59 protein-coding genes and 1 pseudogene (1 of these 60 running past the window's edge) are annotated in these 56,420 nt (G+C 71.4%); 42 read left to right on the top strand and 18 right to left on the bottom strand.

All coding sequences use genetic code 11. From position 1 onward, the window contains the following. Together IE317_RS31355 and IE317_RS31350 are read right to left on the bottom strand one after the other, a co-directional pair. Positions 1-205: the 5' end (the start) of an acyl-CoA dehydrogenase family protein gene (locus tag IE317_RS31355; protein ID WP_191314969.1), read on the bottom strand. 821 nt of this gene lie to the left of the window's left edge; only the first 205 of its 1,026 coding nucleotides appear in the window; its start codon is at positions 203-205; the stop codon falls past the left edge of the window. 8 nt (positions 206-213) lie between these two features. After that, on the bottom strand, positions 214-1,377 hold the full coding sequence (locus tag IE317_RS31350) for an acyl-CoA dehydrogenase family protein (RefSeq protein WP_191314968.1): 1,164 nt from the start codon (positions 1,375-1,377) through the stop codon (positions 214-216). 70 nt (positions 1,378-1,447) lie between these two features. Here IE317_RS31350 and IE317_RS31345 point away from each other — a divergent pair, with 70 nt between their 5' ends. From IE317_RS31345 to IE317_RS31285, 13 genes are all read left to right on the top strand, one after another. After that, positions 1,448-1,639 carry a ferredoxin gene (locus IE317_RS31345; protein WP_191314967.1) on the top strand — a complete coding sequence of 64 codons (192 nt, stop codon included), beginning with the start codon at positions 1,448-1,450 and terminating at the stop codon, positions 1,637-1,639. 82 nt (positions 1,640-1,721) lie between these two features. After that, positions 1,722-2,579 carry a 3-oxoacyl-ACP reductase gene (locus tag IE317_RS31340; RefSeq protein ID WP_191314966.1) on the top strand — a complete coding sequence of 286 codons (858 nt, stop codon included), beginning with the start codon at positions 1,722-1,724 and terminating at the stop codon, positions 2,577-2,579. Then, positions 2,576-3,334 (top strand): glucose 1-dehydrogenase, encoded by a 759-nt coding sequence (locus IE317_RS31335; RefSeq protein WP_191314965.1) that lies wholly within the window; start codon positions 2,576-2,578, stop codon positions 3,332-3,334. Before IE317_RS31340 ends, IE317_RS31335 begins: the two co-directional genes overlap by 4 nt. 96 nt (positions 3,335-3,430) lie before the next feature. Next, positions 3,431-4,222, top strand: coding sequence for an MlaE family ABC transporter permease (locus tag IE317_RS31330; protein ID WP_373309163.1), 792 nt, complete (start codon positions 3,431-3,433; stop codon positions 4,220-4,222). Beyond that, on the top strand, positions 4,222-5,070 hold the full coding sequence (locus tag IE317_RS31325) for an MlaE family ABC transporter permease (RefSeq protein ID WP_191314963.1): 849 nt from the start codon (positions 4,222-4,224) through the stop codon (positions 5,068-5,070). The genes IE317_RS31330 and IE317_RS31325 overlap by 1 nt, the downstream gene beginning before the upstream one ends. Beyond that, a complete protein-coding gene (locus IE317_RS31320) occupies positions 5,067-6,389 on the top strand; it encodes an MCE family protein (RefSeq protein WP_191314962.1) in 1,323 nt (440 codons plus the stop codon). Before IE317_RS31325 ends, IE317_RS31320 begins: the two co-directional genes overlap by 4 nt. After that, a complete protein-coding gene (locus IE317_RS31315; RefSeq protein ID WP_191314961.1) occupies positions 6,386-7,435 on the top strand; it encodes an MCE family protein in 1,050 nt (349 codons plus the stop codon). Before IE317_RS31320 ends, IE317_RS31315 begins: the two co-directional genes overlap by 4 nt. Then, positions 7,432-8,463, top strand: a complete 1,032-nt coding sequence (locus IE317_RS31310; RefSeq protein ID WP_191314960.1) for an MlaD family protein — start codon at positions 7,432-7,434, stop codon at positions 8,461-8,463. The genes IE317_RS31315 and IE317_RS31310 overlap by 4 nt, the downstream gene beginning before the upstream one ends. Beyond that, positions 8,460-9,653: an MCE family protein gene (locus IE317_RS31305; protein ID WP_191314959.1), complete on the top strand. Its 1,194-nt coding sequence runs from the start codon at positions 8,460-8,462 to the stop codon at positions 9,651-9,653. Before IE317_RS31310 ends, IE317_RS31305 begins: the two co-directional genes overlap by 4 nt. After that, positions 9,650-10,813, top strand: a complete 1,164-nt coding sequence (locus tag IE317_RS31300; protein ID WP_191314958.1) for an MCE family protein — start codon at positions 9,650-9,652, stop codon at positions 10,811-10,813. The genes IE317_RS31305 and IE317_RS31300 overlap by 4 nt, the downstream gene beginning before the upstream one ends. After that, entirely contained in the window at positions 10,810-12,042 is a 1,233-nt protein-coding gene (locus IE317_RS31295; protein WP_191314957.1) for an MCE family protein, read from the top strand. The genes IE317_RS31300 and IE317_RS31295 overlap by 4 nt, the downstream gene beginning before the upstream one ends. Then, entirely contained in the window at positions 12,039-12,527 is a 489-nt protein-coding gene (locus tag IE317_RS31290; RefSeq protein WP_191314956.1) for a hypothetical protein, read from the top strand. The genes IE317_RS31295 and IE317_RS31290 overlap by 4 nt, the downstream gene beginning before the upstream one ends. Then, on the top strand, positions 12,524-13,006 hold the full coding sequence (locus IE317_RS31285) for a hypothetical protein (protein ID WP_191314955.1): 483 nt from the start codon (positions 12,524-12,526) through the stop codon (positions 13,004-13,006). Before IE317_RS31290 ends, IE317_RS31285 begins: the two co-directional genes overlap by 4 nt. Positions 13,007-13,011: 5 nt before the next feature. On the opposite strand, the gene IE317_RS45205 is transcribed toward IE317_RS31285, so the two are convergent. Then, positions 13,012-14,121 (bottom strand): DUF4037 domain-containing protein, encoded by a 1,110-nt coding sequence (locus tag IE317_RS45205; RefSeq protein ID WP_191314954.1) that lies wholly within the window; start codon positions 14,119-14,121, stop codon positions 13,012-13,014. Between the two features lie 55 nt (positions 14,122-14,176). After that, complete coding sequence (locus tag IE317_RS31275) at positions 14,177-14,653, bottom strand: hypothetical protein (protein WP_191314953.1); 477 nt, start codon at positions 14,651-14,653, stop codon at positions 14,177-14,179. Positions 14,654-14,715: 62 nt separating this feature from the next. Between IE317_RS31275 and IE317_RS31270 the strand changes: the two genes are divergently transcribed. The 3 genes from IE317_RS31270 (at position 14,716) to IE317_RS31260 (ending at position 18,225) form a co-directional block, all read left to right on the top strand. Further along, entirely contained in the window at positions 14,716-15,957 is a 1,242-nt protein-coding gene (locus tag IE317_RS31270; RefSeq protein ID WP_191314952.1) for an aminotransferase class I/II-fold pyridoxal phosphate-dependent enzyme, read from the top strand. A 116-nt stretch (positions 15,958-16,073) separates the two neighbouring features. Next, entirely contained in the window at positions 16,074-17,051 is a 978-nt protein-coding gene (locus IE317_RS31265; RefSeq protein WP_191314951.1) for a ferritin-like domain-containing protein, read from the top strand. 67 nt (positions 17,052-17,118) lie between these two features. Further along, positions 17,119-18,225: an FAD-dependent oxidoreductase gene (locus IE317_RS31260; protein ID WP_191314950.1), complete on the top strand. Its 1,107-nt coding sequence runs from the start codon at positions 17,119-17,121 to the stop codon at positions 18,223-18,225. 75 nt (positions 18,226-18,300) lie between these two features. Here IE317_RS31260 and IE317_RS31255 read toward each other — a convergent pair whose 3' ends face one another. After that, the gene (locus IE317_RS31255) at positions 18,301-19,350 is read right to left on the bottom strand and encodes a LacI family DNA-binding transcriptional regulator (protein ID WP_229903018.1); all 1,050 of its coding nucleotides are present in this window, start codon (positions 19,348-19,350) and stop codon (positions 18,301-18,303) included. Positions 19,351-19,510: 160 nt separating this feature from the next. Between IE317_RS31255 and IE317_RS31250 the strand changes: the two genes are divergently transcribed. The 5 genes from IE317_RS31250 to IE317_RS31230 are packed head-to-tail and all read left to right on the top strand — an operon-like array spanning position 19,511 to position 24,379. Beyond that, positions 19,511-20,791 carry an ABC transporter substrate-binding protein gene (locus IE317_RS31250; RefSeq protein ID WP_191314948.1) on the top strand — a complete coding sequence of 427 codons (1,281 nt, stop codon included), beginning with the start codon at positions 19,511-19,513 and terminating at the stop codon, positions 20,789-20,791. Further along, a complete protein-coding gene (locus IE317_RS31245) occupies positions 20,791-21,711 on the top strand; it encodes a carbohydrate ABC transporter permease (protein WP_191314947.1) in 921 nt (306 codons plus the stop codon). The genes IE317_RS31250 and IE317_RS31245 overlap by 1 nt, the downstream gene beginning before the upstream one ends. A 9-nt stretch (positions 21,712-21,720) precedes the next feature. Further along, complete coding sequence (locus IE317_RS31240) at positions 21,721-22,608, top strand: carbohydrate ABC transporter permease (RefSeq protein WP_191314946.1); 888 nt, start codon at positions 21,721-21,723, stop codon at positions 22,606-22,608. 18 nt (positions 22,609-22,626) lie between these two features. Continuing rightward, positions 22,627-23,991, top strand: a complete 1,365-nt coding sequence (locus tag IE317_RS31235; protein WP_191314945.1) for a GH1 family beta-glucosidase — start codon at positions 22,627-22,629, stop codon at positions 23,989-23,991. 43 nt (positions 23,992-24,034) lie between these two features. Beyond that, on the top strand, positions 24,035-24,379 hold the full coding sequence (locus tag IE317_RS31230; protein WP_191314944.1) for an antibiotic biosynthesis monooxygenase family protein: 345 nt from the start codon (positions 24,035-24,037) through the stop codon (positions 24,377-24,379). Between the two features lie 4 nt (positions 24,380-24,383). On the opposite strand, the gene IE317_RS31225 is transcribed toward IE317_RS31230, so the two are convergent. Continuing rightward, positions 24,384-26,180, bottom strand: coding sequence for an AMP-dependent synthetase/ligase (locus IE317_RS31225; RefSeq protein ID WP_191314943.1), 1,797 nt, complete (start codon positions 26,178-26,180; stop codon positions 24,384-24,386). A 128-nt stretch (positions 26,181-26,308) separates the two neighbouring features. On the opposite strand from IE317_RS31225, the gene IE317_RS31220 reads away from it, so the two are divergent. From IE317_RS31220 to IE317_RS31185, 8 genes are all read left to right on the top strand, one after another. Then, positions 26,309-26,716 (top strand): polyketide cyclase / dehydrase and lipid transport, encoded by a 408-nt coding sequence (locus tag IE317_RS31220; RefSeq protein WP_191314942.1) that lies wholly within the window; start codon positions 26,309-26,311, stop codon positions 26,714-26,716. A gap of 9 nt (positions 26,717-26,725) precedes the next feature. Then, positions 26,726-27,520 carry a metallophosphoesterase family protein gene (locus IE317_RS31215; protein ID WP_191314941.1) on the top strand — a complete coding sequence of 265 codons (795 nt, stop codon included), beginning with the start codon at positions 26,726-26,728 and terminating at the stop codon, positions 27,518-27,520. Positions 27,521-27,547: 27 nt separating this feature from the next. Beyond that, entirely contained in the window at positions 27,548-27,982 is a 435-nt protein-coding gene (locus tag IE317_RS31210; RefSeq protein WP_013224321.1) for an SRPBCC family protein, read from the top strand. A 4-nt stretch (positions 27,983-27,986) separates the two neighbouring features. Next, positions 27,987-29,120: an ArsA family ATPase gene (locus tag IE317_RS31205; protein ID WP_191314940.1), complete on the top strand. Its 1,134-nt coding sequence runs from the start codon at positions 27,987-27,989 to the stop codon at positions 29,118-29,120. Then, complete coding sequence (locus tag IE317_RS31200) at positions 29,117-29,578, top strand: hypothetical protein (RefSeq protein WP_191314939.1); 462 nt, start codon at positions 29,117-29,119, stop codon at positions 29,576-29,578. The genes IE317_RS31205 and IE317_RS31200 overlap by 4 nt, the downstream gene beginning before the upstream one ends. 16 nt (positions 29,579-29,594) lie before the next feature. Then, entirely contained in the window at positions 29,595-30,533 is a 939-nt protein-coding gene (locus IE317_RS31195) for an ROK family protein (protein WP_191314996.1), read from the top strand. Between the two features lie 296 nt (positions 30,534-30,829). After that, positions 30,830-31,147 (top strand): hypothetical protein, encoded by a 318-nt coding sequence (locus IE317_RS31190; protein WP_191314938.1) that lies wholly within the window; start codon positions 30,830-30,832, stop codon positions 31,145-31,147. 12 nt (positions 31,148-31,159) lie between these two features. Further along, positions 31,160-32,002, top strand: coding sequence for an NUDIX domain-containing protein (locus IE317_RS31185; protein ID WP_191314937.1), 843 nt, complete (start codon positions 31,160-31,162; stop codon positions 32,000-32,002). On the opposite strand, the gene IE317_RS31180 is transcribed toward IE317_RS31185, so the two are convergent. The 3 genes from IE317_RS31180 to IE317_RS31170 are packed head-to-tail and all read right to left on the bottom strand — an operon-like array spanning position 31,999 to position 34,430. Beyond that, positions 31,999-33,138, bottom strand: a complete 1,140-nt coding sequence (locus tag IE317_RS31180) for a glutamate--cysteine ligase (RefSeq protein WP_191314936.1) — start codon at positions 33,136-33,138, stop codon at positions 31,999-32,001. The two genes, IE317_RS31185 and IE317_RS31180, sit on opposite strands and share 4 nt — an antisense overlap. A gap of 9 nt (positions 33,139-33,147) precedes the next feature. Beyond that, the gene (locus IE317_RS31175; RefSeq protein ID WP_191314935.1) at positions 33,148-33,666 is read right to left on the bottom strand and encodes a hypothetical protein; all 519 of its coding nucleotides are present in this window, start codon (positions 33,664-33,666) and stop codon (positions 33,148-33,150) included. After that, complete coding sequence (locus tag IE317_RS31170) at positions 33,663-34,430, bottom strand: alpha/beta hydrolase (protein ID WP_191314934.1); 768 nt, start codon at positions 34,428-34,430, stop codon at positions 33,663-33,665. The genes IE317_RS31175 and IE317_RS31170 overlap by 4 nt, the downstream gene beginning before the upstream one ends. A 212-nt stretch (positions 34,431-34,642) precedes the next feature. On the opposite strand from IE317_RS31170, the gene IE317_RS31165 reads away from it, so the two are divergent. Together IE317_RS31165 and IE317_RS31160 are read left to right on the top strand one after the other, a co-directional pair. Then, positions 34,643-35,404, top strand: a complete 762-nt coding sequence (locus tag IE317_RS31165) for a lysophospholipid acyltransferase family protein (protein ID WP_191314933.1) — start codon at positions 34,643-34,645, stop codon at positions 35,402-35,404. A gap of 20 nt (positions 35,405-35,424) precedes the next feature. Next, positions 35,425-35,913, top strand: coding sequence for a polyadenylate-specific 3'-exoribonuclease AS (locus IE317_RS31160; protein ID WP_191314932.1), 489 nt, complete (start codon positions 35,425-35,427; stop codon positions 35,911-35,913). A 357-nt stretch (positions 35,914-36,270) separates the two neighbouring features. Here the strand turns inward: IE317_RS31160 and IE317_RS31155 are convergent, their stop codons facing one another. Then, the gene (locus IE317_RS31155; RefSeq protein ID WP_191314931.1) at positions 36,271-37,353 is read right to left on the bottom strand and encodes a 3-deoxy-7-phosphoheptulonate synthase; all 1,083 of its coding nucleotides are present in this window, start codon (positions 37,351-37,353) and stop codon (positions 36,271-36,273) included. Positions 37,354-37,635: 282 nt separating this feature from the next. Here IE317_RS31155 and IE317_RS31150 point away from each other — a divergent pair, with 282 nt between their 5' ends. Continuing rightward, the gene (locus tag IE317_RS31150) at positions 37,636-38,661 is read left to right on the top strand and encodes a 6-phosphofructokinase (RefSeq protein ID WP_191314930.1); all 1,026 of its coding nucleotides are present in this window, start codon (positions 37,636-37,638) and stop codon (positions 38,659-38,661) included. Between the two features lie 51 nt (positions 38,662-38,712). Here the strand turns inward: IE317_RS31150 and IE317_RS31145 are convergent, their stop codons facing one another. From IE317_RS31145 to IE317_RS31130, 4 genes are all read right to left on the bottom strand, one after another. Then, entirely contained in the window at positions 38,713-39,576 is an 864-nt protein-coding gene (locus tag IE317_RS31145) for a CU044_5270 family protein (RefSeq protein ID WP_191314929.1), read from the bottom strand. Next, positions 39,569-40,144: an RNA polymerase sigma factor gene (locus IE317_RS31140; protein WP_229903017.1), complete on the bottom strand. Its 576-nt coding sequence runs from the start codon at positions 40,142-40,144 to the stop codon at positions 39,569-39,571. The genes IE317_RS31145 and IE317_RS31140 overlap by 8 nt, the downstream gene beginning before the upstream one ends. Before the next feature lie 67 nt (positions 40,145-40,211). Continuing rightward, positions 40,212-41,648, bottom strand: coding sequence for an aromatic amino acid ammonia-lyase (locus IE317_RS31135; RefSeq protein WP_191314927.1), 1,437 nt, complete (start codon positions 41,646-41,648; stop codon positions 40,212-40,214). 35 nt (positions 41,649-41,683) lie between these two features. Further along, the gene (locus IE317_RS31130) at positions 41,684-42,157 is read right to left on the bottom strand and encodes a group II truncated hemoglobin (RefSeq protein ID WP_191314926.1); all 474 of its coding nucleotides are present in this window, start codon (positions 42,155-42,157) and stop codon (positions 41,684-41,686) included. Positions 42,158-42,225: 68 nt separating this feature from the next. On the opposite strand from IE317_RS31130, the gene IE317_RS31125 reads away from it, so the two are divergent. Beyond that, positions 42,226-42,552: a winged helix-turn-helix transcriptional regulator gene (locus tag IE317_RS31125; protein ID WP_191314925.1), complete on the top strand. Its 327-nt coding sequence runs from the start codon at positions 42,226-42,228 to the stop codon at positions 42,550-42,552. Between the two features lie 4 nt (positions 42,553-42,556). On the opposite strand, the gene IE317_RS31120 is transcribed toward IE317_RS31125, so the two are convergent. After that, the gene (locus IE317_RS31120) at positions 42,557-42,859 is read right to left on the bottom strand and encodes an ArsR/SmtB family transcription factor (RefSeq protein ID WP_191314924.1); all 303 of its coding nucleotides are present in this window, start codon (positions 42,857-42,859) and stop codon (positions 42,557-42,559) included. A 154-nt stretch (positions 42,860-43,013) separates the two neighbouring features. On the opposite strand from IE317_RS31120, the gene IE317_RS31115 reads away from it, so the two are divergent. Together IE317_RS31115 and IE317_RS31110 are read left to right on the top strand one after the other, a co-directional pair. Beyond that, on the top strand, positions 43,014-44,237 hold the full coding sequence (locus IE317_RS31115; RefSeq protein WP_191314923.1) for a glycoside hydrolase family 18 protein: 1,224 nt from the start codon (positions 43,014-43,016) through the stop codon (positions 44,235-44,237). Between the two features lie 53 nt (positions 44,238-44,290). After that, complete coding sequence (locus IE317_RS31110) at positions 44,291-44,956, top strand: DUF2461 domain-containing protein (protein ID WP_191314922.1); 666 nt, start codon at positions 44,291-44,293, stop codon at positions 44,954-44,956. On the opposite strand, the gene IE317_RS31105 is transcribed toward IE317_RS31110, so the two are convergent. Further along, the gene (locus IE317_RS31105; RefSeq protein WP_229903016.1) at positions 44,904-46,313 is read right to left on the bottom strand and encodes a DHA2 family efflux MFS transporter permease subunit; all 1,410 of its coding nucleotides are present in this window, start codon (positions 46,311-46,313) and stop codon (positions 44,904-44,906) included. The genes IE317_RS31110 and IE317_RS31105 overlap by 53 nt on opposite strands. A gap of 83 nt (positions 46,314-46,396) precedes the next feature. On the opposite strand from IE317_RS31105, the gene IE317_RS31100 reads away from it, so the two are divergent. The 7 genes from IE317_RS31100 (at position 46,397) to IE317_RS31070 (ending at position 54,073) form a co-directional block, all read left to right on the top strand. Then, a complete protein-coding gene (locus IE317_RS31100) occupies positions 46,397-46,726 on the top strand; it encodes an ArsR/SmtB family transcription factor (protein WP_191314921.1) in 330 nt (109 codons plus the stop codon). An 81-nt stretch (positions 46,727-46,807) separates the two neighbouring features. Then, positions 46,808-48,232, top strand: coding sequence for a pyruvate kinase (gene pyk / locus IE317_RS31095; RefSeq protein WP_191314920.1), 1,425 nt, complete (start codon positions 46,808-46,810; stop codon positions 48,230-48,232). Between the two features lie 36 nt (positions 48,233-48,268). Further along, the gene (gene tesB, locus IE317_RS31090) at positions 48,269-49,165 is read left to right on the top strand and encodes an acyl-CoA thioesterase II (protein ID WP_191314919.1); all 897 of its coding nucleotides are present in this window, start codon (positions 48,269-48,271) and stop codon (positions 49,163-49,165) included. Between the two features lie 349 nt (positions 49,166-49,514). Beyond that, positions 49,515-50,417: a helix-turn-helix domain-containing protein gene (locus IE317_RS31085; RefSeq protein ID WP_191314918.1), complete on the top strand. Its 903-nt coding sequence runs from the start codon at positions 49,515-49,517 to the stop codon at positions 50,415-50,417. Between the two features lie 12 nt (positions 50,418-50,429). Continuing rightward, positions 50,430-50,633, top strand: coding sequence for a DUF397 domain-containing protein (locus IE317_RS31080; protein ID WP_191314917.1), 204 nt, complete (start codon positions 50,430-50,432; stop codon positions 50,631-50,633). A gap of 165 nt (positions 50,634-50,798) precedes the next feature. Continuing rightward, positions 50,799-50,999 (top strand): hypothetical protein, encoded by a 201-nt coding sequence (locus IE317_RS31075; RefSeq protein WP_191314916.1) that lies wholly within the window; start codon positions 50,799-50,801, stop codon positions 50,997-50,999. Between the two features lie 59 nt (positions 51,000-51,058). After that, the gene (locus IE317_RS31070; protein WP_191314915.1) at positions 51,059-54,073 is read left to right on the top strand and encodes a helix-turn-helix transcriptional regulator; all 3,015 of its coding nucleotides are present in this window, start codon (positions 51,059-51,061) and stop codon (positions 54,071-54,073) included. A gap of 152 nt (positions 54,074-54,225) precedes the next feature. On the opposite strand, the gene IE317_RS31065 is transcribed toward IE317_RS31070, so the two are convergent. Together IE317_RS31065 and IE317_RS31060 are read right to left on the bottom strand one after the other, a co-directional pair. Then, positions 54,226-55,836 (bottom strand): succinic semialdehyde dehydrogenase, encoded by a 1,611-nt coding sequence (locus tag IE317_RS31065; RefSeq protein WP_191314914.1) that lies wholly within the window; start codon positions 55,834-55,836, stop codon positions 54,226-54,228. 103 nt (positions 55,837-55,939) lie between these two features. After that, positions 55,940-56,420: pseudogene (locus tag IE317_RS31060) on the bottom strand (hypothetical protein); the annotation flags it as partial.

Genomic DNA, 56,420 nt, shown 5'->3' with positions numbered 1-56,420 from the left:
CCGCGCACTGCTCCAGCAGCCCGAACCCGCCGCCGCCCAGCGACGACGGCAGCGCCGCGTCCAGCACGCCGGCCTGGCCGAGCGCCGTCCACGAAACCGTGTCGAAGCCGCCGGTGCCGTGCGGGTCGTGGGTGGCCTTGTCCGCGAGCAGCCGCCGAGTCAGCGCGGCGAGGTCGGCCGACGCCTCGGAAGGGGTGAAGTCCATGGTCGCTCCTAGCGCGTGACGGGCAGGCCGAGGGCGGTGGCGGCGATCATGTCCCGCTGGATCTCGTTCGTGCCGCCGCCGAAGGTGAGGATCAGCGCCGACCGGTGCAGCCGCTCGATCCGCCCGGCCAGCTGCGCGCCCGGCGAGCCTTCGCGGACGACGGCGGCCGCGCCGAGCACCTCCATCAGCAGCCGGTAGGCCTCGATCGCGAACTCCGTGCCGAACACCTTCGTCGCCGACGCCTCGGCCGGCCCCAGCTCGCTGGCCGCGGCCGCCCAGGCGATCCGCCAGTTCCGCAGCTTCAGGTACTCCGCGCCCGCGTGCACCCGTGCCAGGTGCAGCCGCACCCACTCATGCTCGATGGCGCCGGTTTCCTTCGCCCACTCCAGGACGTCGGTCAACGCCTTGCGGATCGGCGCCGACGACGTCAGCGCGACGCGCTCGTGGTTGAGCTGGTTGGTGATCAGCGGCCAGCCCGCGTTCTCCTCGGCGACGCGCGCCGACACCGGCACGCGGACGCCGTCGTAGTAGGTCGCGCTGGTGCCGGCACCCGCGACCGTGTGCACCTTGGTCCACGAGAACCCGGGAGAAGACGTCGGCACGATGAGCATCGACAGCCCGCGGTGCTTCTTCGCGGAAGGATCGGTCCGGACCGCGAGCCAGACGTAGTCGGCGTACTCGATCAGGCTCGTCCACATCTTCTGGCCGGTGACGACGTACTCGTCGCCGTCGCGCTCGGCCCGCGTCCGCAGCGAGGCGAGGTCGGTGCCGGCCTCCGGCTCGGAGTAGCCGATCGAGAAGTGCAGCTCGCCGGCGGCGATCTTCGGCAGGTAGAACGCCTTCTGGTCTTCGGTGCCGTAGCGCATGATCGTCGGGCCCACGGTGTTCACCGTGAGGAACGGCACCGGCACCCCGGCGACGGCCGCTTCGTCGGTGAAGATCAGCTGGTCGAGCATCGACCGGCCCTGCCCGCCGTACTCGGGCGGCCAGCCCAGCGCGAGCCAGCCGTCCTTGCCCAGCTGCCGCACGATCTCCTTGTACGCCACGCCATCGCCGTACTCGCCGCCGCCCGAGCGGAGGCCGGCCCGCCGTTCGGGCGTCATCAGCTCGGCGAAGTACTCCCGGAGTTCGGCCGCCAGGGCCTGCTGCTCCGGCGTGTAGTCGATCCGCACCCGTCACCTCGATCCGGCGTTACACTAGAACCTGTTCTAGTTGTACCAGGACTGACACGGCGGAGGAAGCATGGAGATCGGGGTCGACCGTTCGCTCTGCGAGGCGAACGCGGTGTGCGTGGGGTTCGCGCCGGACATCTTCGACCTGGACGACGACGAAGAACTGGTCATCCGGTCCGGCCCGGTACCCGACGACCAGGTGGAACGCGTTTCGGATGCGATCAAGGGCTGTCCGAAGAACGCGCTGTTCACCGCCGGTTAGCGGTGTTCACTTGGAGGCTTGCCCTAAACAAGAACAGATTCTACTGTAGGCCAGATCCAGGACTCGACGAGGAGGTTCCGCGGTGAGCCTGACCGGCAGGACAGCGATCGTCACCGGCGCGGCCGCGGGGCTGGGGCGGGCCGAAGCCCTCGCGCTCGCCGCCGGCGGCGCGACGGTGGTCGTCAACGACATCGGCGAGCCGAAGGACGTCGTCGCCGAGATCGAAGCGGCCGGCGGCAAGGCCGTCGCGGTGGCCGGCGACGTCGGCGAACGCGCAACGGCCGACGCGCTCACCGAGGCCGCGCTCGACCTCGGCGGGCTCGACATCGTGGTCAACAACGCGGGCGTGCTGCGCGACAAGATGCTCTTCTCGATGTCCGACGACGACTGGGACACCGTGCTGCGCGTCCACCTGCGCGGCCACTTCCTGTTGTCCCGCAACGCCGCGAAGCACTGGCGCGACAGGTCCAAAGCGGACGGCAAGCCGGTGTACGGGCGGCTGGTCAACACCGCGTCCGAGGCGTTCCTCATCGGCTCGCCCGGCCAGCCCAACTACGCCGCGGCGAAGGCGGGCATCACCGCGCTCACCATGTCGGCCGCCCGCGGCCTGGCCAAGTACGGCGTCCGCGCCAACGCGATCTGCCCGCGCGCGCGGACGGCGATGACCGAGGGCGTGTTCGGCGCCGCCCCTGCCGAAGGTGCCGATCCGCTCTCGGTCGAGCACGTCGCCCCCTTCGTCGCCTACCTCGCCTCCCCGGCGGCCGAGCACGTCAACGGCCAGGTGTTCGTCGTCCACGGCGGCACGGTCGCCCTGGTCGAGCCGCCGCGGATCGAGCACCGCTGGAAGCTCGACGAGCTCGAAACATCGCTCAGTGCCTTTTTCGCCGACCGCGACCCCGGCCGGATGTTCGCGGCCACCGAGATCCTGGGAGAGTCATGAGGCTGGACGGGAAGATCGCCCTCATCACCGGTGCCGCCCGCGGGCAGGGCGAGGCCGCCGCCCGCGCGTTCGTCGCCGAGGGCGCCAAGGTGGTGATCGCCGACATCCTCGACGACGAGGGCAAGCAGCTGGCCGCCGAACTCGGCGAGCAGGCCGTCTACCAGCACCTCGACGTCGGCGACGAGGACGGCTGGGCCGCCGCGGTCGAACGCGCCACCACCGAGTTCGGCGCCCCGAACGTGCTGGTCAACAACGCGGGGATCCTCCACTTTTCGGAACTCGGCAAGACGACGCTGGCCGATTACGAACGCGTCATCCGGGTGAACCAGATCGGGGCGTTTCTCGGGATGCGCTCGGTCGTTGAACCGATGACCGCCGCCGGCGGTGGCTCCATCGTCAACGTGTCCTCTGTGGAGGGTCTGGCCGGGATGCCCTACCTCGTCGCCTACACCGCGAGCAAGTTCGCGATCCGCGGGATGACCAAGGTCGCGGCGATGGAACTCGGCAAGAAGCACATCCGCGTCAACTCGGTGCACCCCGGCGCGATCGACACGAAGATGGTCGAGACCGCCGCGGGCGGCCAGAAAGTCGACATGTCGTACGTCGGGAAGAAGGTCGCCCTGAAGCGGGTCGGACAGCCCGAGGACATCGCCAAGCTGGTGTTGTTCCTGGCCAGCGACGAGAGCGCGTACTGCACGGGTGCCGAATTCGTCGCGGACGGCGGGGCGACGGCCACGCACGCCCTCAACTTCTGAAGGAGAACAGCCGAAGGGTTCAGTGAACACCGCTAACCAAAAGCGGGAACCGGGTGTGGAGAAGACTCGGAGGTCAACGGCGATCTACTGGGAGGTGTGGTGAGCGGAAGCAGTGGCACGCTCCCGGGAACCGCGGCCCTGACCCAGGTCGGCCGCCTGGCGACCCTCTCGTGGGAGGTCCTGCGCGCGATCTTCAAGCGCCCGTTCCAGGCCCGCGAATGGATCCAGCAGTGCTGGTTCTTCGCCAGCGTCACGATCCTCCCGACGGCCCTGGTCGCCATCCCGTTCGGCGCGGTGATCGCCCTGCAGCTCGGCTCGCTGACCGCGCAGATCGGCGCCCAGTCGTTCACCGGCGCGGCCAGCGCGCTGGCCATCGTGCAGCAGGCCAGCCCGCTGATCACCGCGCTGCTCGTCGCGGGCGCCGGCGGCAGCGCCGTCTGCGCGGACATCGGCGCCCGCAAGATCCGCGAAGAGATCGACGCGATGGAGGTCCTCGGCGTCAACCCGATCCAGCGGCTGATCGTGCCGCGGGTGCTCGCCGCGATGGTCGTTTCGGTGCTGCTGAACGGCTTGGTCAGCGTGGTCGGCGTGCTCGGCGGCTACTTCTTCAACGTCGTCCTGCAGGGCGGCACCCCGGGCGCGTACCTGGCCAGCTTCAACGCCCTCGCCCAGGTGCCGGACCTCTGGATCAGCGAGATCAAGGCGCTGCTGTACGGCTTCGTCGCCGGCGTGGTCGCCGCCTTCCGCGGCCTGAACCCGGCGGGCGGGCCGAAGGGCGTCGGCGACGCGGTCAACCAGGCCGTCGTCATCACGTTCCTGCTGCTGTTCCTGATCAACGTCGTGCTCACCGCGATCTACCTGCGGATCGTCCCGCCGAAGGCGATGTGATGACCGCCGAACCCCTGGACACGGACCGGACGCTCGAGTACATCGCGCGCCCGGGCCAGAGCCTGGAAGGGCTCGGCAAGCAGCTGGCGTTCGCGGCGAAGGCGCTCGCCTGGTCGCCGCGCACGATCCGCCGCTACAGCCGGGAAACGCTGCGGCTGCTCACCGAGGTCTGTTTCGGCACCGGCGGGCTCGCCGTCATCGGCGGCACGCTCGGCGTGATGATCGGGATGACGCTGTTCACCGGCCTCATCGTGGGCCTGCAGGGCTATTCCGCGCTCAACCAGCTCGGCACGGCCGCGCTCACCGGGTTCATCTCCGCCTACTTCAACACGCGCGAAGTCGCGCCGCTTTCGGCCGGGCTCGCGCTGTCCGCCACCGTCGGCTGCGGCTTCACCGCCCAGCTCGGCGCCATGCGGATCTCCGAGGAGATCGACGCCCTGGAAGTCATGGGTGTGCCGAGCATGCCGTACCTGGTGACCACCCGGGTCCTCGCCGGGGTCGCCGCGGTGATCCCGCTTTACGCGGTGGGCCTGCTGTCGAGCTACCTGGCGTCCCGGCAGATCACCATCTGGCTCTACGGCCAGTCCGCGGGCACCTACGACCACTACTTCACGCTCTTCCTGCCTCCCGGCGACGTCCTGTGGTCGTTCGGGAAGGTGATCGTCTTCAGCGTGCTCGTGATCCTGTCCCATTGCTATTACGGCTTCCACGCGAGCGGCGGCCCGGCCGGTGTCGGCGTCGCCGTGGGCCGCGCGGTGCGGACGTCGATCGTGCTGATCTCGGTGCTGGACTTCTTCCTGTCGCTGGCGATCTGGGGCGCGAACACCACGGTGAGGATTTCGGGATGAGGCGCGACCTCTGGCAGCGGCTCCGGTACCAGGTGCTGGGGCTCGTCTTCCTGGTCGTCGCCGCCCTGTTCATCGCGCTCACCCTGGCCGTCTACCACAAAGCGTTCACCCCGGTCACGCTCGTGAAGCTGGAGACCGACCGCGTCGGCAGCCAGCTGCGCACCGGCGGCGACGTCAAGGTCCGCGGCATGCTCGTCGGCGAGGTCCGGTCGGTGCTGGCGAAGGGCGACCACGCCGAGCTGGAGCTGGCCCTCGACCCGGACAAGACGCCCGTCATCCCGAAGAACGTCTCCGCGCGGCTGCTGCCGAAGACGCTCTTCGGCGAGCGGTACGTCGCCCTGCAGCTGCCCGAGAAGGCGCAGGGCCCGATCGAAGCCGGCGACGTCATCCCGCAGGACCGCAGCAGCGCGGCGATCGAACTGCAGAAGGTGCTCGACGACGTGATGCCGCTGCTGCAGGCGGTTCAGCCGGAGAAGCTGTCGAGCACGCTGACCGCGGTGGCGACCGCGCTCGACGGCCGCGGCAAGCAGCTCGGCGAGACCCTGGCCGGGCTGTCGGACTACCTCGGCAAGCTGAACCCGTCGCTGCCGGACGTCAAGGCCGACATCACCGGCCTCGCGAACGTGGCGAACACCTACGACAAGGCCGCGCCGGACCTGCTGCAGGCGCTGTCCGACCTGACCACGACGAGCCGGACGATCGTCGACCAGCGCGCGCAGCTGAGCGACCTCTACGCCACGGTCACCGCGGCTTCGGTGGATCTCACGAGCTTCCTGCAGGTCAACAAGGACAACCTGATCCGGCTCACCACGGCCGTCCAGCCGACCCTGGACGTCCTCGCCAAGTACGCGCCCGAGTACCCGTGCCTGCTGCGGCAGCTCGCCGAGTCGGTGCCGCGGGCGGAACTGGCGTTCGGCAAGGGCACCGCGCACCCCGAGGTCAGCCGGGTCACCATCGAGTTCGCCGCCAGTCGCGGCAAGTACCTCCCCGGTGTCGACGAGCCGAAGTACGACGACAAGCGCGGCCCGCGCTGCTACCCGCAGGTGCCGAAACCGGGCGTGTGGCCGCAGTACCCGCCGGACGGCGCGATCAAGGACGGCTCCAGCAAGCCCCCGCCGCCGAAGTACCCGCCCGAGACGCTGCCCGCCGGCGGTGGCGCGGTCGGCGGCGACGCCACGATCGTCGGCTCGGCGTACGAAACCGACCTCATCGACCTGCTCGCCTCGCCCGCGCTCGGCACCTCGCCGGGGGACGTGCCCGGCTGGGCGGGCCTGCTCGTCGGACCGCTCTACCGCGGGGCGGAGGTGGAGCTGAGGTGAGGAGTTTCGTCCCGTCGCTCATCAAGCTGGGGATCTTCGCGGTGGTCACCGTGCTGCTCACCGGAATCCTGGCGGCCACGATCGCGAACACGAACTTCGGTGAGACGTCCGGTTACCTGGCGAAGTTCACCGACGCGTCCGGCCTCAAGGAAGGCGACGACGTCCGCATCGCCGGGGTCAAGGTCGGCCAGGTCGACTCGATCGCGGTGGTCAGTGCAGCCGAAGCGGGCGAGCGGAACCTCGCCGAGGTCCGGTTCGACGTCGAACACGCCTACCGGCTGCCGGAGACGGTGACCGCGACGATCAAGTACCGCAACCTGGTCGGGCAGCGCTATCTCGCCCTCGGCACCGACGTCCCCGGCGACAAGGCCCTCCCCGACGGTGGCACGATCCCGCCGGAGCGCACGAAACCCGCGTTGAACCTCACCGTGCTGTTCAACGGGTTCAAGCCCTTGTTCAAGGCGTTGAGCCCGAAGGACGTCAACCAGCTCTCGGCCGAGATCATCAGCGTCTTCCAGGGCGAGGGCGGCACGATCACCAGCCTGCTGCGGCACACCGCGTCGCTGACGTCGGCGATCGCGAGCAAGGACCAGGTCATCGGCCAGGTCATCGCCAACCTCAACACGGTGCTCGGCACGGTCAACGCCCGCGGCGCGCAGCTCGGCGACCTGATCGAGCAGACCCAGAAACTGGTCAGCGGGCTGGCCGAGCAGCGCAAGCCGATCGGCGACGCGGTCAGCGCGCTCGGCGACCTCGCCGTGTCCACCACCGGGCTCCTGGCCGACGCCCGCCCGGCGCTCAAGGACGACGTCGCCCAGCTCGGTGTGCTCTCACAGAACCTCGGCGACTCCGGCGAGCTGCTCAACCACCTCCTCGAGGTGCTGCCGGGCAACCTGCAGAAGTTCACCCGGACGCTGTCCTACGGCAGCTGGTTCAACTACTACCTGTGCGGGATCACCGGCACCATCGGCATTTCGTCACTCGACATCACGCTGCCGATCATCCCGATCCCCGGCACCCAGCGCGCGGAGAGGTGTGGTCCGTGAAGCCGCTGAAGGAACGCAACCAGGCCGCGGTGGGCGCGGTCGCGCTCGTGCTGATCGTGCTCGTCACGGCCACGACGTACTTTTCCGACCAGCTCCCGTTCTTCGGCAACGGCACGACGTACTCGGCGTACTTCGGCGAGTCCGCCGGGCTGGCAACGGACAACGAGGTCGAGGTCGCCGGGGTCAAGGTCGGCACGGTGTCGTCGGTGAAGCTGGCGGGCAAGCAGGTGCTGGTCAAGTTCCGGGTCAAGGACGTCCGGGTCGGCGACGCGACGACCGCGTCCATCGAGATCAAGACGCTGCTGGGGGAGAAGTACCTGGCGCTCGACCCGAAGGGTGACGGCGCGCAGGAACCGGACGACACGATCCCGCAGGCCCGCACGCGCACGCCGTTCCAGCTGCAGGACGCCTTCGAACAGCTGTCGACGACGGTCGGCGACATCGACACGAAGCAGCTCGCGGACAGTTTCAACGCCCTCTCGGACAGCCTCAAGGACAGCCCGCAGTACCTGAAGGACACGCTGACCGGCCTGTCGTCGCTCGCGAAAACGGTGTCCTCCCGTGACGCCGACCTGCACACGCTGCTGGCCAACACGAGCCAGGTGTCGAAGACGCTGTCCGATCGCAACGCCCAGCTGCAGCGCGTGATCAGCGACGGCAACCTGCTGCTCACCGAGCTGCAGAACCGCAAGCAGGCCATCAACGCGCTGCTCACCGGCACCCAGCAGCTGTCGCAGCAGCTGACCGGGCTGGTCCAGGACAACCGCGACCAGCTCAAGCCGACGCTGGAGAAGCTCGGGAAGGTGACCGACATCCTGCAGCGCAACCAGGGCAACCTCGACCGGAGCCTGCAGCTGATGGCGCCGTTCGCCCGCGTCGGCGCGAACGCCACCGGCAACGGCCGCTGGTTCGAGGGCTACCTGTGCGGGCTGCTGCCGCCGACGATCACCGTGGGCGGGCTGCACATCAACCCCGAAGGCTGCACCCCGCCGATCGCGGCGCCGAACCAGGGGGTGGGCCGCCGATGACCATCCACACCGCCCGCGGCCGCAGCCTGGTGACCTGGCTGGCCTTCGCGTGCGTCCTCGCGCTGATCGTCACGGCCGGGCTGTACCTGGTGTTCCGGTCGTCGAACGGCACCAAGCTGTCCGCGTACTTCGGCAAGACCGTCGGGCTGTACGCGGGTTCGTCGGTGCGGGTGCTCGGCGTGCCGGTCGGCGAGGTCACCGGCGTCACGCCCGAGGGTGACGCGGTCCGCGTCGACATGCGGGTCGACGAGGTGTCGCTGCCGGCCGACGTCGGCGCGGTCGTCGTCGCGCCGAGCCTGGTCAGCGACCGGTACGTCCAGCTGACCCCGGCCTACGACAGCGGCCCCGTGCTCGCTTCGGGCACGGTGCTGCCGCGCGAGCGCACGGCCACGCCGGTGGAACTGGACGACCTGTACTCCAGCCTGGACAAGCTGTCGACGGCACTGGGCCCGAACGGGGCCAACAAAGACGGCGCGCTGTCTGGCGTCCTCGACACCGCCGCGAACACGCTCAAGGGCAACGGCGCTTCGCTGAACTCGACGGTCGGGCAGCTGGCCGAGCTGGCGAAGACCCTCGACGGTTCGAAGGACGACCTGTTCTCGACCGTGCAGAACCTGAACTCCTTCACCGGCGCCCTGGCCCAGAGCGACCAGCAGCTCGACGAGTTCTACGGCCGCGTAGCCGACGTCAGCCGGTTCCTCGCCGCGGACTCCGGCGAAGTGGGCGCCGCGCTGCAGTCCCTCGGCGGGGCACTCGGCGACGTCCAGCAGTTCGTCAACGACAACAAGACGGCACTGGAAGCCAATGTGGACAAGCTGGCGTCGCTGTCGAAGGTGCTGGTCGACCAGCGCGCCGCGCTCGCCGAGGTGCTCGACATCGCGCCGACCGGCGCCACCAACTTCATCAACTCCTACGACGCGGCCTCGGGCACCATCGCCGTCCGCGACAACCTCAACGAGCTGACCAACCCGCCGATCCTCACCGTGTGCCGCCTGATCAGCTCGGTCACGCCCAAGGAAATCCCCGACACACTGGGGAACATCTGCAAGCAGCTGGCGCCCGTCCTCGACGGCGCGCTGAAGCTGCCGACCATCCCGCAGGTGCTCAACTCCCTGCAGAACGGGACGCTCCCGCCGTTGCCGCTCCCGCTCGTCGACGTGATGGAACAGCTGTCCGGCGGTGCGAAGTGAAGGGGCGCCGGCGGATCGCGGGAGCACTCGCCGGGGTGCTCGTGCTCGCCGGGTGCAGCGACGGCGGCTTCAACGGCCTCTACGGCACACCGCTGCCGGGCGGCGCCGACGTCGGCGACCACCCGTACCACGTCACCGCGCTGTTCACCGACGTGCTGGACCTCGTGCCGCAGTCGAGCGTCAAGGTCAACGACGTCGCGGTCGGACGCGTCGACAAGATCACGCTGACCCCGGACACTCGGTCGGCGCTGGTGGCGATGACCGTCAACGGCGACATCGCACTGCCCGCCAACGCCCGCGCCGAGCTGAAGCAGTCTTCGCTGCTGGGGGAGAAGTTCGTCGAGCTGAGCGTGCCCACCGCCGAACCCGCGTCGGGGAAGCTCGCCGACGGCGGGCAGATCCCGCTCGGACGCACCAACCGCAACCCCGAGGTCGAGGAGGTGCTGGGCGCGCTTTCGCTGCTGCTCAACGGCGGCGGCGTCGAGCAGATCCAGAAGATCAGCCACGAACTCAACGACGCGCTGTCCGGGAACGAGCCGGAGATCCGCGCGCTGCTGTCCCGGGTGGACGAACTGGCCACCCAGCTCGACGGGCACAAGACCGAGATCCTGCGCGCGATCGACGGCCTCGCGAAGCTGTCGCACACCTTGACCGGCCAGACGCAGAACCTGACCGACGCGCTCGACAACCTCGCGCCGGGCCTGAAGGTCGTCACGGACCAGCGCGACCAGCTCGTGGGCATGCTGAACGCGCTGAACACGTTGTCCGGCGTCGCGGTGGACACCGTGACGAAGAGCCGCGACCAGCTCGTCGCGAACCTCAAGGCGCTGCAGCCGACGCTGGCCAAACTCGGCGAGGCGGGCCAGAACCTGCCGAACGCGTTGCAGATCCTGCTGACCTACCCGTTCCCGGACTACGCGGGCAACGTGATCAAGGGCGACTACGCGAACGTCGAGGCGAACGTGAACCTCGACCTGGACGTGCTGATCTCGAACTTCACTAACTCGTCGCAGCCGCCGATCGCGCTGCCGTCCGGGATCGGTGGCCAGCCGTCCGCGGTCGCGCCGCCGTTGCCGCTGCCGGACCTGGGGTCGGGGCCGGCGGCCGCGGGTCCGGGATTGCTGGGCGGGCTGCTCGGCCTGATCGGGGGCGGCCGGTGACGCGCAAGATCCGGATCCAGCTGTTCGCGTTCGTCGTCATCGCGGTCGTTTCGGTCGTCTACGCCGGCGGCCGGTACGCCGGGCTGGACCGGCTGTTCGGCCACCGCGGTTACGTCGTCACCGCGCAGCTGACCGACTCCGGCGGGATCTTCGTCAACTCCGAAGTCGCCTACCGCGGGGTGACGGTCGGGCGGGTGACGTCGATGACGCTCACCGAGCACGGCGTCGACGTGGCCCTCGACATCGACGTGGGCGCGCCGGACATCCCGGCCGACGCGCACGCGCAGGTGGCGAACCGGTCGGCGGTGGGGGAGCAGTTCGTCGACCTGCTCCCGCAGCACAACGGCGGCCCGTTCCTGAAGGACGGCTCGGTGATCACGGCGGACCGGACGTCGCTGCCGCCGTCGCCGGACACCGTGCTCTCCCACCTCGACGACCTCGTGGCGAGCGTGCACCCGGAGTCGCTGCGGACGGTCGTCGACGAGACGTACGACGCGTTCGCGGGCGCGGGGCCGGAACTGCAGCAGCTGCTGGACAGCACGGGCTCGCTGACGGCGGTGGCCGCGCAGTACGTCCCGCAGACGCAGGGGCTGCTGGCGAACTCGCGGATCGTGCTGGGCACGCAGGAACGGCAGGCGGCGAACATCACCGACTTCGCCTCGGGGCTCCGGACCATCGCGGGTCAGCTCAAAAAGTCGGATCCCGATCTGCGGCGGGTGATCGCGCAGGCGCCGCAGCTGAGCCGGCAGATCAGCGACGTGCTCGCGGCGTCCGGGACCGATCTGGGCGTGCTGTTCGCCAACCTGCTGACCACGGCGCAGATCACGACGTCCCGGAAGGACTCGATCGAGGAGCTCTTGGTCGCGTACCCGATCATTTCGGCGTTTTCGCCGTCGACGTCCCCGGACGGCACGGGCCACCTGGGCGTGGTGTTCAACTTCTTCGACCCGGCTTCGTGCACGAAGGGGTACGAAGGGACGAAGCAGCGTCCGGCGAACGATGAGACCGAAGCGCCGGTGAACATGAACGCCTATTGCGCCGAGCCGCCGGGCAGCCCGACCGGGGTGCGCGGGGCCCAGAACGCGCCTTACGCGGGGAAGCCGCCCGCGATCCCGGCCGCGCCTCAGCAGCAGGCGGCTGCTTCTTCGCCCGCGCAGCTGCCGGGCGTGCTGAGCCTGCTGACCGGCCCGTCTTCGGGTGGGCTGGCCCGGTTGCTGGGCGCGCCGTGAAGCTGCGTCTCCTGGTGGTCCTGGCGGTCTTGTCGGTGCTGGCGGCCGCGTTCTCGGGCTGGTCCTGGTGGCGTGCAGCAGCCGACGATTCCTTCGCCCGCGGCCGTGAGCGTGACGCGGTGCTCGCCGCGGCGGGGCCTGGATTGGTCACGTTGAACACGATCGACTACCGCACGGCGGCGGCGGACGTGGACCGCTGGATCGCGGCCACGACGGGGCAGTACGCCAAGGACCTGTCCGGCGACCGCCAGCTGCAGATCGACCGCGCGACGACGGCCCGCACGGTGTCCTCGGCGTCGCTGGTCCAGGCGGCGGTGACGGAGATCGATCCTTCTCGCGGGGTGGCGCGTCTCCTGGCGGTCCTGGACGTCCGGGTTTCCACGGGCGGCGGGGCTGTTTCCCCGCGTCTCAACCGCCTGACGGTGGACGTGTCCCGCGCCCCGGACGGCTGGAAGATCAGCGGCGTCCAGGCGGCGGGCTCATGACCCGGGCGCTGATCGTGGTCGTGGCGCTGGCCCTGGGCTGCACGGCCTGGTTCGGCATCGAAGCGGCCTCGCTGTCCCCGGGCGACAATGCGGCTTTGGTGGACGTCTCGGCCACTTCGGACGTTTCGTCTCAGGTGAGCGACGCGGTGAAGGCGGTGTTTTCGTACGACTACGCGAACCTCGCCCGCACCGAGCGGGCGGCATCGGAGGTCCTGACGGGGGACGCGGTCCGCCAGTACCGGACCCAGTTCGCTTCGGCCCGTCCTCGCGCGACGGCGGAGAAGCTCATCCGGACGACGACGGTCCGGGCGATCGGGGTCCGGTCGTTGCGGGGTGACTCGGCGGATCTGCTCCTGTTCCTGGACCAGCAGACGGTGGCCCAGGGCGGGGGAGCGCCGACGTCGTCGGTGGCCCAGCTGGCGGTGACGGCGAAGCGCGTGGACGGCCGCTGGAAACTGGCGACGCTGACGGCGCTCTGATCCGCTCAGCCGCCGGCGCCGGGGCTCGGGGGAACCAGCGCGGCGGTGACGGCGCGAGCCGCCGCGCGATCGCCGAGGAGATCGGTGCTGTCGGCGAACTGGTCGATCGCCCCGGTGCGCGGCCAAGCGCGGAGTGCCGGGTCGGTCAGGGTGTCGAGGAGCGCCTGGCTGAACCGGTCCGCGTGCAGGACCTGGAACGGCCGGTCGTGGTAGGGGCGGGTGCCGGGGTCGAGCGGCTCGGTGAGGCCGAGCCGGTTGTGCAGCTCGGCGATGGCGGTGTACGCCGCCGCGAGGTGGCCCTCCCGTTCGGGCCAGGTGGTCGCGGCCAGTGCCGCGGTCAGTGCCGGCGAAACGGTGGCCGCGAACGGGAGCCGGGTGAAGGCGCTGCCGAGCCATTTGCCGTAGGGCGGGTATCGGCGGTGCATCAGCAGGCACAGGCGCAGGAGCTCCCGGACCAGGCGGGCGGCGACGACGGCCGAGCCGAGTTCGTCGCCGACTTCTCCGCACCGTCCGACGAACGCCTCTTCCTGCGAGATCCGCTGCCACTGGCAGGCCAGGAGGTAGCGCCAGATCTGCTCCGGGTACCAGCCGAGCTGAGCGCGAACGGCGGTGAGTTCGCCCGTGGGGTCGTGGAAGACCGCGCCGGCGGTGAGCTCGGCGAGGGCCTGGGTGGGGGTGGCGAGCCAGTCGAGCGTGGTGGTGCCGTGGCGGGGATCGAATCCCAGGTGGTGCCGGAGCCACTCGTCGAGGGTGGTGACGTCGACGCGGTGGAAGACCGGTCCGTCGGTGAGCACCATGTGGCGCACGTGCTCGTTGGCGGTGGGGCCGAAGTGGGTGGGGTAGCCGTGGAACGTCTTGGGCAGCTCGTCGCTCAACACCGAGACGATGTCCTGGGCGTACCGCTCGCTGTCGGCGCGGCCCAGGAACAGCTGCAGGCGCGGACCCCATTCGTGATCGGCGGATCGCGCGGTGTCGAAGCCGAGGACCTCCGACCCGGTGCCGATCCGCGCGGCCGTGTGGGGCAGTTCCCCGAAGTGCGCGTGGAGCACCGGCCGGACCGCCTCGTGGTAGAAGCGGCGGGACAGTTCCAGGCCGGGGAGGAACGACTGGTCCATGGGCCGCATGATGCCGCCCCCGGCGGGTGCGCCGCGACCGGATATCGACGGCCCCTCAGCCGTCCCAGACGGCGGCGCCCTGCCGCAGAACCTCCACATCGGACTGTTCCTCGACCGGCCACAGCTCCACCACGTACCGGTAGTGCTCTCCGAACTCGTGCTCGTTCCAGGTGGCCGCGGGCGGACCGGCGGGCACGTACGAAACCCGCGCCCGGTACAACCCGGGAAGCACCGAAAAGAACTTTTCCTGCGACGGGTAGTCCGAGGGCCCGGAAATCACCAACCGCCCGCTCGGAACCGGAAGATCCGCTTCCACCACGTGGTCGGCGTCGGCCAGAAGACCGGGCGCCGAGGGCAGCAGCGACACCGAAGACTCGACCACGTCCGAGCGTGCCGTCGCGATGGCGAGGCCGCCCGGCTCCGCCCCGATCCGGTGGTCCACCGCGGAATCGGTCCAGCCGCTGCCCGTCAACCGGGCGCGGGAATCCCGGACGGCGAACTGGCGCTGGTCGGCGTGGACGACGAGATGCACACCAACCACCCTAGCCAGGACCCGCCCCGAAATGGTATCGACGGCGGGTTTAGCGTTGACCCATGACCACTGCTTCCGTCGACGTCGACACGGCCCGCAGCGACTACGCGGCCCTGGTCGGCCGAGGCCTCTCCCTGGACATCACCCGCGGCAAGCCGTCCCCCGAGCAGCTCGACCTCTCGAACGCGCTGCTCTCCCTCCCGGGCGACGGCAGCTTCAAGGCCGAGGACGGCACCGACGTCCGCAACTACGGCGGCCTCAACGGCCTGCCCGAGCTGCGCCGCATCTTCGCCGCCGCGCTGCAGGTGCCCGCCGGGCAGCTGCTCGCCGCCGGCAACTCGAGCCTCGAGCTGATGCACGACGCCGTCGTCCAGGCCCTGCTGAGCAAGCTGCCCGGCGCCGAACGCCGCTGGGCCGACGAGCCGCAGGTGAAGTTCCTCGCCCCCGTCCCGGGCTACGACCGCCACTTCGCGCTCACCGAGCGCTTCGGCATCGAGCTCGTCCCGGTCGCGATGACCGACGAGGGCCCGGACATGGACGTCGTCGAGACGCTGGTCGCCGAAGACCCGGCCGTCAAGGGCATCTGGTGCGTCCCCAAGTACAGCAACCCCACCGGCGTCACGTTCAGTGACGACGTCGTCCGGCGGCTCGCCACCATGCGCACCGCGGCGCCGGACTTCCGGATCTTCTGGGACAACGCCTACGCCGTGCACCACCTCACCGACGACGAGCCGGAGCTGGCCGACCTGCTGGCCCTGGCCACCGAGGCCGGCCACGCCGACCGCGTCTTCGTCTTCGGCTCGACCTCGAAGATCACCCTGGCCGGGGCCGGCGTCGGCTTCTTCGGCGCGTCCGAGGCCAACCTCGCCTGGTGGACCGGCAACACCGGCAAGCGCACCATCGGCCCGGACAAGGTCAACCAGCTGCGTCACGCCCACTTCCTCAAGGACGAGGCCGGCGTCCGCGCCCACATGCGCAAGCACGCCGGGATCATCGGCCCGAAGTTCGCGGCCGTCGACCGGATCCTCTCCGAGGAGCTGGCCGACCTGGCGTCCTGGACCAAGCCGACCGGCGGGTACTTCATCACGCTGACCGTCCCGCGGGGCACCGCGAAGGAGGTCGTGCGGCTGGCGAAGGAGGCCGGGGTCGCGCTGACCCCCGCCGGGGCGACCCACCCGCACGGGAACGACCCGGACGACGCCGTCATCCGGATCGCGCCGACCTTCCCGAAGCTCGAAGAGGTCGAAGAGGCCGTCCGCGCGCTCGCCGTGTGCGTCCGGCTCGCGGTCGCGCAGCGCGGCTGACCTGGGCAAACGCAAGTCGATCAAAATTTTTCCCGTTTTGACCGAGCCGGGGGACGCCCAGGTACGTATGACCGGTGGGTGAGGTGGACGAACTCGTCACGAGAGGACGTCCCCCGGTGTTCGGAAAACGCTACACACAGCAGCTGATCGAGCGCAGCGCGGAGAACGCGACCGACCGCCGCCGCTTCCTCAAGGCTGCGGGAGCGGCGGGGCTCGGCGTCGCGGGCGCCGGCGCGCTCGGCGGTGCGTTGTCGCTGGGCCTCGGCTCGGCCGGTGCCACACAGCAGTACGGAGGACAGGGAGGTGACAAGGCGAAGGAACAGGCGAGCGACGCCGCGGTCCTGAACTTCGCGCTGAACCTCGAGTACCTCGAAGCGAACCTGTACTCGTTCGCCGTCTACGGCTACGGGCTGAACGAGAAGTACGTCAACGGCGTCGGCAACCTGGGCAAGGTCTCCGGTGGGCACGCGGTGCAGTTCAAGAGCGAGCACACCAAGCAGCTCGTCCAAGAGATCGCCGGCGACGAGGTCGCCCATGTGAACTTCCTGCGCAAGGCGCTCGACAAAGCCGCCGTCGCGCAGCCGGAGATCGACTTCCAGAACAGCTTCACCGCGGCCATGCAGGCCGCCGGGGTGATCAAGCAGGGCCAGACGTTCGACCCGTTCGGCAGCGAGAACAACTTCCTGCTCGCCGCCTACCTGTTCGAGGACGTCGGCGTGTCCGCCTACAAGGGCGCCGCCCCGCTGGTGAACAACAAGACGTTCCTCGACGCGGCCGCCGGCATCCTGGCCGTCGAGGCCTACCACGCCGGAATCGTGCGGTCGGCGCTGTTCGAGCGCGGCCTCGGGGACATCACGAACAAGATGTCCGACGCCCGCGACAGCCTCGACGGCAAGGCCGACGACGACGAAGGCGTCATCAAGAACGGCAAGGCGAACCTCGTCCCGGCCGACGCCAACGGCATCGCGTTCGGGCGCTCCGCCGAGCGCGTGCTCAACATCGCCTACCTCAACCCGGACAAGGTGTCTTCCGGTGGTTTCTACCCGCGCGGCTTGAACGGCGACATCGCCACCAGCGGTGCGAAGGAGAAGTAGGCACCGCGTGCCGCCGCCACGGTAACGTCACCGGCGGCGGCACGCGGAGTCGACGGGGGGACGCGAAGTGCGGGTACTGGTCGCGGGTGGCGGGATCGCGGGCACGGTCACGGCGATGGCGCTGAAGCTCGCCGGGCACGAGCCGGTCGTGTACGAGGCCTACCCCGCAGGCGGGGACGACATCGGCGCGTTCCTCACGATCATGCACAACGGCATGGACGCCCTGCGCGCGATCAGGGCCGACCGGCCGGTGATCGACAGTTCGTTCGCCGCGTACGGCGTCGAACTCGTCGCCCCGACGGGGGAGACCGTTGGGCGGCGCGAGTTCGACACCGAAGGGCTCGACGGGCCGCGCACCCTGACCCGCGCGACGCTCTACCGCGTCCTGCAGGACGAGGCCGAGCGCCGCGGTGTCCCGCTGGAGCGCGGCAAGCGGCTGGTGGGCGCGCAGCCCGGCCCGGACGGGATCACGGCGGAGTTCGCCGACGGCACCACCGAAACCGGTGACGTGCTGGTCGGCGCGGACGGGTTGCGCTCGGTCGTCCGGAGGCTGATCGACCCGGCCGCGGACGAGCCCCGCTACACCGGGCTGACCGTCGTGTACGGCTACACGCGGGCCGCCGGGCTGCCCGCCGCGCCCGGGATCTACCGGATGTTCCGCGGGAGCCGGGCGGCCTTCGGGTTCACCACGGACACCGGCGGCGCCACCTTCTGGTTCGCCCGCATCCCCGACGCCGAGCGCTCCCGCGAGGAGATCGCGGCGGTCACCCCGGCGGGCTGGCGCGAGTTCGCGCACGCGGCGTTCGACGGAGATCCGTTGCCCTGCACGGACATCATCGCCGCCACCGGCGAGGAGGTGTTCGGCGGCCACTCCTACGACGTCCCGGAAACCCGGCTCTGGTCGACGCCCGAGATGGTCCTGACCGGCGACGCCGCCCACGCCGCGTCCCCGGCTGCGGGCCAGGGCGCGTCGATGGCGCTGGAGGACAGCGTCGTCCTGGCGCAGTGCCTGCGCGACCTCCCGGACCCGGCCTCGGCTTTCGCGGCGTATGAAGGGCTTCGCCGTGAGCGCGTGGAGAAGCTGGTGAAGGCGAGCGCGGGCGGGGACGTCGGCGAGGAGCCCGGCTGGCTGTACTCCCACCACATCGACTGGGACACGAAGATCACCGCCTGACCCCGCTCCGCCCCAGCGCCCCAATGTGGCCTTGGGTGCGTGTGACGCACCCAAGGCCGCCTTGGGGCGCTGGGGTCAGCGGGCCGAGCGACCGCCGCAGGAGTCGCGGACCACCAGTTTCGTCGGGAGCAGCACCGGTTCCGGGGCGCCGGCGTTCTCGAGCATCGCCAGGAGCGCGCCCGCCGCCGCGGTGCCGAAGCCCGGCTTGTCCTGGGCCACCGTCGTCAGGGCCGGGTCCACCAGGGACGCCACCTCGATGTCGTCGAACCCCACCACGGCCAGGTCGGCCGGCACCCGCAGCCCGGCCGCGCGCGCCGCCAGCAGCGCGCCGACCGCCATCTCGTCGCTGGCCGCGAACACCGCCGTCGGCGGCTCCTTGCGGGCCAGCAGGCGCCGCATGCCGACGAACCCGCTCTCGCGGTAGAAGTCGCCGCCGACCACGAGATCCTCCGACACCGGCAGCCCCGCTTCGGCCAGGCCGCGCCGGTAACCCTCGGTGCGGGCGGCCGCCGGCGCGTTGCCGCGGGGGCCGGTGATCGTCGCGATCCGGCGGTGCCCGAGCGCGGCCAGGTGCCGGACGGCCTCCGCCGCGCCCCCGGCGTTGTCCGACGTCACGTGCGTCGCCCGCGGTCCGGACAGAGCCACGTCGAGGGCGACGCACGGCAACCCGGACTGGGCGAACGCGGTGAACGCGTCGGCGTCCGTCCCGCTGTCGATGAGCACCAGCCCGGCCAGGTGGTGGCGCCGGGTCATGCTCACGTACCCGATCGGGTCGGCCAGCGACACGCCGGGGTGACGGTCGCGGGCGTCGTCGCTCGTCGCGAGCAGCAGCAGGTGGTAGCCGTGCGAGCTGAGCGCGGATTTCAGGCCCAGCAACAGGTCCTGCAGGAACGGGTGCCGCCAGCCGGGCCGCCGGTGGTCGGTGTCCCAGACCAGCCCGACCATCGCCGACTGCTGCCGCGACAGCGCGCGCGCCGACTCGTTCGGCGAGAAATCGAGGTCCCGCGCCACGCGCTCGACGCGTTCGCGGGTCGCCGCGCTGACCGTGGCGGGGCGGTTGAACACCCGCGACACGGTGGCGACGGAAACCCCGCAGAGCTGCGCGACCTCGCGGGCCGTGACCATGTTGACCTCCACTCTTGTAACCGGTTACATCTCTAGCACACGGGCTCAGACTGCGTAAATGCCGGGGCGCGTTATCATTTAGTTACTTGACGGCGACGGGCTGGGAGCGCTCTCATGGGACCCGCGTTTTCCGACCGGCCCGCAGAACAACGGAGATCTCATGCGCCCGAAAACGAGAAACCGCCGGATCCGCCTGCTCGCCGGGGTGGGTGCCACCCTGGTCGCGCTCACCGCGCTGAGCGCCTGCGGGGACAGCGGCGCCGCCGGCGGCAAGGTCAAGCTGAGCCTCGGCCTCTTCGGCAACTTCGGCTACACCGACCTGATCAAGGAGTACCAGGCGGCGCACCCGGACATCGAGATCACCGAGCGGACCGCCGCCTACTCCGACCACCACAAGAACCTCGCCGCGCACCTGGCCACCGGCGCCGGTGCCGCGGACATCGAGGCCATCGACACCGGCTACGTCGCCCAGTTCAAGGCGACGCCGGACAAGTTCGTCGACCTCAACACCGTCGGCGGCGACAAGCTCAAGGACCGCTGGCTGAGCTGGAAGTGGGCCGCGTCGCTGGCCAAGGGCGGCCAGCAGATCGGCTACGGCACCGACGTCGGCGGCCTGGCCATCTGCTACCGCCGCGACATGTTCAAGGCCGCCGGGCTGCCGGAGGACCGGGACGCCGTCTCCGCGCTCTGGCCCACGTGGCAGAAGTTCTTCGACGCGGGCAAGCAGTTCCAGGCCAAGGCGCCGAACGGCGTCAAGTTCATGGACGGCGGTCCGACCGTGCTCAACGCGATCGTCGGCCAGGCGCCGCAGGGCTACTACGACCAGAACGACCAGATCATCGTCGGCAGCAACCCGGCGCTGCGCCAGGGCTGGGACCTCGTGGTCGACGCGGTCAAGGCGAACCTGAGCGCCGGCCTGCTCTACAGCACGCCGCAGTGGAACACCGGCTTCACCCAGGGCCAGTTCGCCACCGTCACCTGCCCGGCGTGGATGATGACCAAGATCAAGGACCAGGCGCCGGACACCGCCGGCAAGTGGGACGTCGCGGCCGTGCCCGGCGGGGGCGGCAACTGGGGCGGCTCGTACCTGACCGTGCCCAAGCAGGGCAAGCACACCAAGGAAGCCGCCGAGCTCGCCGCGTGGCTGACCGCGCCCGAGCAGCAGGCGAAGGTGTTCACCAGCAAGGGCCTGCTGCCCTCGGCACCGTCGCTCTACGACGACCCGAAGATCACCGGCTACACGAACCCGTTCTTCTCGGGCGCCCCGGTGGGCAAGGTCTTCACCGACGCGGCGAAGAAGCTGAACCCGCAGTACCAGGGCCCGAAGGCAGGCGACGTGCAGACCGAGTTCGGCAACGCCATGCAGCGGGTCGAGCAGGGCAAGCAGGACGGCCCGGCGGCGTGGCAGCAGCTGGTCGGTGACGTCGCGAAGATCAAGTAATGGCACTCACCTTCGCCGAGCGGCGGCAGAAGTGGGACGTCAAGCTGTCGCCGTTCGGCTTCATCAGCCCGTACTTCCTCATCTTCGGCGTCTTCGGGTTGTTCCCGCTGGCGTACACGGCCGTCGTGTCGCTGCAGAAGCGGAACCTCATCGACGCCGAGGGTGCGCAGTTCATCGGGTTCGGCAACTACGAGCAGCTGCTGTTCCACGACCCGTACTTCTGGAACTCGATGGGGAACACGGTCAGCCTGTGGCTGCTGACCACGATCCCGCAGATCCTGTTCGCGCTCGGCATCGCACACCTGCTCAACCGGCGGCTGCGCGGGCGGATGTTCTTCCGGATGGGGATGATCCTGCCGAACATCACCTCGGTGGCGGCGGTGACGATCATCTTCGCGCAGCTGTTCGGCCGGGACTTCGGGCTGGTCAACTGGGTGCTGAGCTGGTTCGGCGCCGGGCAGGTCGACTGGCAGGCCGGCACGGCCAGCTCGCACACCGCCATCGCGGCGATGGTGGTGTGGCGCTGGACCGGCTACCACGCGCTGATCTTCCTGGCGTCCATGCAGGCGATCCCGTCGAGCATGTACGAGGCCGCCACCCTCGACGGCGCCAAGGGGTGGCAGCAGTTCTGGCGGATCACCGTGCCGCTGCTGCGGCCGCAGATCATCTTCTCCACGGTGATCGCGACGACCGGGAACATGCGGCTGCTCGCCGAGCCGCTGCTGTTCAACCCGGGCACCGCGGCCGCCACCGGAGGGTCGGACCGGCAGTTCCAGACGGCCGCGCTCTACCTCTACGAACAGGGTTTCGCCAAGTACGACTTCGGCTACAGCTCGGCGATCGCGCTGATCCTGGCCGTGGCCACGATGCTCGTCGCGGGCCTGTCGTACCTGGTCACCCGGCGCATTTCCACGGACTGAGGAGCGGACATGACCACCGTGCTGACCCCGGCGGCACCCGCGCCGCCGTCGACCTCGCCCGGGCGGGCCCGGCGGCTCGCGCGCCGCGTGGCGAGCCCGTGGACCTACGCCGCGCTGACCGCGATCCTGGCCGGCTCGGCGTTCCCGGTGTACTGGTCGTTCGTCGTCTCCTCGCAGACGACGGAGGCGGTCGGGAAGGTGCCGCCGGTGCTCGTCCCCGGCGGGCACCTGTTCGAGAACATCGCCCGCGTCTTCGACGAGACGGACTTCGCGCTGGCGCTGGGCAATTCGCTCATCGTCGCGGGCACGATCACCGTGTCGGTGGTGCTGTTCTCGACGCTGGCCGGGTTCGCCTTCGCCAAGATGCGCTTCCGCGGGCGGACGGCGCTGCTGCTCGTCGTGGTCGCTACCCAGGCGATCCCGACCGAGCTGGGCGTCGTGCCGCTGTACATGATGATGGCCGACTTCGGGTGGGCCGGGCAGTTGCAGGCGGTGATCGTGCCCGGCCTGGTCACCGCGTTCGGCGTGTTCTTCATGCGCCAGTACTTCGAGCGGGCGCTGCCGCTGGAGCTGCTGGAAGCCGGCCGGATGGACGGCTGTGGCTCGCTGCGGCTGTTCTGGCACGTGGCCCTGCCCGCCGCCCGCCCGGCTGCGGCGGTGCTCGGGCTGTTCACCTTCATGCAGGCCTGGAACGACTTCTTCTGGCCGCTGGTGGTGCTGGTGCCGGAGAACCCGACCGTCCAGACCGCACTGTCCACTCTGGCCAGCGGCTACACCACCGACTACACGCTCGTGCTCACCGCCGCCACCATCGGCACCGTCCCCGTCCTGATCGTGTTCCTGCTGTTCGGCCGCCAGATCGTCGGCGGCATCATGCAGGGCGCGCTCAAGGGCTGACCCCTCCCGGAGCTCACCGTGACTTCCAGCTTTCCGCCCGCCTTCCGCTGGGGTGTCGCGACCTCGGCGTTCCAGATTGAGGGCGCCACGACCGCCGACGGCCGCGGACCGTCCATCTGGGACACCTTCGCGGCGGTGCCCGGCGCGGTGGCCGGCGGCCACACCGGCGAACCGGCGGCCGACCACTACCACCGCTGGGAGGCCGACCTCGACCTGCTCGCCGAACTGGGGGTCGACTCCTACCGGTTTTCGGTGTCCTGGCCGCGGATCCAGCCGTCCGGCCGGGGTGCTCCCGAACGCCGCGGCCTCGCCTTCTACCGGCGGCTGGTGGACGGGCTGCGGGAGCGGGGGATCGAGCCGTTCCTGACGCTCTACCACTGGGACCTGCCCCAGGCCCTGGAGGACGAGGGCGGCTGGCGCTCCCGCGACACGGCGTACCGGTTCGCCGAGTACGCGGCGCTGGTGCACCGGGAACTGGGCGACGTCGTCGACTTCTGGACGACCCTGAACGAGCCGTACCCGTGCGCGGTGGCCGGGTACGGCGAAGGCCGCCACGCGCCGGGGGCGCGGGAGGGACACGGTGCGCTGGCGGCCGCCCACCACCTGCTGCTGGGCCACGGCCTGGCGGTCCGGGCGATGTGCGAGCAGGCGGCGCTGCCGCACCAGTTCGGCATCGTCCTCAACCAGTCCCCGGCGGTCCCGGTGTCCGACTCACCGGCGGACGCGGCGGCGGCCGCCCGCCAGGACACGCTCCTGCGCCGCCAGTTCACCGACCCGCTGTTCGGCGGCCGGTACGCGCCGGGCCTGTCGGCGATGTTCGACGGGGTCTCGGACTTCTCGTTCCGCCGCGACGAAGACCTGGAGATCATCGGGGTGCCCCTGGACTACCTGGGCGTGAACTACTACTACCGCCTGCACTGCGCGGACGCCCCGCACCGCGAGCCGGACCCGGCCCGGCGGACGGTGGCCGACATCGGGGTGGACACCACGCGACTGCCGGACGTCCCGCGCACCGGGATGGGCTGGCCGGTCGAGCCGGAGGGCCTCACGGAAGCGCTGGTGGGCCTGCACAACCGCTACCCGGGGCTGCCGCCGGTGTACGTCACGGAGAACGGGTGCGTGTACGCGGACCGGAGTGACTTCGCGGACTACGAGCGCATCAGTTTCCTGAGCGAGCACATCGAGGCGGTTCGTACCGCGGCCGCGGCCGGGGTGGACCTGCGCGGGTACTTCTGCTGGTCGCTGCTGGACAACTTCGAGTGGGCGCACGGGTACAAGCACCGCTTCGGGCTGATCCACGTCGACTACGAGACGCAGGCCCGCACGCCGAGGTCGAGTTACCGCTGGTACCGCGACTTCATCGCGGCCGAGCGCACACCGTGAGAAACGGGTGGCCCGCCCGGGCGGGCCACCCTACGGTGACGCCATGAGCGATCACCCGGAAGCGCCGGCCGGCCCCTTCGAACCGCCGTACTACGTGGCCGTCTTCAGCACGGTGCGCACCGCCGAGCAGAGCGGCTACGCCGAGACCAACGCGCGCATGGAGGAGCTGGTCGCGGCGATCCCCGGGTACCTGGGCATGGATCACGCCCAGACCCCCGGCGGACTCGGCATCACCGTCGGGTACTTCCGCGACGCCGACGCGCTCGCGCAGTGGCGGAGCCACGCCGAGCACCGGGCGGCGCAGCGGCGCGGGCGGGCCGAGTGGTACGAGAGCTACACCCTGCACGTGGCCAAGGTGGAACGCAGCACCGGCTTCACCCGGCCCTGAACGGCTACTTCTTGTACAGGCCTTCGATGTCGTCGGCGTAGTTCTTCGTGACCACGTTCCGCTTCAGCTTCAGGCTCGGCGTGATCTCCCCGCCGGCCTCGGTGAAGTCGTTCGCCAGCACGGTGAACTTCTTGATCGCCTCGGCCTTGGACACCGACTTGTTCGCCTCGTCGACCGCGGCCTGGATCTCCGCGAGGAGGTCCGGGTCCGCGGCGAGGTCCGCCACCGAAGCGCCGGAAGGCTTGCCGTGCTGGGACTTCCAGGACGGGAAGTACTCCTCGTCCACGGTGACCAGTGCCGCGATGAACGGGCGCTGGTCGCCGACCACCATCGCCTGGCTGACCAGCGGGCAGGCTTTGATCGTGTCCTCGAGGCCGGACGGGGCGACGTTCTTGCCGCCCGCCGTCACGATGATCTCCTTCTTGCGGCCGGTGATCTTCAGGAAGCCGTCGGAGTCCAGCTCGCCCAGGTCGCCGGTGTGGAACCAGCCGTCGGTGAGCGCTTCCTTCGTCGCCTGCGGGTTGTTGTAGTACGCCCGGAACACGACGTCGCCCTTGAGGAGGACCTCGCCGTCGTCGGCGATGCGGACCGACGTGCCGTTGACCGGCTTGCCGACCGTGCCGACGCGGAACGCCGTCTGCGTGTTGACGTTCGCCGCCGCGGACGTCTCGGTGAGGCCGTAGCCCTCGAACACCGGGACGCCGATGCCGCGGAAGAAGTGGGCCAGCCGCGCGCCCAGCGGCGCGCCGCCCGAGACGGCCGCGACGCAGCGGCCGCCGAGGGCCGCGCGCAGCTTGCCGTAGACCAGCTTGTCGAACACCAGGTGCTTCAGCTTCAGCCCCAGCCCGGCGCCGCCGGTGTCCTGCGCCTCGCTGTAGGCGACCGCGGTGGCCTCGGCGGCGTCGAAGATCTTGCCCTTGCCCTCGCTGTGGGCCTTCTGCTTCGCCGAGTTGTAGACCTTCTCGAACACGCGCGGCACGGCGACGACGAACGTCGGCCGGAAGGTGCCCAGGTCGGCGACCAGGTTCTTGACGTCCGGCGTGTGCCCGAGGGTGACGCGGGCGGTGAGCGCGGTGACGGCGATCGCGCGGGCCAGCACGTGCGCCAGCGGCAGGAAGCACAGCAGCGAGTTGCCCTGCTCCATCAGCTGCGGGAACGCCTCGATGTCGGCGCGGATCTCGGCCAGGAGGTTGCGGTGGGTCAGCTCGACGCCCTTGGGGCGGCCGGTGGTGCCCGAGGTGTAGACGATGGTGGCCAGCTCGTCCGCGGTCACCTCGCGGCGGCGGTCGTGCAGCTCGTCGTCCGAAAGGGAAGCGCCCAGCGCGGACAGCTCCTCGACGGCGGGGGAGTCGCCCTCGATCTGCCAGGTGTTCTGCAGGTCGGTGAGCCGGTCGCGGATCTGGTCGACCGCCGCGGCGTGGGCGTTCGTCTCGACGAACACGCCCTTGGCGGCCGAGTCGGAGAGGATCCAGTGCACCTGTTCGGGGGAGGACGTGTCGTAGATGGGCACGGTCACCGCGCCGGCCGCCCAGATCGCGAAGTCGATCAGCGTCCACTCGTAGCGGGTCTTCGACATCAGGCCCACGCGGTCGCCGCGGCCGATCCCGGCCTTGGCCAGGCCCTTGGCCACGGCCAGCACCTCTGCCGCGAACTCCTTGGCGGTCACGTCCAGCCAGCTGCCCTCGACCTGGCGGCGGAAGCTCACCACGTCGGAGAACCGCTCGGCGTTCGCCCAGACGACGTCGGACATGTTTTCGTCGTCGGCCACCGGCTTGCCGGCGGGAGCGCTGTATTCGCGCACGTGGACCTCCGTGTTCAAACGCGTGCGGCAGGTGACACCGCTGTTACCCGCCAGTCAACTTAGCGTGGTGAGCACCTTAAGACCATGCTGATCGACCCCGCGAGGCGAGGCCGTGACATTCTTCGCACGTGAACGCGCCACCCTCACTCGACATCGTCGACGAGACGTTCCTCGCCGTTCCGCCCGCCACCGTGGCCGCGGTCTTCGCCGAGCCGGCCTCCTGGCGGCGCTACTGGCCCGACCTGGTCCTGGAGGTCTACACCGACCGGGGGGACAAGGGCCTGCGCTGGACCGTGACGGGCGCGCTCGTCGGTACGATGGAGGTTTGGCTCGAGCCGGTGCTCGACGGCACCCTGCTGCACTACTTCCTGCGGGCGACCCCCGCCGACGCGGCCGGGGCGCCCCGTGCGCTGGCGCCACGTGACCTGCGGCGGGAGTTCGACCGGCGGGCCCGCGCGGCCAAGGCGATCGCGCTCGGGCTCAAGGAGATCCTGGAGGACGGGCGCGAGCCCGGCGTCCCTCCGCGCGAGAACTAGGGGAGCAGGGTGCGGGTACACGTCGTCTCGGACGTGCACGGCAACGCGGACGCGTTGAAGCGGGCCGGCGACGGGGCGGACGCCCTGGTCGTGCTCGGCGACCTGATCGACTTCGTCGACTACCACGACCACGAAAAGGGCATCATGGGCGCCCTGTTCGGCAGCGAGAAGGTCGGCGAGTTCGCCCGCCTGCGCCGCGAGGGCACCCGTGACGAAACCGTTGCCTTCTCGCGCACGCTCTGGGCGACCCTCGAAGACCCGGCCTCCGCGGTCGACGAGGCCATCCGCGCGCAGTACGCGACGCTGTTCGCGGCGATGACGGCGCCCACCTACGCCACCCCCGGCAACGTCGACACCCCGGCGCTGTGGCCGGAGTTCGCCGGCGAGGGCGTGCGGGTGCTCGACGGCGAGGTCGCGGAGATCGGCGGCCTGCGGTTCGGGTTCGTCGGCGGCGCGCTGCTGCCCGACGGCGTCGTCCCGCGGCCCCGCAAGGGCGCCGCCTGGCGGCCCTACCTGCGGGACCGCGCGGACTACGACCGGAGCGTGGCCGCGCTGACCGACGTGGACGTGCTCTGCACGCACGGCCCGCCGGCCCTGCCCGAGCTGACCTACGACGTCGTCGCCCGCCGCAGCGAGATCGGCTCGACGGCGCTGCTGGAGCTGATCCGGGCGCAGCGGCCGCGCTGGTCGGTGTTCGGGCACGTGCACCAGCCACTGGCGCCCCGCGCCCGGGTCGGCCTGACCGAGTGCCGCAACGTGGGTCACTTCAAGGAGACCGGGCAGCCCTACGTGCTGCGCTGGTGACCAACCGCGGCGGCTACGCTTCGACCCATGGCCGAGCAGTCCACACAGTCCATCGAGGTCGACGCCGAGCCCAGCCGGGTGATGGCCGTGATCGCCGACTTCCCCGCGTACCCGGAATGGGCCAAGGCCGTCCGGCAGACCGAGGTCCTCGACACCGACGCCGAAGGCCGGGCCAAGCAGGTCAAGCTGACCCTCGACGCCGGTCCGATCAAGGACGTCTACACCCTCGAGTATGACTGGGACGAAGACGGCCTCGGCGTCAGCTGGCACCTGGTCAAGGGCCAGATGCAGAAGGCGCAGAACGGCCGCTACGCGCTGGCCGACCTCGGCGGCCGGACGCGGGTCACCTACACGCTGTCGGTCGAGCTGGCGCTGCCGATGATCGGCCTGCTGCGCCGCAAGGCCGAGAAGATGGTCATGGACACCGCGCTGAAGGAGCTCAAGAAGCGGGCCGAGGGCTAGCAACGTGCGGATCCTGCTGTGCACCGGCAAGGGGGGTGTCGGGAAGACCACGCTGGCCGCGGCCACCGGCGCCGCCCTCGCCGCCCGCGGCAGGAAGACCCTCGTCGTGTCCACCGATCCGGCCCACTCCCTCGGTGACGCCTTCGCCCGCCCCCTCGGCGCCGAACCGTCCGAAGTGGACGCCCTGCTCTCGGGGGTGCAGGTCGATGCGCGGACCCTGGTGGACGCCTCCTGGGAGCGGCTGCGCGGCGAACTGCGCGCGGTGCTGGCCGGCGCGGGACTCGACACCCTCGACGCCGAAGAGCTCACCGTGCTGCCCGGCGTCGACGAGCTGCTCGCCCTCACCGAAGTCCGCCGGCTGGCCGAGGACGGCCCGTGGGAGACCGTCGTCGTCGACTGCGGGCCGACGGCCGAGACGCTGCGGCTGCTCGCCCTGCCCGAGGCCGTCTCCGGCTACCTGACCCGCGTGTTCGGGCCGCGCGGCCGCGTCACGGACTCGGTGCGCCGGCTCGGCGCCCACCTCGACGGCCTGCGCGCCCTGCTCACCGACCCGGCGGTGACGACCGTCCGGCTGGTCCTGACGCCGGAGCGGGTGGTCGTCGCCGAGGCGCGGCGCACGCTCAGCTCGCTGGCCCTGCGCGGCATCGCCGTCGACGGCCTGATCGCCAACCGGCTGATGCCAGCGCCCGGCATCTGGCGCGGGGGCGCCGCGTCCTGGCTGCGCACGCGCCGGACGCAGCAGGACGCCGTGCTCGCCGAACTCGCCGCGGCCGGGATCGCGCCGGTCGCCCGGGTCGAGCACCGCGCCGTCGAGCCGGTCGGGCTGCCCGCGCTGCTGGAGATCGCCGCCGAGCTCTACCGCGGCGAAGACCCGCTCACCGGTCACGGCACACCGGTCACGCCGCTGCTGCGCGTGCGGCCCGCCGACGGCGGGTACACCCTGCGCGTCGCGCTCCCGCTCGCGCGGGACGCCGAGGTCGACCTCGCCCGCGTCGACGACGACCTGGCGATCACCGTGGACGGCTTCCGCAGGCTCATCGCCCTGCCGGAGCCGCTGCGGCCGTGCCGGATCACCGGCGCGGAGTCCGACGCCGACGGCCTGGTCGTGCACCTGGCCGGGAACCGGGGACGCGGGTGAGCGAAGAGCAACACGGGCCGCGCCTGACGGAGGAGATCCGCCTGCTCGCCGAGCTGGTCGCCGACAAGGCGGCGCCGTGGCTGGAAGGCGTGCTGGCGGCCGGGCACGGCAACTTCTTTTCGGGGGCTCCGGGTGGCGAAGCCCCCGGCCCGGGGCGAAGCCCCGGTGGTCACGGCCTGCCTGACGAGGCGAAACCGGACGGTTCGGCGTGCGGGTGGTGTCCACTCTGTGCGATCGTCGCGGTGGTACGGGGTGAACGGCCCGAGCTGGTCGCGCGGCTGGCCGAGCAGCTCGCGCAGCTGGTCGCCCTGCTGCGCGCGGTGCTCGCGGACCGCTGGGAGCCGGAGGAGGGCGTGCACATGCCCGGGTTCCGGCCCGCGCCGCGGCCCGCGGACCCGCGGCCGTCGCCGCGGGTGCAGCACATCGCCGTCCGCCGGCGCGACGAGTGGGAGAGCTGAGTTGCGGACGATAGGGGTGGACGTCGGCGGGACGAGCATCCGGGCCGGCGTGGTGGACGAACGCGGCTCCCTGCTCGACACGGCGCGCGTCGCGACGCCGACCGAGGAGGGCGCGCTCGAGGACGCCATCGCCGGCGTGGTCGAGGACCTGCGCAACCGCCACGAGGTGGCCGGGGTCGGGCTGGCGGTGGCGGGCTTCGTGGCGCGCGACCGCCGCTCGGTGATGTTCGCCCCGCACCTGGCGTGGCGCGGCGCCCCGGTCGCCGACCGGATCGAGAAGCGCGTCGGCCTGCCGGTGCTGCTGGAGCACGACGTCAATTCGGCGATCGTGGGCGAGCACCGTTTCGGAGCGGCCCGCGGCGCCCAGGTGGCGGCTCTGGTGGCCCTGGGCACGGGCATCGGCGCGGGGTTGTTGCTGAATGGCAAGCTGTACCGCGGCGCGTACGGCGTGGCCCCGGAGCTGGGCCACCTGACGGTGGTCCGCGGCGGCCGCCCGTGCCCGTGCGGCAAGTACGGCTGCTGGGAGCGCTACTGCAGCGGAACGGCCCTGGCGGCGACGGCGGTGGAGCTGCTGGCCCGGCACCCGGGCCGCTCGACGGTGCTGGCCCCGCAGGTCGCGGGCGACCCGGGATCGGTGACGGGCAGGCGAGTCGCGGGCGCGGCCCGCGACGGCGACCCGATCGCCCAGCTGGCGATGGCGGAGCTGGCCAAGTGGCTCGGCGAGGGCCTGGCGCTGGTGGCGGACGTGTTCGACCCGGAGATCATCGTCATCGGGGGAGGGGTGTCGGAGTCGGCGCCGCTGTTCCTGGACGAGGCGCGGGAGCACTACGCGGGGACGATCACGGGGGCGCGTCACCGGCCGTTGGCGAGGATTCGGACGGCTCACCTGGGCGACGACACGGCCATCGTCGGCGCGGCGGCTTTGGCGCTGGAGGCGGCGAAGACCCCGGTCTGATCCGGGCTGGGGCTGTTGCGATCCTTCGGTGGGCTTCCCCGCCACCCCGATGCCCGATTGTGACTACGGCCGGCGGCACCGCGTCAAGGCGGGAAAGCGTGCCTTGACCCGGCGCCGCCGGCCGTGTTGGGGCTTCGGATCGGGGTTGCGGGGGGTGTGGGTCCCGTCTTCATTCCCGTTCGTCTGCTGCCGTGGCCTTTTCCGCGACTGCAGCGCCGCCCGCGTTCGGCCCGGCGAAGAGCCCGGTGTTGCCCCACTCTCGATCGGGTATCCCCCACCTGGGGAAGGGAGCGGGGATGCCGACGGAAGGGTGGATCGGATCAGGAGGCGCGGTCCTGGCCGTCGCCGCGCTCTTCGCCCAGCACAAGGCGAGCCGGAAGTGGGCGAAGCTGACCGCCGCCGCATTCGCCGGCGTGGGCTGGGTTCTCGCGGCGCACCTGCTCACGTGGCTGGTGCCCGGCGTGGTCGTGGGCTGGCTCGTGATCGGCGGCAGCACCCTCGGCATCTTCCTGACCGCGCTGATCGGCGGCCGAAGCGGCCGGAGCAGCCGACCGGACCGGACCGATCCGCCGCCGACCGCCCGCGACGACCGGCGACCCACGACCGACCTGTGACACGCTGGACACGTGAGTCACCTGTCCGCGAGCGTGTTCGTCCGCTGTTCCTGCGGGCACGTGCACTGGGGCCGCTACGGCGCCGCCGGGCTGCTGCTCGTCGATCCCGCCCGCGGCGTCCTCCTGCAGCGCCGCGCCTGGTGGGTGCACCACGGCCGCACCTGGGCCCTGCCCGGCGGCGCCATCGAAGCCGGCGAGACCGCCCGCACCGCCGCTGCCCGCGAAGCCTTCGAAGAGGCCTCCGTTCCCGCCGATGCCTTTCGCGCCGTCTCGGCGTCCGTCGTCGATCACGGCGACTGGAGCTACACCACCGTCCTCGCCCTCGCCGACGGCGCCGAGGCGCGCGTCGCCAACACCGAAAGTGCGGAGGTGCGCTGGGTGGATCCCGACGACGTCCCCGGTTACCCCCTTCACCGCGACTTCGCCGCCGCGTGGCCCGCTCTGCGCGACCGCGTCGGGCGTGAACTCGTCCTGGTCGTCGACGGGGCCAACGTCGTCGGCTCGCGTCCGGACGGCTGGTGGCGCGATCGGCACGGTGCCGCCGAGCGCCTCCGTGACCAGCTTGCCAAGCTCGCCGAAGCGGGCGTGCCGGACCCGGACGATCCGGCCGTGACCTGGTGGCCACGGATCGTCCTGGTCGTCGAAGGAAAGGCGAAGCACGTCACGGGCACCGAAGGCGTCGAAGTCGTCGCGGCGGACACCGACGGCGACTCGAAGATCGTGGAGGTCGTCGCGCAGCAGCAGGCCGAGGTCCTGGTCGCGACGGCCGACCGGGAGCTGAAACGGCGCGTCGAAGCCCTCGGCGCGTCGATACTCGGCCCCGGCACGCTGCGCACGCAGCTCGACCGGCTCTAGCCGCGCGCGATCCCGTCGCGCATCTCGGCGACCAGCGACGCCACCACGGCCTTGAGGCTGCCCTTGTGCTGCTCGGCGACCGCGCGCTGCCGCCGGTAGCTCGGCCCGTACTTCAGGATCGTTTCGACGTCGCGCAGCTCGGCCACGCAGTCCAGCCGCCGCGCCACCGGCTCGAGCCGGTCCAGCAGGTCCGCCACGTCGTCGGTGACCAGCCGCTCGCGGCCGGCCGCGTCCAGGATGACGATCGCGTCCGTGCCGTAGCGGGCCGCGCGCCACTTGTTCTCCTGGACGTGCCAGGGCGGCAGCGTCGGCAGGATCTCGCCGTCTTCCAGGCGCTCGACGAAGTCGTCGACCAGGCACTGCGTCAGCGCCGCGATCGCGCCGACCTCCTCCAGTGTCGGCAGGCCGTCGCAGACGCGCATCTCGATCGTGCCGAGCTTCGGCGACGGCCGGATGTCCCAGCGGATCTCCGAGAAGCTGTCGATCACGCCGGTGGTGAACATGTCCTCGACGTAGTTCTCCAGCTCCGCCCACTTCCGGAACTGGAACGGCAGCCCGGCCGTCGGCAGCTGCTGGAACATCAGCGCCCGGTTCGACGCGTACCCGGTGTCCTCCGCGCCCCAGTACGGCGAAGACGCCGACAGCGCCTGCAGGTGCGGCGCGTAGTTGAGCAGCGCGTCGAGGACCGGCAGCACCTTCTCGCGGTGGTCGACCCCGACGTGGATGTGGACGCCGTAGATCAGCATCTGCCGCCCCCACCACTGGGTCCGGTCGATCAGCTTGGCGTAGCGCTCCTTGTCGGTGACCTTCTGCTGGTACCAGTTGGAGAACGGGTGCGTCCCGGCCGAGAACATCTCGACGCCGAGCGGGTCGGCGACGCCGTGCACGACGTCGAGCGAGTCGGCCAGGTCAGCCTTGGCCTCGGCGATCGTGTCGCAGACGCCGGTGATGATCTCGATCGTGTTGAGCAGCAGCTCCTGCTTGATCTTCGGGTGCTCCGCCTGCCCGTCGGGCCGGACGGCCTCCAGGATCTGCTCGGCGACCGAGGACAGCTCGCCGCTGCGGCGGTCCACCAGGCCGAGCTCCCATTCCGCGCCGACGGTCGATCGCCGCGAAGGACTGAACTCGATGTGCATCGCCGTCCGTCAGACCTGGGCGCCGTTGCTGGGGTCCGCGCCGGGCGGCGGACCCTGGCGCACGCGGAGCAGCAGCAGCGCGATCGCCGTCGCGAGCGCGAGGATGCCCAGCGGGGTCGCCACCGTCGGGCCGACACCGATCGCGCCGGGCAGGATCAGCAGGAACAGCCCGGCCAGGAACAGCAGCAGGATGAGGAACGCGCCCATCTTCGGCCGGGGCAGCGGCGGCGGCTCCGGCGGGACGTAGTGCTCGTCGTCGTCCGCCGGGTCGTCGGAGAACATCGTGGTGTCCCACGACGTGCCGCCGGACCGCCAGCCGGGATCCGGCGGGGTGTCCACGGCCGGCGGCTCGGCGGGCCGCTCGGGTGTCTTGCGCGACTCGGTCCCGGCGGCTTCCGCGGTTTCGGCGGCGTCGGCGGTGTCGACGGTGTCGTTTTCGGGGAGCCCGAACCCGCCGGCGCGCAGGTCGGCGACGATCTCGGCGAACGTCGCGTCGACGTCCTCCGGCCCGTCCTTCCCCCGGCTCATGCGGTCTCCTCGGGCTGGGCGGCGTGCGCCTTCGCGAACTCGACGCTGCGGGTGAAGATCACTTCGGCGTCGTTGTCCTGGGTCGCCACGTGGTAGCTGTTCTCCAGCACGACCTCGGTGACGTCGGTGCTCGAGACGCCCTTCAGCACCAGCTGCGAGTTCACCGGCTCGACGACGTGGTCGACCGACGAGTGCAGGAGCAGCACCGGCTGCGTCACCTTCGCCAGGTCGGCGCGCACGACCGCCCACAGCTTCGCCAGGCTCGCCGCCGCGCGCACCGGCGTGCGCGGGTAGGCCAGCTCCGTCTCGCCCGGCTTCTTGATGTCGTTCGCGATCGCCGGCACCGACGGCACGATCCGGCCCAGCACCGGCAGCAGCCGGGTGTCCCACTTCAGCCGCGTCACCGACGGGTTGACCAGGACGATCCCGGCGATCCGGTCGCCGAACTCCTCGGCCAGGCGCAGGGTGAGCGTGCCGCCCATGGAGAGGCCGCCGACGAAGACGGTCCGGCACGTCGCCAGCAGCGCAAGCAGGGCCTCGCGGACGGCGCCGTACCAGTCTTCCCACGTCGTGCGGTTGAGGTCCGGCCAGCGGGTGCCGTGGCCCGGCAGCAGCGGGCAGCGCACCGTGAACCCGGCGGCGGCCAGGTGGTCACCCCAGGCCCGCATGCTCGCCGGGGTACCGGTGAACCCGTGGCACAGCAGGAACCCGGTCTCGGCCGAACCGGTGTGGCCGAACGGTTCCGCGCCGGCGAGCACGCCCATGCGATCGCCTTCCGTGTGAGCGGGGCAGTCCCTCCATGCTCTCACGCCCGGCCGACGTTGTGGGGGTCCGCCCGGGCCCCGAATTCGCTGTGAGATCGATCGCTGCCGAAGTGGTAACCGGGTGGTCTGCGTTGTGCGGCGGCCACCCGGGTTCGTAGGCTGTTCGTCTCGGGTGAACAGGGCTGCGGCTGTGATGGAGGACTGAGGCACCGGTGCTGTACTGGCTCATGAAGTGGGTGTTCCTCGGACCGCTGCTCAAGACGCTCTGGCCCACCAAGGTCGTCGGCGCGGAGAACATCCCCGAGACCGGTGGCGCGATCCTCGCCGGCAACCACCTGGCGGTCGCGGACTCGTTCTTCATGCCGCTGCGGGTCAAGCGCAAGGTGACCTTCCCGGCCAAGTCCGAGTACTTCACCGAGCCCGGGTTCAAGGGCACGCTCAAGAAGTGGTTCTTCACCGGCGTCGGCCAGTTCCCGATCGACCGCTCCGGCGGCAACGCCGCCCAGGCCGCGCTCGATACGGCGATCCGCCTGGTGCGCGAGGGGCACCTGCTCGGCATCTACCCGGAGGGCACCCGCTCCCCGGACGGACGGCTGTACAAGGGCAAGACCGGCGTCGCCCGGATCGCCCTGGAGTCCGGCGGCGTGGTGATCCCGGTGGCGATGGTCGGCACGGACAAGGTCAACCCGATCGGCTCGAAGATGTGGTGGCCGCGGCGGCTCGAGGTCCGCTTCGGCAAGCCCCTGGACTTCTCGCGCTACGAAGGTCTCTCGGGCGACCGGTTCATCGAGCGGTCGATCACCGACGAGATCATGTACGCCCTGATGGAGCTGTCGGGCCAGGAGTACGTCGACATCTACGCGGCGAAGGCGAAGGAGCTCCTGGCGGCGGAGGCGGCCGGGGTCAAGCCCTCGGTGCCCGCCCAGCCCTCGGCCCGTGACGCGGCCCGGGTGCCGGATTCCAAGGTCGGCTGAGCCACCACTACTGTTCACCAGTGCGTTTTTTCTACGACACCGAGTTCATCGAAGACGGCGTGACCATCGATTTGGTGTCGATCGGGGTGGTGGACGAGCAGGGCCGCGAGTTCTACGCGGTCTCGACCGAGTTCGACCCTTCGAAGGCGGGGCCGTGGGTCCGGGACAACGTCCTGGACAAGCTGCCCTCACCGGCCGACCGGGCGTGGCGGAGCAGGGAGAAGATCCGCAACGACCTGCTGGAGTTCTTCGGCAAGCCCCCGGGCGGCATCGAGCTGTGGGCCTGGTTCGCGGCGTACGACCACGTGGCGCTGGCCCAGCTGTGGGGCCCGATGCCGGCGTTGCCCCGGCAGCTGCCGCGGTTCACGCGGGACCTGCGCCAGCGGTGGGAGGACGCGGGGAAGCCGAAGCTCCCGGCGGCACCGACGGACCAGCACGACGCGCTGGCGGACGCGAAGCACAACCTGGCGCGGTGGGAAGTCATCGAGAGCTACTTCCCGCGGCGGTGATCCGCCGGGCCGCGGGGGCGCCCCCCGTTTTCCACGCTACCGGCAGGCACCGACACTTTCGCGCCGCTGACCCCCCGGCTTGCCGCGGGTCCGAACGCAGTGAATGACTCATTCCTGGCATCGGACGCCAGGAATGAGTCATTCACTGCATCGAGACGGCGACGCGGCCCGGCCCGAAGGTCGCGAATGACCCATTGGGGACCTCGGAAGTCCCCAATGAGTCATTCGCGGCACAGATCGAGCCCCGCCGACCCGGCCGCCCGGCACCTCGGAAGCGCAGAGCCACCCAGCGCCGCCCGGAATTGTCGGTGCTCCCCGGTAACGTAAAAACCGCGGGACCCCCAGGCCGGGGACCTCTCAGCGCCGCGCCCGCACCGCCGAGGCCAGCTCATCGAGCAGCGGCGCGGTGTCGTCCCAAGCCAGGCAGGCATCCGTGATCGACTGCCCGTAGGTCAGCTCCGCAGCGTGCCCCAGCGAAAGCTCCTGCCGCCCACCGGCCAGGAAGCTCTCCATCATCAACCCCGAAATCCCGCGCTCACCCGCAGCCAGCCGCGCGGCCAGCTCGGAAACCACCACACCCTGCCGCACGTGGTCCTTGCCGCTGTTGCCGTGCGAAGCGTCGATGATCACCCGCTCCGGCAGCCCCGCCTTCGCCAACCGGGCCAGCGCGTCCGAAACGGAAGCGGTGTCGTAGTTCGGCCCGCCGTTGTGGCCGCGCAGGATCACGTGGCAGTCCGGGTTGCCCGACGTCGTCAGCAGCGCCGCCAACCCGTCGGTGTTGATGCCCGGGAACACGTGGCTCGCCGCCGCCGCGCGGGTGGCGTCGATCGCCACCTGGATGTCGCCCTCGGTCGAGTTCTTGATGCCCACCGGCATCGACAGCGCGCTGCACAGCTGGCGGTGCACCTGGCTGGCCGCCGTGCGCGCGCCGATCGAGCCCCACGTGACGATGTCCGCGATGAACTGCGGCGTGATCGGGTCGAGGAACTCACACCCCACCGGCAGGCCGAGCGCCGACACGTCGAGCAGCAGCTTGCGGGCCATCCGGAGGCCCTTGTTGACGGCGAACGTGCCGTCGAGGTCCGGGTCGTTGATCAGGCCCTTCCAGCCCAGCGTCGTGCGCGGCTTCTCGAAGTACACGCGCATCACGATGTGCAGCTCGCCGCGCAGCTCCTCGGCCTTCGCGGCCAGGCGGCGGGCGTAGTCGAGGGCGGCTTCCGGGTCGTGCACCGAGCACGGGCCGACCACGACGAGCAGCCGGTCGTCGCGGCCTTCGAGAATGTCGACCGTCTCGGCCCGGCCCTGCCGCACGACCTTGGCGACGGCGGCGTCGACCGGATGGTCTTCGCGCAGCAGCGCGGGCGAAATGAGCGGACTGATCGACGTGGTGCGGGCGGCGTCGAGGTCACCGATGGTGGCCGGTCCGGCGGAGAGCGTCATGGCGGGGGTGTTCCTTCCTGGTGGACACCGACCCGCGGGGGACTCGCCGAGCCGGTTTCGAAATCCGGCTCGGGGTGGGAGTCAGCGCAGGTTCACGCCGCCGCGCCCACCCGGGGCCGGCTTCGTAAACCAGAAATAGCGCTGCACGAGATCAACGTAGCACAGCCGCCACGAAGACCGATCCGGCAGGTGGTACGGCCTGCACCGATCAAGACGAGAGCCGCTACTCTGACGTCTGACGAAATGTGACTGTCATCTCCCGAGAACAGACGGAGGCTTCTCATGCGTGTCGGTGTGCTGACCGGCGGCGGCGACTGCCCGGGGCTCAACGCGGTGATCCGCGCGGTGGTGCGCAAGGGCATCGAGGTGCACGGCTGGGACTTCGTGGGCTTCCGCAACGGCTGGAACGGCCCGCTCACCGGCGACAGCCGCCCGCTGGGCCTGAACGACGTCGAGGACATCCTCACCCGCGGCGGCACCATCCTGCGGTCCTCACGCACGAACCCGTACAAGGTCGACGGCGGTGTCGACAAGATCAAGCAGGTCCTCGCGGACCAGGGCGTCGACGCGCTGATCGCGATCGGCGGCGAGGACACCCTCGGCGTCGCGAAGCGGCTGACCGACGACGGCGTCGGCGTCGTCGGGGTGCCCAAGACGATCGACAACGACCTGGGCGCCACCGACTACACCTTCGGCTTCGACACCGCGGTCTCCATCGCCACCGAGGCGATCGACCGGCTGCACACCACGGCCGAGTCGCACCACCGCGCGCTCGTCGTCGAGGTCATGGGCCGGCACGCCGGCTGGATCGCGCTGCACTCCGGCCTGGCCGGCGGCGCGAGCGTCATCCTGGTGCCGGAGAGGCACTTCAACGTCGACCAGGTCGTCTCCTGGGTCGAGCGCCGCTTCGAGAAGGAGTTCGCGCCGATCATCGTCGTCGCCGAGGGCGCGCTGCCCGAGGGCGGCGAGGAGAAGCTGCTCACCGGCGAGAAGGACGCCTTCGGGCACGTCCGCCTCGGCGGCATCGGCACCTGGCTGGCCGACGAGATCGCCCACCGCACCGGCAAGGAGTCCCGCGCCGTGGTCCTGGGCCACGTCCAGCGCGGCGGCACCCCGACGGCCTACGACCGCGTCCTGGCCACCCGCTTCGGCCTCAACGCGGTCGACGCGGTCGCGGACGGCGACTTCGGCGTCATGGTCGCCCTCAAGGGCACGGACATCGTCCGCGTGAAGCTGTCCGAGGCGACGGCCGAGCTGAAGACGGTCCCGGTCGAGCGCTACCAGGAAGCCGAAGTCTTCTTCGGCTGAGTCGTCCGCCGAAGGGCCGCTCCGGGATTCCCGGGGCGGCCCTTCGCGCGTTCAGGGCCGCTGCCGCACCGCGTCGACGATCCCCTGGCTCACCACGGCATCGGTCCCGGAGCCCCGGTAGGCGAAGGTGACCGGGTCGAACAGGAACTCGGCCTGGTTGCCGATCCCGTGCACGGTCGTGCTGTCCCAGGTGACGCCGAGGACGGTCCGTCCGGTGGCGTCCTTCGCGTCGGTGCGGGCGACCAGCCCGGGCACCTTCGCCACGGCTTCGTAGAGCGCGGCCCGCACCGCCGGGCGCAGATAACCCTCGGCCAGTTCGATGACTTCGCTGCCGAGGTCGTGCAGGGTGTCGCCTTCGCCGTGGGTGCTCTTGTGCAGGTAGGCGAGCATGGTGTCGGCGTCGGTGGGCAGGTCCGTGGGGGCGGCCGGGTGCGGCACGCACCGGTTCGTCACCGTCCGCCCGTGACTCTCGTGCTGCACGCGCTTCCCGTCGCGGCACCCCGCCAGCGAGGCTTCGTGGCCGTAGAGGAACTGCAGCCCGTCGTGGGTGCCGTCCACCGACGCCCACGTTTCGTTCTCCCGGCCGTCCGCGAGCCGCGTCTTCGTGTAGACGAACTGGTCCGGCCGCGGGACGACGTCCGGCAGGGCGCGCGCCTTCGCGGCCGCGGCGTGCAGGATGCGCACCGGTTCGGGCCCGGGATCCGGCGGGACCGGGGTCGCGGCCGGAGTCAGGACGACGGCCGCGGCCGCGGCCGCGGCGAGCCCGGCCGCCGTGACCCCGCCCCAGAGCACCCGCCGGCGCCGGGGACGGGCCGTGGCGGCGGCGAGCAGTTCCGCTCGCTTCCGGGCCAGGTCTTCGCGCCCCGGCAGCCCGGCGGGGCCGGCGAAGTCGCGCAGCAGCTGCATCTCATCCATGGTTCGAGACCTCCTCGGGTGCCAGCGCGGTGCGGACCTTCCTGCGGGCCCGGTTCAAGCGCGACCGGACGGTGCCGACCGGGATCCCCAGTGCGGACGCGACCTCCTCGTAGGCCAGTCCCTCCCAGGCGATCAGCAGCAGGACGTCGCGGTCCCCGCGGGCCAGCCCGGCCAGCGCGGCGGCCAGCCGGCCGTTCATCGCCTGGGCCGTCACGCGCTCGGCGACCCGGTCCGCGTGGCCGTCATGCTCGGCGGGCGGCCCGAGAGCGGCGCGCAGCCGGTATTCGCGGGCCTCTTCGCGACGGCGCTGCCCGACGAGGTTGGTGGCGATCCCGTAGAGCCACGGCCGCGCGCTCGGGAACGCCGGGTCGTAGCGGGCGCGCCCGCCGAACGCGACCAGGAACGTCTCGCCCATCAGGTCGTCGGCGGCCTGACCGCCGAGCCGCCGGGCGAGGTAGCGATGGATGTGCGGCGCGTGGCGGTCGAAGACCACCGCGAACCGCTCGGGGTGCTCCAGCGACGCGGTGATGACGTCCGCGTCATCCCCGGCTTCACCTGCTGAACTCAAGGAACCGCCTGCCTGTCGTGAGGCCATCTGCCCCGTTGTTGGCGGAACAGGCGATCCGGGTTCACGGCTAGATGCGGGCGAGGGAGTCCAGGACCCCGCCGGCGGCGGCGATGTCGCCGGTGAGTGGCCGGTCGTCGAGGCCGGGATCGAGCACTTCCGACGCCGCTTCGAAGGCGTCGCGCACCGGCAGCTCCACCAGGTCCGCCTCCCGCATGCGCAGCGCGCGGACCGCGGCCACCAGCTCGCACGCCAGCACCTGCTGGTAGGCCGAGCACGCCGCCGTCGCCGCGCGGGCCGCCTGGGTCGAGAAGCTCGCGTGGTCCTCGATGCCGCGCGAGACCACCGCCGTGCCGAGCGTGGCGGGCAGGGCGGCCTGGCGCAGCTCGGTCAGCGCGTCGTGTGCCACGTACTCCAGGATCATCACGCCCGAGCTGCCCGGCGGCCCCGCGGCCAGGAACGGCCGCAGCCCGGTGAACTCCGGCTCCACCAGGTCGCCGAGCCGTGCCACCGACAGCTCCGCCACCTGGTGCACGGTCGCGCGGGCCTGGTCGAGCGCCGTCGACACGTACGCGGTGTGGAAGTGCGCGTGGTGGTAGGCGTCGCCGTGGACGGCCGAGATCATCGGGTTCTCCGTGCTCGCGTTGATCTCGACGGCCAGCACGTCCCGCAGGTAGTGGATCGCGTCCAGCGCCGGGCCCTGGACCTGCGGGAACGCCCGCAGGCCGAACGGGTCCTGGATCCGGCGTCCCGGCTTCGGCGTCTGGTGCATGCCCAGCAGCCGCCGCATCTCCGCGGCACAGGCGACCTGCCCCGCGTGCGGCCGCGCTTCGTGCACCGGCGTCGCGTACGCCTCGGGGTTGCCGTCGAGCGCGACGTACGTCAGCGCCGCGACGGCGTGGCTCGCGCGGGTCAGCGTGTCGAGCCGCATCGCCGCGAGGGTCGCTTCGGCGAGCGTCGCGGCGTTGCTGCTCATGAAGGCCAGCGCGTCGCCTGCCCGCACCGGCACCGGCGGCACGTGCCCGGTGACCCACGGCCGTTCGCCGGTGAGCGCCAGCGCCGCCTCGGCCAGCGGCGCCAGGTCACCGGTGCCGATCGCGCCGAGCCGGTGCACCAGCGGCCGCGCGCCGGTGCGGACCGCTTCGGCCAGCGCGCCGATCAGTTCGGGGCTGATCCCGGAGCGGCCGGCCAGGAGCTGGTTGAGCCGGATCAGCAGCATCGCCCGCACGTGGCCGGCCGGCAGCTCGTCGCCGCTGCCACCCGCGTGGCTGCGCAGCAGCCGCAGGCCGTGTTCCACGGAGCTTTCGACGATGTCGTCCTTGTTGGCCCCGACACCGGTGGTCCGGCCGTAGACGACCCGGCGCGTGCTCAGCTCTTCGGCGAGCTTCCACGCGTGCTCGGCCGCCCGCAGCGCGGCGATCGAGACGTCGATGCCCAGCGGGCCTTCGGTGCGCGCCGCGGTCACGACGTCCGCGCACCGCAGGGTCCGGCCGTCCACCCGGATCAACGGCAGCCCTCCTTCCGGCTGCCCTCACTATGCGGCTAGGCCGACGGCGGCTGCCAGGGGGGCTTCGCCCAGTCCCACCGCGGCACGGGTTCGTGCGGGTCCGGTTCGGCGCCGGGTGCGGAGAAGATCACGGCCAGGCGGCTGCCCCACTCGAGGTAGCCCGCGAAGGAGGCCCGGAACTCCGGGTCGTCCGGCAGGCCCGCCTCGTCGGCGGCGTCGAGCAGCAGGGTGACCCAGCGGCGGCGCTGCTCTTCGGTGATCCCGCGGCCCAGGTGGCGGCCGACCATGTGGGCGTGCCCGCCGTGGCTCGCGGAGTACTCGGCGGGTCCGCCGAAGACCTCGCCGAGCCACACCGCGACGTGCTTCGGGTGGTCCGGGTCCATGCCGCGGAAGACGGGTTCGAGCAACGGGTCTTCCAGGACGTGGCCGTAGAAGATGGTCAGCAGCTTCACGAGGGCTTCGTGGCCGCCTGCCCAGTCGAAGAGGGTGGGGCTTTCTGGCACGATCACCGGATCAGGCAACCAGGGGTGCTCCGGCCGGGCAACCACGTACTTTCCGGTGCGTAGGGGAGAGCGGGATGAAGCGGTACCACTGCGCGACGGAACTGGCGGTCGACCTGATCGGCGGCAAGTGGAAACCGGTGATCCTGGCGCACCTCAAGGAGGGCGCCCACCGCTACGGCGAGCTGCGGCGCCGGATGCCGGGGGTGAGCGAGAAGATGCTGACCCAGCAGCTGCGCGAGCTGGCCGCGGACGGCCTCGTCCGCCGCGAGGAGTTCGACGGACGGGTCCCGCACGTCGAGTACCACCTGACGGAGGTGGGGGAGGAGCTGCGCCCGGCGCTGCAGGCACTGTACGAGTGGGGCGAGCGCCGGGCGGCCGAGCGCGGCATCACCTTCGGCTGACGGCTCAGCTTTCGTCCAGCCGCCGCTCGAGGGCGTCCAGCCGGTCCGACCAGAAGCGGCGGTAGGGCGCCAGCCAGGCGTCCACCTCGGCCAGGGGTTCCGGGCGCAGGGCGTAGCACCGCCGCTGCGCCGCGACCCGGACCGTCACCAGCCCGGCTTCGCGCAGCACCCGCAGGTGCTTCGACACGGCGGGCTGGCTCAGCTCGAGCCGCTCGACGAGCTCGCCGACCGAGCGCTCGCCGTCGCGCAGCAGGTCGAGGATGGTCCGGCGCCGGGGTTCGGCGAGGACGTCGAAAGTCTGCATCACCCCTGAAATGTGCTCTGCCGGGCATATTCCTGTCAAGGAATGCGAACCGTCGCTGGTCTGGACCATTGACCTAGTGGTCTAGTCCACTTACGGTGAGTGTGGTCCCCACCACTCCGGCACCGACGCCGTGAGTAATTCCCCGGAGGGAGAACGCATGTCCCGTTTCCGCAGGAAGAGCTTCTCAGCGCTGCTGGCCGTGGCGGCCGCCGCGGGCCTCGTCGCGGGCGGCGCAACCGCCCCGGTGGCCACCGCCGCCACCGAGACCGCGCAGGCCTCCGTCGGCAAGGTGGTCGGCTATTTCACCGAATGGGGTGTCTACGACCGCAACTACCACGTCAAGAACATCGAGACGTCGGGCTCGGCGGGCAAGCTGACCCACATCAACTACGCCTTCGGCAACGTGACGAACGGCGGCTGCGCGATCGGCGACGCCTACGCCGACTACCAGAAGACCTACGACGCCGCGGGCAGCGTCGACGGCGTCGCCGACACCTGGGACCAGCCCCTCGCCGGCAGCTTCAACCAGCTCAAGAAGCTCAAGGCCAAGCACCCCGGCCTGAAGGTCCTCTGGTCCTTCGGCGGCTGGACCTGGTCGGGTGGCTTCGGGCAGGCCGCGAAGAACCCCACGGCGTTCGCGGACTCCTGCTACAACCTGGTCAACGACCCGCGCTGGGCCGGCGTCTTCGACGGCATCGACATCGACTGGGAGTACCCCAACGCCTGCGGCCTGTCCTGCGACACCAGCGGCGCGGCGGCGTTCAAGAACCTCCTCCAGGCCCTGCGCGCCAAGTTCGGTTCGAAGCTGGTGACCGCGGCGATCACCGCCGACGGCACCAGCGGCGGCAAGATCGACGCGGCCGACTACGGCGGCGCGGCGCAGTACGTCAACTGGTACAACGTGATGACCTACGACTACTTCGGCGCCTGGGCGGCGCAGGGCCCGACCGCTCCGCACTCCCCGCTGACGTCCTACTCCGGCATCCCGACCGCGGGCTTCTACTCCGACGCGGCGATCCAGAAGCTCAAGAGCAAGGGCGTTCCGTCAAACAAGCTGCTGCTGGGCATCGGCTTCTACGGCCGCGGCTGGACCGGCGTCACGCAGAGCGCCCCGGGCGGCACCGCGACCGGCCCGGCGCCCGGCAAGTACGAGCAGGGCATCGAGGACTACAAGGTGCTCAAGACGTCCTGCCCGTCGACCGGCACCATTGCCGGCACCGCGTACGCCAAGTGCGGCAGCAACTGGTGGAGCTACGACACGCCCGCGACGATCGCGGGCAAGATCTCCTACGCCAAGACCCAGGGCCTGGGCGGCGCGATGTTCTGGGAGCTCTCGGGTGACACCACCAACGGCGAGCTGATCACGGCCGTCGCGAAGTAATCCTTCGGGGGCACCGGCGGAACTCGTCGGTGCCCCCGTTTACTGTCGTCCGGGTGAAGTTCAGCGGATTCGGCGAGTACGCCATCGACTTCTACGACGGCCTCGTGCAGGACAACTCCAAGCCCTATTGGGACGACCACGTCGAGACCTACAAGACCGACGTCCGCGCCCCGATGGAAGCGCTGCTGGCCGAGCTGGCGCCGGAGTTCTCCGACGGCTTCGGCGAGCCCAAGGTGTTCCGCCCCTACCGCGACGTCCGCTTCGCCAAGGACAAGACGCCGTACAAGACCCACTGCGGCGCGGTGATCGAGCAGGGCCGCGGCGGCGGCGCCTACTACGTCGAGGTCGGCCCGGACGGCCTGCGCGTCGGCGGCGGCTGCTTCCACCTCGCGTCCGACCAGATCGCGCGGTTCCGCAAGGCGGTCGACACCGAGCTGCACGGCGAAGCACTGCAGAAGATCCTCGCCAAGTTGGAGCGCGCGGGCTGGGAGGTCAAGGGCGACCGGCTGAAGTCGAAACCGCGCGGGTTCCCCGAGGACCACCCGCGCCTCGATCTGCTGCGGTACCGCTCGGTGTACGCCGTGCGCGGCTGGGAGCCCGACGACGTCCTGCACGAGCGGGGTGCTCTGGACCGCGTCCGGAAGGCGTGGCGGCAGCTGCGCGAGTTCAACGAGTGGGCCCGCGACCGCGTCGGCCCGAGTGAGCAGCCGCGGCGCTGAGGTCGCGGCGCGGTCGGCGCGGGCCCAGGCCGAGTCCGGTGAAGACCGCGCAGGCCAGCGTGACCGCGCCCGCCGTGACGAAGGCGGTGCCCAGGTCGGCCGAACCGCCGGCGACGGCGCCGAGCACCGCCACGCCGAGCACCGCGCCGATCTGCCGGGCCGTGCTGCTGATCCCGGAGGCCAGGCCGCCGTCGCGCGGGTCCACCGCCTGGATGGCCGCCGCGGTCAACGGGGACATGGCCAGTGCGAACCCCAGGCCGGCGACGGCCAGCCTCCACCACACGGCCCCGTAGCCGGTGCCGGCGTCCACCCGGCCGAGTGTCACCAGCCCGAGCCCGGCCAGGACCAGGCCGGCGGTGACGACGACCCGAGGGCCGTGGCGGGCGGCGAGCCGCCCCGCGAACGGGCTCGCCATGACCATCGCCACCGGCGTGGGCAGGGTCTGCAGGCCGGCGCGCAGCACCGAGCTGCCCTGGACGTGGACGAAGAACTGGGAGAAGAAGAACGACGAGCCCATCAGCGCGAAGCCGACCACGAGCATCGCCGTGATAGGCACCGCGAACGGACGCCGCCGGAACAACCCCGGCGGCAGCATCGGCGCCGCGCTCCGCCGCTCGACGACCAGGAAGCCCCCGAGCAGCACCGCCGAGGCGGCGAACGCGCCCAGGACGGCCGGCGACGTCCAGCCGCGGGACCCGCCCTCGATCAGCCCGTAGGTCAGCGCGCCGACGCCGAGGACGGACAACACCGTTCCCGGGACGTCGATCGCCGGGGCACCGGGTGCGCGGGACTCGCCGAGGACCCGGAGCCCGGCCAGCAGCAGGACCACGCCGATGGGCACGTTGACGAGGAAGATCGCCGGCCAGCCGGCCGCCTCGGCGAGCACGCCGCCTGCCACCGGGCCGGCGGCCAGGCCGATGCCGCTGAGCCCGGCCCACAGCCCGATCGCCCGCACCCGATCGGCCGGCACCGGATGGGCGGCGGCCAGGAGGGCCAGTGACGCCGGGCTCGACGCGGCCGCACCGACGCCCTGCAGCACCCGGCCGGCCACCAGCCAGCCCAGCGACGGCGCGGCCGAGCACACCGCCGAGGCGGCGGTGAACACCGCGACCCCGGCGAGGAACACCCGCTTGCGGCCGAAGCGGTCGGCGAAGACGCCGCCGGAGAGCAGCAGCATCGCGACCAGCAGCACGTAGGCGTCGACGATCCACTGCAGGCCGCTCAGCCCGGTGCCGAGCCGCCACTGCATGTCGGGCAGGGCCGCGCCGACGATCGTGCTGTCGAGCAGCACCATGAACTGGCCGAGGCCGGTCACCGCGAGCAGGGCCGCCCGTCCGGTGCGCACTGCCGTCTGCACTGTTCGATCCCCCAGAGGTCCGGTGTTCGCCGTCACGATAGTTCGACAATCCCGAAATGTCGAAGGGTAGGTACCATCGGGGCATGCGACCGCTCCCTCAGCCCGCGCGCGACGCCTTCGCGCTCCCGGCCGTGCTGCACGCGCTCGGCGACCCGGTGCGCCTCGAACTGGTGCGCCGGGCGCACGCCCGGCCGGAGTCGACTTGCGCGGTGCTGGCCGACGGCCTGGGCGTGCCGCTCTCGACGGTGTCGAACCACTTCCGGATCATGCGCGAGGCCGGCGTGGTCGCGATGACTGCCGACGGCAGGCACCGCCGGGTCCGGGTGCGCGCCGAAGACCTGCGGGAACGCTTTCCGGGCCTGCTCGAACCGATCCTCCGCGGGGCCGCGGAAGAGCGGCCGCCGGGAACCTGACCGGACAGGTTTCTGAACATCTTCTTGAACATTCGGGATCGGTACAGACGAACGCGCGAAGAGGGTCTACGCTATGTGGACGTGAGCCGACGCGCGAAGATCGTTTGTACCCTGGGCCCTGCCACCGCGACCCCGGACAAGATGCGGGCCCTGGTGGATGCCGGCATGGACGTGGCCAGAATGAACTTCAGCCACGGCAGCCACAGCGACCACAAGCAGGTCTACGACCTGATCCGGGCCGCCGCCGCGGAGAGCGGGCGGGCGGTCGGCATCCTCGCCGACTTGCAGGGCCCGAAGATCCGCCTGGGCACGTTCGCCGGCGGGCCGGTCGAGTGGCACAACGGCGATGTCGTCCGGATCACCGTCGAGGACGTCGCCGGCACGCACGACCGCGTCTCGACCACCTACAAGGGCCTGGCGAAGGACGCCAAGCCCGGCGACCGCCTGCTCGTCGACGACGGCAAGGTCGGCCTGGTGGTCAAGGGCGTCGAGGGCCCGGACGTCGTGTGCGAGGTCACCGAGGGCGGCCCGGTCAGCAACAACAAGGGCGTCTCGCTGCCCGGCATGGACGTCTCCGTGCCGGCGCTGTCCGACAAGGACATCGAAGACCTCGAGTTCGCGCTCGAGCTGGGCGTCGACTTCATCGCCCTGTCCTTCGTCCGCTCGCCGGCCGACATCGACCTGGTCCACCAGGTGATGGACCGGGTCGGCAAGGGACGGCTGCCGGTCGTCGCCAAGATCGAGAAGCCCGAGGCCGTCTACAACCTCGAAGCCATCGTGCTGGCCTTCGACGCGGTGATGGTCGCCCGCGGCGACCTCGGCGTCGAGCTGCCGCTGGAGCAGGTCCCGCTGGTGCAGAAGCGCGCCATCCAGATCTGCCGCGAGAACGCGAAGCCGGTCATCGTCGCGACGCAGATGCTCGAGTCGATGATCAACAACTCCCGGCCGACCCGCGCCGAGGCCTCCGACGTCGCGAACGCGGTGCTCGACGGCGCGGACGCGCTGATGCTCTCCGGCGAGACCTCGGTCGGCCGGTACGCCATCGAGGTCGTGGAGACGATGGGCCGGATCATCGAGGCGGTCGAGACCGACTCGCCGATCGTGCCGCCGCTGTCGCACGTCCCGCGCACCAAGCGCGGCGTCATCTCCTACGCCGCCCGCGACATCGGCGAGCGGCTGAATGCGAAGGCCCTGGTCGCGTTCACGCAGTCCGGCGACACCGTGCGCCGCCTCGCGCGACTGCACACGCGGCTGCCGCTGCTGGCGTTCACGCCCGAGGAGTGCGTGCGCAGCCAGCTGTCGATGACCTGGGGCACCAACACCCACATCGTCCCGCAGGTCAGCTCCACCGACCAGATGATCCAGCAGGTCGACCACGCGATGCTGGAGATGGGCAAGTACCAGAAGGGCGACCTGGTCGTCATCGTGGCCGGCTCCCCGCCCGGCACCGTCGGGTCGACCAACCTGATCCGCGTGCACCGCCTCGGTGAAGACGACCACGCATAAGGGACGCGTCACCCATCCAGCGCATAGGGTCTGGCCATGACTGAAATGGCCAGGACGGCCGCCACCGAACCGGAGATCCCCGGTGGCGGCCAGCCGGTGCTCGACCGCCTCGTCGCGCTGCTCGACCTGGAGAAGATCGAAGAGAACATCTTCCGCGGCGTCTCGCCCGCCCACTCGCCGGTGCGGGTGTTCGGCGGGCAGGTCGCCGGCCAGGCCCTGGTGGCGGCCGGGCGCACGGTGCCCGAGGAACGCCGGGTGCACTCGCTGCACGCGTACTTCATCCGCGGCGGTGACCCGAGCGTGCCGATCGTGTACGAAGTCGACCGGATCCGCGACGGCCGGTCGTTCACCACCCGCCGGGTGGTGGCGATCCAGCACGGCAAGGCGATCTTCTCGCTCTCGGCGTCGTTCCAGACGGACGAACCGGGCATCGAGCACGCCGAGGTCATGCCGGAGGGCGTCCCGGCGCCGGAAACGCTGCCGACGCTGATGGAGCGCGCCGAGGGCTACGCGATCGGCGCCCACGCCCGGCCGCGGCCGATCGACCTGCGGTACGTCAACGAGCCCCCGTGGGTCACCCGGGAAACCGGCGAGCGGCCGGCCCGCAACCAGGTGTGGATGCGCGCCGACGGGAAACTGCCCGACCAGCAGCTGCTGCACGTCTGCGTGCTGACCTACGCCTCGGACATGACGCTGCTCGACTCGGTGCTCGCGCGCCACGGCGTCTACTGGGACACCGACAAGGTGCTCGGGGCCAGCCTCGACCACGCACTGTGGTTCCACCGCCCGTTCCGCGCGGACGAGTGGTTCCTCTACGACAGCGCCTCGCCGACGGCCTCCGGCGCCCGCGGTCTGGCCACCGGCCGGTTCTTCGCCCAGGACGGCACGCTGATCGCGACGGTCGTCCAAGAAGGACTCCTGCGCGTCTTGTGAAGTTCGCCGGGAAATCACCCTCACGGGCGACGAATGGCCCGAATATCGGCCGCGGGAAAAGGGCATTCGGCCCGGGTGAGGGGGCCGGGACCGATCGGGGGACGGCCCCGGACCCCTCCGTGTGATGATCGCGCGGCCCTTCGCGCGGTCATCGTCTACCCTGCTCAGAGGCCGGTCGAGAGCACGGCTGGCCGACTGACGGGCGCCCGGTGCAGTGCAGGGTGCGAGGATACAAGAGCATTCTGCAAATTGCAGATTCCGGCGCCGGAATCGACTCGGGTTAATGCTCCACCGACTCCGCGCCCGGATGGTTGGATACAGGGAGCACTCGACATCCGGAGGTGCCGCGATGGCAAGGGGACAGAGCCCCACGGTTCGCCGCCGGAGGCTGGCGGGAGAGCTGCGCCGGCTCCGCGAGGCCGCCGACCTCACCATCGACGAAGTCGGCGAGAAGCTCGAGTGCTCGGCCTCGAAGATCAGCCGCATCGAGACCGGCCACGTCGGCGTCACGCCGCGTGACGCCCGGGACATGCTGGCCCTCTACGGCATCATGGGCGACGAGCAGGAGGCGCTCGTCCAGCTGGCCAGGGAAGCCCGCAAGCGCGGCTGGTGGCACGCGTACAACGAAGTCTTCACCGGCACCTTCGTCGGCCTCGAAGCCGACGCCAGCTCGCTGCGCGCGTTCCAGGCGCTGCTCGTGCCCGGGCTGCTGCAGACCGAGCGCTACGCCCGCGCGGTGATCCGCGCGCTGCGGCCGGACGCCGACGAGGCCGAAATCCGCCGCCGGGTCGCCGCCCGGATGGCCCGCCAGGAACTGCTGTCCGAGACCCCACCGCCGGAGTACTGGGCGGTGATGGACGAGGCCGTGCTGCGCCGCGTGGTCGACAGCCCCGAAGTGATGGCCGAGCAGCTCTACCGGATGGTCGCCGTCGCCGAGAAGCCGAACGTGACCGTCCAGGTCGTGCCGTTCGGTGCGGGCGCGCACCCCGGCATGGAAGGCCCCTTCCTGATCATGGGGTTCCCCGAGCAGGCCGACCCGGACGTCGTCTACGTCGACGACAGCACCTCCAGCGGCCTCTACCTGGAGGAACCCACAGACGTCCGGCGCTACGGGCTGATGTTCGACCATCTGCGCGCGGCCGCACTGAAGCCGGACGACTCGGTGGAGCTGATCGCCGAGGCGGCCGGACGGTTCGCCGAACAGGCGGCCGTACCGGCTCCGGTGCACCATCCGGAACCGAGGACACAGTAAGGAGTGGGGACCATGGAAGCAGAACTCTCCGGGGCGCGGTGGCGCAAGAGCAGCCACAGCGGCGGCGGCAACGACTGCGTCGAGGTGGCGTTCGTCGGCGGCGGCGCCGCGGTGCGCGACTCGAAGGACCCCGAAGGGGGTGCGTTCCGCCTGCCCGCGTCGGGCTGGCGGGGGCTGCTGGCCGCGGTGCGGACCGGCGGCCCGGCCCTCGACTGAGTCACTGAGACACGAGGCGCTCGGGAAGACCCCTTACCCCCGCCGAGCTGGGCTCGGCCGGGAGTAAGGGGTCTTTTCGCGTCCAGGCCTACGTGATCACCCGATGCCCGGGGTGTGCCCTCAGGACGAACCTGAGTGCTACCAACCGAGGAACAGGGGAACACGATGCACAGCGATCTGATGCTCGACGCAGTCCGTGCCGAAGCGGCCTACCGGGCCGAGGAACTGCGGAAGGCCGGGCGCAGCGCCTGGGCCGCCCGCGCCCGCCGTGCCGCCCGGCACTTCAGGGCCACGAGGACGGATGTCGAGGTACCGGCTCAGCAGCGCCGGGAGGCCACGCGGGCGACCGCCGACACCGCCCGGTAAGGGCGGTGAAGGTGTCAAAGGCGATAAGCGGTCGGAAACTGTCGGGGGTGTGAGCAACAATGCTCCTCGTGCCCCGACTCGGCTCCGGAATCCCGCTCGTCGCCCGTACCCACGAGATGCGGCGGCTCCGCGCCGCCTTCGCCCGTGCCGAACGTGGCGAGGCCGGCGCGGTGCTGCTCTCGGGGGACGCCGGGGTCGGCAAGACCCGGCTGCTGACCGCGCTCGGCGAGCACGTCGCGGCGTGCGGTGGGCTGGTGCTCACCGGCCGCTGCATCGACGTCCGCGAGGGCGGTCTTCCTTATCTTCCGTTCGCCGAGGCGCTCGCCCCGCTGGGCAGCGCGACGGACCCGGCGGTCGCCGCCGCGGTGCGGGCCCGGCCCGCGCTCGGGCGGCTGCTGCCGCAGGGCCCGGGCTTCGAGGAGCCCCGGGCGGCCGAACACCCGCCGATGACCTCCAACGACCGGGAAACCATGGTGCGTCCCCGGCCGGAGCAGGACCTCGGTCAGCTGCAGTTGTTCGACGCGGTACTGGGGGTGCTGACCGAGGTCGCGGAGTCGCGCCCGGTGGTGATCCTGCTGGAGGATCTCCACTGGGCCGACGCCTCGACCCGCAACCTGCTGTCCTTCCTGCTCACCCGGCTGCGGGCGCAGCGGCTGCTGGTCGTCGGCAGCTACCGCGAGGAGGACGTCCACCGGCGTCACCCGCTGCGCGGCGTGCTGGCCGAGCTGGTCCGGCTCGCCACGGTGGAGCACGTCGACCTGCGGCCCTTCGGTGCGGTCGACGCCCGCAAGTTCGTCGAGGCGCTGGCCGACGAGCCGCTGCCGTCGGACGTCGTGGCCGACATCGTCAGCCGCTCCGAGGGCAACCCGTTCTTCGCCGAGGAGCTGCTCGCCACCAAGACCGAGTGCAACGACCTGCCCGCCGGGCTGGCCGAGGTGCTGCTGTCCCGGCTCGAGCGGCTCTCCCCGGACGCCCGCCGGGTGGCGCGGGTGATCTCGGTGGCCAACGAACCCGTCATGCACGCCGCGCTCGCCGAGGTTTCCGGGCTGGGGGAGCTCGAACTCGACGACGCGCTGCGCGAAGCCGTCCAGCACCACGTGCTCGTGGTGCTTTCGGACGGCTCGTACACGTTCCGGCACGCGTTGCTGCAGGAAGCCGTGTACGGCGATCTGCTGCCCGGGGAGCGGTCGCGCACGCACGCGGCGTACGCGGCGCGGATCAAGGCGCGCGCCCAGGGCCGCGGTCATGACGCGAAGCTGGCCTACCACTCGATGCAGAGCAGCGATCTGGCCACCGCGCTGCCGGCGTTGCTGCGCGCGATGGACGAAGCCGAGAAACTCGGTGCGCCCGGGTCGGCGCTGCAGCACGTCGAACAGGCGCTGTCCATCTGGGACGCCGTCACCCCGGCGGACCGGCCCGAAGGCGTCGACGAGCTGAAGCTGCTGTACGAAGCGTCGTACTTCGCGGGGACCTCCGGCGAGCCCGAGCGGGCCGCCGCGTTCGCCCGCTCCGCCACCCAGGCGCTGACGCCGGACATCCCGAACGACCGGGCCGCCAAGGTGTGGCGGCGGCTGGCGGACGCGCTGCTGGCGCTGGAAGGCACGCTCGACGAGGCGGTCGCCGCCATCGACCGGGCCTGGGACCTGGTCAAGGACACCGATCCCAGCTCCGCGCGCGCCTGGGTGCTGGCCAGCCGGGCCGGCTTCCTCCGGATCCTCGACCAGCCCGAGGCGGCGCTCGACAGCGCGCTCACCGCGGTCGCCGACGCCCAGGCCGTGGGCGCGACGGGGGCGGAGGCGTCGGCGCTGGTCACCCTGGGCACGCTGGCCGACTCGCGCGGCGACGCCGCCGAAGCCCGGGAGCGGCTGCGGCAGGCCCAGCGCAAGGCGCGGGACGTCGGCGCGTACAACACCGAGATCCGCGCCACCTACTTCCTGGCGTTGAGCCACGACGACCAGGGCGAGTTCGCCGAAGCGCTGGAGCACGCCACGCACGGCGTCGCCCGCGCCGAGGAAGCCGGGCTGAGCTGGAGCGTCTACGGGCTGGAGCTGCGGGCGCGGCAGCTGATGCTGCGGTACCTGATGGGCGACTGGCCGGACGAGAGCGCCGGGCGCGCCGGGCGCGGGGTGTCCAACGCGGTCGCCGCGCGGATCCTGGCCATCTGGTCGCTGTTCGTCGTCGCCCGCGGCCGGTCGGACGAGGCCGCGAAGCTGCTGTCCGGGCTGCGGCAGCACTGGACGGCGGACATGCAGATCCCGCTGTCGGCCGGCGGCGCCGGGATCGAGCTGGCGTACTGGCACGGCGACCACGCCGACGCCGTGCGCCAGGCCGAAGACCTGATCGGCTGGCTGGAGCGGATCGAACCCGGCCTGCTGGCCGGCATCCGGGTGGCCGCGCTCGGCGTGTCCGCGGCGGCCGCGCTGGCCGCGGCGGCCCGGCTCCACGGCGACCAGACCGCCGCCGAAGCCGCGGTGGCGGCCGGCGAGCGGCTCCTGGCGCACGGCCGGATGTGCGCGGTCGTCGGCCAGCCGCGCTCGGGCACGCTCGGACCGGAGGGCCGCGCGTGGCTGGCCCGCCTGGAGGCGGCGGCCACCTGCCTGTCCGGCCGCGGCGACGCCCGGATGTGGGCGGCCGCGGCGGAAGCGTTCGGCTACGGCGCCGTCTACGAGCAGGCGATCTGCCGCTGGCACGAAGCCGAAGCGCTGCTGGCGGCCGACACCGACGCGGGCGCGTCCCTCGAGGCGGCCCACGAGGTGGCGGTCCGCCTCGGCGCGATCCCGCTGCGCGACGCGGTCCGCGACCTGGCCCACCGCGCCCGCGTCGAGCTGGACGGCGTCGAGCCGGCACCCCCGGCCCGCACGGTCACCGACCCGCTCACCGACCGCGAGCGCGACGTCCTGGAGCGCGTCGCCCTGGGCCGCACGAACCGCCAGGTCGGCGAAGAGCTCTACATCAGCGAAAAAACGGTGAGCGTCCACCTTTCCCGCGTGATGGCCAAACTGGGCGCCAGCCGCCGCGCCGAAGCAGTGGCCATCGCCTACGACCGAGGCCTGTTGACGGCCCCCACCGCGTGATCAGCGGGGCATCAAACGTGATCAGAGGGGCATCAAACGTGATCAGCGGGGCATCACGCGTGATTGGGGAGGCATCGGGCTGATGCCCCGCCAATCACGCGTAATGCCCGTCCAATCACGCGTGATGCCCGCTGGATCACGCGTGATGCCCGTCAGCGGGGGAGGCGGCGGAGGGCTTTGAGGCCGAAGGTCATGCCTCGGGACCACAGGGAGCCGGGGACCGCGCGCGGGGGACGCAGGGCGAGGCCGCGCTGGAGGGCGATCGACTGGGACTCCGTGTACTTCAGCAGGCCTTCGGCGCCGTTGCGGCGGCCGACGCCGGAGTCCTTCATCCCGCCCATCGGGACCCCGACGCTGCCGAACGTCGCCGCGTAGCCCTCGTTCACGTTGACCGTCCCGGCCTTCAGCCGCGCCGCGACCTCCCAGCCCGCGCGGCCATTGCGCGACCAGACGCTGGCGTTGAGCCCGAACGGCGTGTCGTTGGCCCGCTCGATCGCGTCGGTGACGTCGGTGTAGCCGTAGATCGACACGACCGGCCCGAACGTCTCCTCCGCGAACGGCAGCATGTCCGGGGTGACGCCGGAGAGCACCGTCGGCTCGTAGAACAGCGGGCCCAGGTCGGGCCGCGCCCGGCCGCCGGTCAGCACCGAAGCGCCCTTCGCGCGGGCGTCCTCAACGTGCTTCGAGACCGCCGCGAGCTGCTCTTCCGACGTCAGGGACCCCATCTGGGCCTGGTAGTCCAGCGCGCCGCCGAGCCGCAGCGCCGCGGTGCGCGCGACGAACGCGCGGGTGAACTCGTCGCGGATGTCCTCGTGGACGTAGATCCGCTCGACCGACACGCAGAGCTGCCCGGCCGAGGAGAAGCACGCGGTCACCGCGCCCGTCGCGGCCTTCGCGACGTCGGCGTCGGGCAGCACGATCATCGGGTTCTTGCCGCCGAGCTCCAGCGAGTACGACGTCAGCCGCTTCGCCACCTGGCCGGCCAGTTCCTTGCCGGTCGGCGTGGACCCGGTGAAGCACAGGTAGTCCGACTCCTCGACCAGCGCGGTGCCGATCTTCGAGCCGCGGCCGAGCACGATCTGCCACGTCCCCGCGGGCAGCCCGGCCTCCTCGGCGAGCTCGTGCAGCCACAGCGCGGAAAGCGCGGTCTGGTTGTCCGGCTTCTGCACGACGGCGTTGCCCGCGGCCAGCGCCGGCAGGACGTCCATCGCCGTCAGGGCCAGCGGGTAGTTCCACGGCGAGATGATCCCGACGACGCCCTTCGGGTGCCGGACCTCGCCCGCGCGGGTCAGCCCCGGGATGACGCCGGCGACGCGGCGGGGCGCGAGGAGCTTCGCCGCGTGCTTGCCGTAGTAGGCCGCCACCAGCGCGGTCGCGCTCACCTCGTCGAACGCGTCGAGCCGCGCCTTGCCCGCTTCGACCTGGACCAGGTCGAGCACCTCGTCCTGCTTCGCGAGCACCAGGTCGTGCAGGCGGGTGAGGACGCGGGCGCGCTCGGCGGGGGAGCGGTCCGCCCAGGCTCGCTGGGCGGTGCGCGCGTCCGCGAACACCGCGCGGACGTCGGCGTCGGTGGCCTGCGGCAGGGTCGCGATGGGCAGCCCGGTGAACGGCGCGGTCATCCGGATCGGGGCGGAGTCCGCGCCGCCGGTCACGCGGGCGACGAGCTGGGCCGCCCGCGCCGCGCCCGGCGCCCCGGCGACGCCGCCGACGGTCGGCGGCAACGAGGTGTCTTCGACTGCGTTCGCGGGGGTCGTGCTGGTCATGACGTCTCCGTTCCGGCGGAGTCCGCGCGACGTCGCGCAGGGGTTACCGACGAGTACACCATACCGTCGGTACGTCAGATGTCCAGCGTGATGTGAATAAGATTCACGTATTGGGCGGGTGGAGCGGCGGCAGCTGGTAGTTCGGCTCGGTCGGATCCTGCTGCACCGGGTGCGGCTGGGCCTGCGTCGCGCCGCCGTACGGGTCGTCGGGTTGCTGCGCCGGGAAGGGGTGCGACGCCGGACCGCCGTAGGCGGGCGGCGGCTGCGGGCCGGTCTGCGGCGGCGGGGCCTGTGCGGGGAACGGCTGCGACGCCGGGTACCCCGGCGGGTGAGGCTGCGCGAACTGCTGCGGCGGCCCCGGGTACGGCCGCGGCTGCTGCTGGTACGGACCCGGCGGCGGTCCGCCCGGGACGGCGGCCGGGGTGCGCCGCCCGGCGAGCACCGCGGACACCAGCGCGATCAGGGCGACGATCCCGCCGCCGATCAGCAGCCAGAAGCCGATCCCGGTCGTGTAGTGCGACTTGATCGTCCCCTCGTCGGTCTCGTAGCTCAGCGTCGCCGAGACGTCCATGCCGAGCATCCAC

The sequence above is a fragment of the Amycolatopsis bullii genome, from assembly GCF_014654205.1.
In the GTDB taxonomy this organism is placed as follows: Bacteria; Actinomycetota; Actinomycetes; order Mycobacteriales; family Pseudonocardiaceae; genus Amycolatopsis; species Amycolatopsis plumensis.
This window is presented reverse-complemented; position numbering and strand designations above follow the sequence as displayed.

Coding starts and splice junctions, on each gene's coding strand:
- IE317_RS31345 (WP_191314967.1), top strand. CDS start 1,448: ATGGAGATCGGGGTCGACCGTTCGCTCTGCGAGGCGAACGCGGTGTGC.
- IE317_RS31335 (WP_191314965.1), top strand. CDS start 2,576: ATGAGGCTGGACGGGAAGATCGCCCTCATCACCGGTGCCGCCCGCGGG.
- IE317_RS31325 (WP_191314963.1), top strand. CDS start 4,222: ATGACCGCCGAACCCCTGGACACGGACCGGACGCTCGAGTACATCGCG.
- IE317_RS31320 (WP_191314962.1), top strand. CDS start 5,067: ATGAGGCGCGACCTCTGGCAGCGGCTCCGGTACCAGGTGCTGGGGCTC.
- IE317_RS31305 (WP_191314959.1), top strand. CDS start 8,460: ATGACCATCCACACCGCCCGCGGCCGCAGCCTGGTGACCTGGCTGGCC.
- IE317_RS31285 (WP_191314955.1), top strand. CDS start 12,524: ATGACCCGGGCGCTGATCGTGGTCGTGGCGCTGGCCCTGGGCTGCACG.
- IE317_RS45205 (WP_191314954.1), bottom strand. CDS start 14,121: ATGGACCAGTCGTTCCTCCCCGGCCTGGAACTGTCCCGCCGCTTCTAC.
- IE317_RS31270 (WP_191314952.1), top strand. CDS start 14,716: ATGACCACTGCTTCCGTCGACGTCGACACGGCCCGCAGCGACTACGCG.
- IE317_RS31255 (WP_229903018.1), bottom strand. CDS start 19,350: ATGGTCACGGCCCGCGAGGTCGCGCAGCTCTGCGGGGTTTCCGTCGCC.
- IE317_RS31250 (WP_191314948.1), top strand. CDS start 19,511: ATGCGCCCGAAAACGAGAAACCGCCGGATCCGCCTGCTCGCCGGGGTG.
- IE317_RS31245 (WP_191314947.1), top strand. CDS start 20,791: ATGGCACTCACCTTCGCCGAGCGGCGGCAGAAGTGGGACGTCAAGCTG.
- IE317_RS31240 (WP_191314946.1), top strand. CDS start 21,721: ATGACCACCGTGCTGACCCCGGCGGCACCCGCGCCGCCGTCGACCTCG.
- IE317_RS31230 (WP_191314944.1), top strand. CDS start 24,035: ATGAGCGATCACCCGGAAGCGCCGGCCGGCCCCTTCGAACCGCCGTAC.
- IE317_RS31210 (WP_013224321.1), top strand. CDS start 27,548: ATGGCCGAGCAGTCCACACAGTCCATCGAGGTCGACGCCGAGCCCAGC.
- IE317_RS31190 (WP_191314938.1), top strand. CDS start 30,830: ATGCCGACGGAAGGGTGGATCGGATCAGGAGGCGCGGTCCTGGCCGTC.
- IE317_RS31180 (WP_191314936.1), bottom strand. CDS start 33,138: ATGCACATCGAGTTCAGTCCTTCGCGGCGATCGACCGTCGGCGCGGAA.
- IE317_RS31175 (WP_191314935.1), bottom strand. CDS start 33,666: ATGAGCCGGGGGAAGGACGGGCCGGAGGACGTCGACGCGACGTTCGCC.
- IE317_RS31170 (WP_191314934.1), bottom strand. CDS start 34,430: ATGGGCGTGCTCGCCGGCGCGGAACCGTTCGGCCACACCGGTTCGGCC.
- IE317_RS31155 (WP_191314931.1), bottom strand. CDS start 37,353: ATGACGCTCTCCGCCGGACCGGCCACCATCGGTGACCTCGACGCCGCC.
- IE317_RS31150 (WP_191314930.1), top strand. CDS start 37,636: ATGCGTGTCGGTGTGCTGACCGGCGGCGGCGACTGCCCGGGGCTCAAC.
- IE317_RS31145 (WP_191314929.1), bottom strand. CDS start 39,576: ATGGATGAGATGCAGCTGCTGCGCGACTTCGCCGGCCCCGCCGGGCTG.
- IE317_RS31125 (WP_191314925.1), top strand. CDS start 42,226: ATGAAGCGGTACCACTGCGCGACGGAACTGGCGGTCGACCTGATCGGC.
- IE317_RS31115 (WP_191314923.1), top strand. CDS start 43,014: ATGTCCCGTTTCCGCAGGAAGAGCTTCTCAGCGCTGCTGGCCGTGGCG.
- IE317_RS31100 (WP_191314921.1), top strand. CDS start 46,397: ATGCGACCGCTCCCTCAGCCCGCGCGCGACGCCTTCGCGCTCCCGGCC.
- tesB (WP_191314919.1), top strand. CDS start 48,269: ATGACTGAAATGGCCAGGACGGCCGCCACCGAACCGGAGATCCCCGGT.
- IE317_RS31085 (WP_191314918.1), top strand. CDS start 49,515: ATGGCAAGGGGACAGAGCCCCACGGTTCGCCGCCGGAGGCTGGCGGGA.
- IE317_RS31080 (WP_191314917.1), top strand. CDS start 50,430: ATGGAAGCAGAACTCTCCGGGGCGCGGTGGCGCAAGAGCAGCCACAGC.
- IE317_RS31075 (WP_191314916.1), top strand. CDS start 50,799: ATGCACAGCGATCTGATGCTCGACGCAGTCCGTGCCGAAGCGGCCTAC.
- IE317_RS31070 (WP_191314915.1), top strand. CDS start 51,059: ATGCTCCTCGTGCCCCGACTCGGCTCCGGAATCCCGCTCGTCGCCCGT.
- IE317_RS31065 (WP_191314914.1), bottom strand. CDS start 55,836: ATGACCAGCACGACCCCCGCGAACGCAGTCGAAGACACCTCGTTGCCG.